This window comes from Pseudomonas sp. HS6 (assembly GCF_023375815.1).
Lineage (GTDB): Bacteria > Pseudomonadota > Gammaproteobacteria > Pseudomonadales > Pseudomonadaceae > Aquipseudomonas.
In genome coordinates this window covers 4340838-4398508 of the sequence record NZ_CP067412.1, presented here as the reverse complement: position 1 = coordinate 4398508, position 57671 = coordinate 4340838, and the positions used below count along the sequence as shown (strand labels likewise).

Annotated in this window: 46 protein-coding genes (1 of these 46 only partly in view); 21 read left to right on the top strand and 25 right to left on the bottom strand. The window is 61.3% G+C overall.

Translation table 11 applies throughout. The features are described from left to right. The first annotated feature begins 213 nt into the window (after window positions 1–213). Window positions 214–1977, top strand: a complete 1764-nt coding sequence (locus tag JJN09_RS19870) for a cation:proton antiporter (RefSeq protein WP_249483192.1) — start codon at window positions 214–216, stop codon at window positions 1975–1977. A gap of 21 nt (window positions 1978–1998) precedes the next feature. Here the strand turns inward: JJN09_RS19870 and JJN09_RS19865 are convergent, their stop codons facing one another. The 4 genes from JJN09_RS19865 to uvrD form a co-directional block, all read right to left on the bottom strand. After that, complete coding sequence (locus tag JJN09_RS19865) at window positions 1999–2406, bottom strand: SMI1/KNR4 family protein (RefSeq protein WP_007995855.1); 408 nt, start codon at window positions 2404–2406, stop codon at window positions 1999–2001. Window positions 2407–2544: 138 nt separating this feature from the next. Next, window positions 2545–3420, bottom strand: a complete 876-nt coding sequence (locus JJN09_RS19860) for a Tim44 domain-containing protein (protein ID WP_249483190.1) — start codon at window positions 3418–3420, stop codon at window positions 2545–2547. Window positions 3421–3594: 174 nt separating this feature from the next. Continuing rightward, window positions 3595–4035 carry an EamA family transporter gene (locus JJN09_RS19855; protein WP_249483189.1) on the bottom strand — a complete coding sequence of 147 codons (441 nt, stop codon included), beginning with the start codon at window positions 4033–4035 and terminating at the stop codon, window positions 3595–3597. A 75-nt stretch (window positions 4036–4110) separates the two neighbouring features. Next, on the bottom strand, window positions 4111–6294 hold the full coding sequence (gene uvrD, locus JJN09_RS19850) for a DNA helicase II (RefSeq protein ID WP_249483187.1): 2184 nt from the start codon (window positions 6292–6294) through the stop codon (window positions 4111–4113). 259 nt (window positions 6295–6553) lie between these two features. On the opposite strand from uvrD, the gene JJN09_RS19845 reads away from it, so the two are divergent. The 3 genes from JJN09_RS19845 (at window position 6554) to JJN09_RS19835 (ending at window position 10759) form a co-directional block, all read left to right on the top strand. Beyond that, window positions 6554–9427: a GGDEF domain-containing phosphodiesterase gene (locus tag JJN09_RS19845; RefSeq protein ID WP_249483186.1), complete on the top strand. Its 2874-nt coding sequence runs from the start codon at window positions 6554–6556 to the stop codon at window positions 9425–9427. Between the two features lie 150 nt (window positions 9428–9577). Then, the gene (gene hexR, locus JJN09_RS19840; RefSeq protein WP_007954250.1) at window positions 9578–10444 is read left to right on the top strand and encodes a transcriptional regulator HexR; all 867 of its coding nucleotides are present in this window, start codon (window positions 9578–9580) and stop codon (window positions 10442–10444) included. Window positions 10445–10552: 108 nt separating this feature from the next. Next, the gene (locus tag JJN09_RS19835; protein WP_096817116.1) at window positions 10553–10759 is read left to right on the top strand and encodes a PA3496 family putative envelope integrity protein; all 207 of its coding nucleotides are present in this window, start codon (window positions 10553–10555) and stop codon (window positions 10757–10759) included. Here JJN09_RS19835 and JJN09_RS19830 read toward each other — a convergent pair. Next, complete coding sequence (locus JJN09_RS19830; RefSeq protein ID WP_096817118.1) at window positions 10701–11663, bottom strand: LysR family transcriptional regulator; 963 nt, start codon at window positions 11661–11663, stop codon at window positions 10701–10703. The genes JJN09_RS19835 and JJN09_RS19830 overlap by 59 nt on opposite strands. A gap of 191 nt (window positions 11664–11854) precedes the next feature. Here JJN09_RS19830 and JJN09_RS19825 point away from each other — a divergent pair, with 191 nt between their 5' ends. After that, entirely contained in the window at window positions 11855–13270 is a 1416-nt protein-coding gene (locus tag JJN09_RS19825) for an acetyl-CoA carboxylase biotin carboxylase subunit (protein ID WP_249483185.1), read from the top strand. Window positions 13271–13281: 11 nt separating this feature from the next. Beyond that, complete coding sequence (gene oadA, locus JJN09_RS19820) at window positions 13282–15090, top strand: sodium-extruding oxaloacetate decarboxylase subunit alpha (RefSeq protein WP_249483183.1); 1809 nt, start codon at window positions 13282–13284, stop codon at window positions 15088–15090. Window positions 15091–15193: 103 nt separating this feature from the next. Here oadA and JJN09_RS19815 read toward each other — a convergent pair whose 3' ends face one another. The 5 genes from JJN09_RS19815 to JJN09_RS19795 all read right to left on the bottom strand — a co-directional run bounded on the left by JJN09_RS19815 (window position 15194) and on the right by JJN09_RS19795 (window position 21805). After that, the gene (locus JJN09_RS19815; protein WP_368388966.1) at window positions 15194–16300 is read right to left on the bottom strand and encodes an autotransporter domain-containing protein; all 1107 of its coding nucleotides are present in this window, start codon (window positions 16298–16300) and stop codon (window positions 15194–15196) included. A gap of 561 nt (window positions 16301–16861) precedes the next feature. Beyond that, complete coding sequence (locus tag JJN09_RS19810) at window positions 16862–19819, bottom strand: autotransporter domain-containing protein (protein WP_249483182.1); 2958 nt, start codon at window positions 19817–19819, stop codon at window positions 16862–16864. A gap of 221 nt (window positions 19820–20040) precedes the next feature. Next, window positions 20041–20712 (bottom strand): GNAT family N-acetyltransferase, encoded by a 672-nt coding sequence (locus JJN09_RS19805; protein ID WP_249483180.1) that lies wholly within the window; start codon window positions 20710–20712, stop codon window positions 20041–20043. A gap of 12 nt (window positions 20713–20724) precedes the next feature. Further along, entirely contained in the window at window positions 20725–21171 is a 447-nt protein-coding gene (locus JJN09_RS19800; RefSeq protein WP_249483179.1) for a GNAT family N-acetyltransferase, read from the bottom strand. A gap of 10 nt (window positions 21172–21181) precedes the next feature. Then, window positions 21182–21805, bottom strand: a complete 624-nt coding sequence (locus tag JJN09_RS19795; RefSeq protein WP_085686023.1) for an FMN-binding negative transcriptional regulator — start codon at window positions 21803–21805, stop codon at window positions 21182–21184. Between the two features lie 92 nt (window positions 21806–21897). Between JJN09_RS19795 and JJN09_RS19790 the strand changes: the two genes are divergently transcribed. Continuing rightward, window positions 21898–23451 (top strand): PLP-dependent aminotransferase family protein, encoded by a 1554-nt coding sequence (locus JJN09_RS19790; protein ID WP_249483178.1) that lies wholly within the window; start codon window positions 21898–21900, stop codon window positions 23449–23451. Here JJN09_RS19790 and JJN09_RS19785 read toward each other — a convergent pair. The 8 genes from JJN09_RS19785 to aspA all read right to left on the bottom strand — a co-directional run bounded on the left by JJN09_RS19785 (window position 23448) and on the right by aspA (window position 36237). Next, a complete protein-coding gene (locus tag JJN09_RS19785) occupies window positions 23448–26546 on the bottom strand; it encodes a DUF6543 domain-containing protein (RefSeq protein ID WP_249483176.1) in 3099 nt (1032 codons plus the stop codon). The genes JJN09_RS19790 and JJN09_RS19785 overlap by 4 nt on opposite strands. After that, entirely contained in the window at window positions 26444–28072 is a 1629-nt protein-coding gene (locus tag JJN09_RS19780) for a hypothetical protein (protein WP_249483175.1), read from the bottom strand. Before JJN09_RS19780 ends, JJN09_RS19785 begins: the two co-directional genes overlap by 103 nt. A 121-nt stretch (window positions 28073–28193) precedes the next feature. Beyond that, window positions 28194–29294: a polyamine ABC transporter substrate-binding protein gene (locus JJN09_RS19775; protein WP_249483174.1), complete on the bottom strand. Its 1101-nt coding sequence runs from the start codon at window positions 29292–29294 to the stop codon at window positions 28194–28196. Next, window positions 29291–30316 (bottom strand): histone deacetylase family protein, encoded by a 1026-nt coding sequence (locus tag JJN09_RS19770; RefSeq protein WP_249483172.1) that lies wholly within the window; start codon window positions 30314–30316, stop codon window positions 29291–29293. Before JJN09_RS19770 ends, JJN09_RS19775 begins: the two co-directional genes overlap by 4 nt. A 256-nt stretch (window positions 30317–30572) precedes the next feature. Further along, the gene (locus JJN09_RS19765; RefSeq protein ID WP_249483170.1) at window positions 30573–31568 is read right to left on the bottom strand and encodes an AraC family transcriptional regulator; all 996 of its coding nucleotides are present in this window, start codon (window positions 31566–31568) and stop codon (window positions 30573–30575) included. A 265-nt stretch (window positions 31569–31833) separates the two neighbouring features. Further along, window positions 31834–32838, bottom strand: a complete 1005-nt coding sequence (locus tag JJN09_RS19760) for an asparaginase (RefSeq protein WP_249483168.1) — start codon at window positions 32836–32838, stop codon at window positions 31834–31836. A 99-nt stretch (window positions 32839–32937) separates the two neighbouring features. Next, entirely contained in the window at window positions 32938–34383 is a 1446-nt protein-coding gene (locus tag JJN09_RS19755; protein ID WP_249483167.1) for a sodium:alanine symporter family protein, read from the bottom strand. A gap of 429 nt (window positions 34384–34812) precedes the next feature. After that, complete coding sequence (gene aspA, locus JJN09_RS19750; protein ID WP_096817152.1) at window positions 34813–36237, bottom strand: aspartate ammonia-lyase; 1425 nt, start codon at window positions 36235–36237, stop codon at window positions 34813–34815. A 180-nt stretch (window positions 36238–36417) separates the two neighbouring features. Here aspA and JJN09_RS19745 point away from each other — a divergent pair, with 180 nt between their 5' ends. The 5 genes from JJN09_RS19745 to JJN09_RS19725 all read left to right on the top strand — a co-directional run bounded on the left by JJN09_RS19745 (window position 36418) and on the right by JJN09_RS19725 (window position 40107). Beyond that, window positions 36418–37326 carry a LysR substrate-binding domain-containing protein gene (locus tag JJN09_RS19745; protein ID WP_249483165.1) on the top strand — a complete coding sequence of 303 codons (909 nt, stop codon included), beginning with the start codon at window positions 36418–36420 and terminating at the stop codon, window positions 37324–37326. Window positions 37327–37538: 212 nt separating this feature from the next. Beyond that, on the top strand, window positions 37539–38030 hold the full coding sequence (gene purE / locus JJN09_RS19740; protein WP_007954291.1) for a 5-(carboxyamino)imidazole ribonucleotide mutase: 492 nt from the start codon (window positions 37539–37541) through the stop codon (window positions 38028–38030). 10 nt (window positions 38031–38040) lie between these two features. Beyond that, the gene (locus JJN09_RS19735) at window positions 38041–39123 is read left to right on the top strand and encodes a 5-(carboxyamino)imidazole ribonucleotide synthase (RefSeq protein ID WP_096817156.1); all 1083 of its coding nucleotides are present in this window, start codon (window positions 38041–38043) and stop codon (window positions 39121–39123) included. Between the two features lie 111 nt (window positions 39124–39234). Next, complete coding sequence (locus tag JJN09_RS19730) at window positions 39235–39480, top strand: GlsB/YeaQ/YmgE family stress response membrane protein (RefSeq protein ID WP_085696742.1); 246 nt, start codon at window positions 39235–39237, stop codon at window positions 39478–39480. Between the two features lie 90 nt (window positions 39481–39570). Further along, window positions 39571–40107, top strand: coding sequence for a DUF3299 domain-containing protein (locus tag JJN09_RS19725; RefSeq protein WP_249483163.1), 537 nt, complete (start codon window positions 39571–39573; stop codon window positions 40105–40107). Window positions 40108–40153: 46 nt separating this feature from the next. Here JJN09_RS19725 and JJN09_RS19720 read toward each other — a convergent pair whose 3' ends face one another. Then, the gene (locus JJN09_RS19720) at window positions 40154–41053 is read right to left on the bottom strand and encodes a D-hexose-6-phosphate mutarotase (protein WP_249483161.1); all 900 of its coding nucleotides are present in this window, start codon (window positions 41051–41053) and stop codon (window positions 40154–40156) included. Between the two features lie 59 nt (window positions 41054–41112). Continuing rightward, complete coding sequence (locus JJN09_RS19715; RefSeq protein ID WP_003229628.1) at window positions 41113–41517, bottom strand: acyl-CoA thioesterase; 405 nt, start codon at window positions 41515–41517, stop codon at window positions 41113–41115. A gap of 377 nt (window positions 41518–41894) precedes the next feature. Here JJN09_RS19715 and JJN09_RS19710 point away from each other — a divergent pair, with 377 nt between their 5' ends. The 8 genes from JJN09_RS19710 (at window position 41895) to JJN09_RS19675 (ending at window position 52472) form a co-directional block, all read left to right on the top strand. Continuing rightward, window positions 41895–43193: an MFS transporter gene (locus JJN09_RS19710; protein ID WP_249483159.1), complete on the top strand. Its 1299-nt coding sequence runs from the start codon at window positions 41895–41897 to the stop codon at window positions 43191–43193. A gap of 168 nt (window positions 43194–43361) precedes the next feature. Further along, entirely contained in the window at window positions 43362–44363 is a 1002-nt protein-coding gene (locus JJN09_RS19705) for a phosphate ABC transporter substrate-binding protein PstS (RefSeq protein WP_065258236.1), read from the top strand. 424 nt (window positions 44364–44787) lie between these two features. After that, a complete protein-coding gene (locus JJN09_RS19700) occupies window positions 44788–46821 on the top strand; it encodes an ABC transporter permease subunit (protein ID WP_249490832.1) in 2034 nt (677 codons plus the stop codon). 15 nt (window positions 46822–46836) lie between these two features. Then, window positions 46837–48507, top strand: coding sequence for a phosphate ABC transporter permease PstA (gene pstA, locus JJN09_RS19695; protein ID WP_249483157.1), 1671 nt, complete (start codon window positions 46837–46839; stop codon window positions 48505–48507). Window positions 48508–48589: 82 nt separating this feature from the next. Further along, on the top strand, window positions 48590–49423 hold the full coding sequence (gene pstB / locus JJN09_RS19690; RefSeq protein ID WP_065258233.1) for a phosphate ABC transporter ATP-binding protein PstB: 834 nt from the start codon (window positions 48590–48592) through the stop codon (window positions 49421–49423). Between the two features lie 71 nt (window positions 49424–49494). After that, window positions 49495–50256 carry a phosphate signaling complex protein PhoU gene (phoU, locus tag JJN09_RS19685; protein WP_007954334.1) on the top strand — a complete coding sequence of 254 codons (762 nt, stop codon included), beginning with the start codon at window positions 49495–49497 and terminating at the stop codon, window positions 50254–50256. Window positions 50257–50433: 177 nt separating this feature from the next. Next, window positions 50434–51390 carry a response regulator gene (locus tag JJN09_RS19680; protein ID WP_249483155.1) on the top strand — a complete coding sequence of 319 codons (957 nt, stop codon included), beginning with the start codon at window positions 50434–50436 and terminating at the stop codon, window positions 51388–51390. Between the two features lie 185 nt (window positions 51391–51575). Beyond that, entirely contained in the window at window positions 51576–52472 is an 897-nt protein-coding gene (locus JJN09_RS19675) for a M23 family metallopeptidase (protein WP_249483153.1), read from the top strand. Window positions 52473–52478: 6 nt separating this feature from the next. On the opposite strand, the gene JJN09_RS19670 is transcribed toward JJN09_RS19675, so the two are convergent. The 3 genes from JJN09_RS19670 to phoB form a co-directional block, all read right to left on the bottom strand. Then, on the bottom strand, window positions 52479–53819 hold the full coding sequence (locus tag JJN09_RS19670; RefSeq protein ID WP_249483152.1) for a hemolysin family protein: 1341 nt from the start codon (window positions 53817–53819) through the stop codon (window positions 52479–52481). Window positions 53820–53930: 111 nt separating this feature from the next. Next, window positions 53931–55217, bottom strand: a complete 1287-nt coding sequence (gene phoR, locus JJN09_RS19665) for a phosphate regulon sensor histidine kinase PhoR (RefSeq protein ID WP_218887987.1) — start codon at window positions 55215–55217, stop codon at window positions 53931–53933. A 74-nt stretch (window positions 55218–55291) separates the two neighbouring features. Next, a complete protein-coding gene (gene phoB / locus JJN09_RS19660; RefSeq protein ID WP_007896474.1) occupies window positions 55292–55981 on the bottom strand; it encodes a phosphate regulon transcriptional regulator PhoB in 690 nt (229 codons plus the stop codon). Between the two features lie 151 nt (window positions 55982–56132). On the opposite strand from phoB, the gene JJN09_RS19655 reads away from it, so the two are divergent. After that, window positions 56133–56510 carry a hypothetical protein gene (locus tag JJN09_RS19655; RefSeq protein WP_249483150.1) on the top strand — a complete coding sequence of 126 codons (378 nt, stop codon included), beginning with the start codon at window positions 56133–56135 and terminating at the stop codon, window positions 56508–56510. Window positions 56511–56574: 64 nt separating this feature from the next. Here the strand turns inward: JJN09_RS19655 and ubiA are convergent, their stop codons facing one another. Further along, complete coding sequence (gene ubiA, locus JJN09_RS19650; RefSeq protein ID WP_249483149.1) at window positions 56575–57465, bottom strand: 4-hydroxybenzoate octaprenyltransferase; 891 nt, start codon at window positions 57463–57465, stop codon at window positions 56575–56577. Further along, window positions 57465–57671, bottom strand: partial view of a chorismate lyase gene (locus JJN09_RS19645; RefSeq protein WP_249483147.1) — the 3' end only. Its footprint extends 345 nt past the window's final position; the window shows 207 of its 552 coding nt (coding positions 346–552); the start codon falls outside the window, past its right edge; the stop codon is at window positions 57465–57467. Before JJN09_RS19645 ends, ubiA begins: the two co-directional genes overlap by 1 nt.

Genomic DNA, 57671 nt, shown 5'->3' with positions numbered 1-57671 from the left:
CCACCGTTATCGGGACGCCGGGCAACTGGCCGCCGTCACGCCCGGATCGATCTGTTTCCATATATTGCACCGCCTTTCAGCCGGAAGTCGCGGTGTTACCCTGCAAAAGCCCACCCCAAGGGCGATTCCTACACCTAAAGCGGATTTTTACTCAGCTCGCCCAGACGTTTTCAGACGCCTGCCGCGAGCCTCGTCATTCAAGGAGCCCACGCCATGCATGCCATCAGCTTTATTCAGGATCTGGCAGTGATCATGCTGGTCGCAGGCGTGGTGACCGTGCTGTTCCACCGTTTCAAGCAGCCAGTGGTGCTCGGCTACATCGTAGCCGGCTTCATCATTGGCCCGCACACGCCGCCGTTCGGCCTGATCCACGACGAAGAAACCATCAAGACCCTCGCCGAGCTGGGGGTGATTTTCCTGATGTTCTGCCTGGGCCTCGAGTTCAGCCTGCGCAAGCTGTTCAAGGTTGGCGCCACGGCGTTTATCGCGGCGTTCCTGGAAATCATCCTGATGATCTGGATCGGCTACGAAATCGGCCGCTGGTTCGACTGGAACACCATGGATTCGCTGTTCCTCGGCGCGATACTGGCGATTTCCTCGACCACCATCATCGTCAAGGCGCTCAACGACCTGAAGATGAAGAACGAGCGCTTCGCCCAGTTGATCTTCGGCGTGTTGATCGTCGAAGACATTCTTGGCATCGGCATCATCGCCTTACTGTCGAGCATCGCCGTCAGCGGTACGGTCAGTTCAGGTGAAGTGTTTTCCACCGTCGGCAAACTCTCGCTGTTCATGATCGTCGCCCTGGTCATCGGCATTCTGCTGGTGCCGCGATTGCTGGCCTATGTGGCGAAGTTCGAAAGCAACGAGATGCTGCTGATTACGGTGCTCGGGCTGTGCTTCGGCTTCTGCCTGTTGGTGGTCAAACTTGAGTACAGCATGGTGCTTGGCGCGTTCCTGATCGGCGCGATCATGGCCGAGTCGCGGCAATTGCTGAAGATCGAGCGCCTGATCGAACCGGTTCGCGACCTGTTCAGCGCGATCTTCTTCGTCGCCATTGGCCTGATGCTCGATCCGATGATCCTTCTCCAATACGCGTGGCCGATTGCGGTGATCACCGTCGCCGTGGTGCTGGGCAAGATGTTGTCCTGCGGCCTCGGTGCATTTATCGCCGGCAATGACGGACGCACCTCACTGCGGGTCGGGATGGGCCTTTCGCAGATTGGCGAATTCTCCTTCATCATCGCCGCGCTGGGCATGACGCTGCAGGTGACCAGCAACTTTCTCTACCCGGTCGCCGTGGCGGTCTCGGTCATCACCACGTTGCTGACGCCGTACCTGATCCGCGCTGCCGATCCGCTGTCGATCAAGCTGTCTGCTGCCATGCCGCAGCGTCTCGGGCGGGTGTTCGGGATGTACGGCGAATGGCTGCGCAGCATCCAGCCCCAAGGCGAGGGCGCGATGCTGGCGTCGATGATCCGGCGGATTCTGTTGCAGGTCGGGGTCAATCTGGCACTGGTGATCGCGATCTTCTTTGCCGGCGCGTTCTTTGCCACGCGTCTCTCGACTTGGCTGGAAGATTGGATCAGCGACCCGAGCTGGCAGAAGGCGTTGATCTGGGGCGGGGCATTACTGCTGTCGCTACCGTTCCTGATCGCGGCCTATCGCAAGCTCAAGGCGCTGTCGATGCTGCTGGCCGAGATGGGCGTGAAGCCGGAGATGGCCGGGCGTCACACACAGCGAGTGCGCCGGGTGATCGCCGAAGTGATCCCGATTATCTCGCTGCTGGTGATTTTCCTGCTACTGGCAGCCTTGTCGGCCAGTATCTTGCCGACCAACAAGCTGCTTGTACTGGTCGCCGTGGTCGCGGCCGCCGTGGCGGCGCTACTCTGGCGCTGGTTCATCCGGGTGCACACGCGGATGCAGGTAGCCTTGCTGGAAACCCTCGACAACCACAAGGAGTCGTCGGGGCATTGATCCGGCGGGGCGGCCGGCGGATCAGCTTTCCAGCCAGACGTCCCGCGCCCAGTGCCAGACCGATTCCCAGGACTCTTCGGTGATCAGCTCTTCTTCGCCGGACCACAGCACCACGGTGCCGTCTTCTTCGACGCAGTAGTAATTGTCGCCGTCCTGGCAGATCGGGATCAGGTCGCGCGGCACGCCGGCATCCCAGGCGTTGGCCGCCACATCCGGCAGATAGGTGTGAGACTGCGGGTCGGTGACGGTCACCGGCTCCAGGCTGCCGTAAACAACGTCACTGACGGTCAGCAGAAACTCTTTGAAGACAAACGGGATGTTGATGAAGAGTTCTTCTTCGACTTCCACCAGTTGGTCTTCGTCAGGCAACTCCAGGGGAACCGGTACGGGTTCGTTGGCTTCGCGCAGTTGTTCGATGATTTCTTCCACGTCCGGGATCCTCTTGCTTGAATGGCGCGGTTTATATGGGCCGGTTTATACAGTAGCTCGCTATAGATGCAACCGCGAAATAGAAAACCCCGGCCGAGGCCGGGGTTTTTATTGCTGCGGGTAAAACGTCGGAGGTGATCAGCCGTTCTGACGGATACCGGCGACCAGCCAAGGCTGGTTGTCGCCCTGCGGCCGTTCCATGTTCCAGCTTTCGCTGAACACTTCGCCCTGGTCGAAACGCGAGGTTTTCGACACGCCGGTGAAGGTCAGGGTCGCGATGGTCTTGTCCGCACGATCATCCACGCCATCCAGTTGTACCTGGAGGTTGTCGATGTAGGTGGACTGGAAGGCATCGCCCAGATCCGCACGTTCACGCTTGAGGAACTCAAGCATTTGCGGGGTCACGAACTCGGCGATCTTGTCCATTTCGTTAGCGTCCCAGTGCTGCTGCAGCGACTGGAAGTGGCTGCGGGCGGCTTCAATAAAGCGCTGTTCGTTGAACCAGGCCGGTGCGTTGATCACCGGACGGGCGGCAGCCGGAGCGGCCGAGCCACCGAAGATCGAACCCATGGCGGCAGGCTTCTGCTCGAACACTTCACGCTGCATCGGCGCGCCGGCCGGAGCGAATTGCTCCTGCTGCTTGCGGCGACGAGCGGCGATGAAGCGGAAGATCACGAACGCGATCACGGCCATGATCAGGATGTCGAAGATCTGCATGCCCTGGAAGCCGCCGCCCATGAACATGGAAGCGAGCAGGCCACCGGCGGCGATACCGGCCAGAGGGCCGAGCCATTTGGAAGCGCCGCCAGCCTTGGCAGCAGCGCCCGCGGCACCGGCAGCACCAGCGGTCGCAGCAGCGCCGCCCATGCCTGGAGAAGAAGGAGCCATCTGGCTGGTCTGGTGCGTCGGCGCAGCACCGGCGCTTTTGCCACCACCAAAGCGCTTGGCGTTGGCGTCGAGGCTCATCGTCAGGCCGATGCACAACGCCATGGCGATGCTAAGAAAACGTTTCATAAAGGGAATTCCCGTTTGTGGAGACACGCGCGCCATGTTGCACAGCTGAAGTGTCACTGGCTAGCGAGAGAGTGTTTCGGGCTTTTGCCTGACAGGTTATGTTCAGCTCGGTCGAGGCAATAAGGCCATGTACTTTTGTCTGTAGGAAAAGGAGGTAGGTTCAGTGGGAATTGATCAGCGTCGAAACGCCAACATCACCACGCCAGCCGTAATCAGGCCGATGCCGCCCCATTGGCGCAGGTCGAGTTTCTCGCCCAGCAGAATCACACCGAGCACCGCCACCAGCACCACGCTGAGCTTGTCTACCGGAGCGACCAGCGAGGCCGGCCCGACTTTCAATGCGCGGAAGTAGCACAGCCACGAAGCCCCGGTACCCAGCCCCGACAGCAGCAGGAACAGATAGCTTTTGGCAGAGATCGATCCCAAGGACTGATATTGGCCCGTGGCGTACAAAATCAAGGCCAGACTGACGAGTACCACGATGGTGCGCAGGAGGGTGGCGAAGTCTGAGTTGACGTTTTCGATGCCGATCTTGGCGAAGATTGCCGTCAGCGCGGCGAAGGTGGCCGAGAGCAGGGCCCAGAATGTCCAGGAGGAAAAGAAGCCAGAGCCCATGGATGTTGCCTCCAGTTTTCGTGTGCTATCGCTCCCACGCAGAGCGTGGGAGCGATGAGCAAAGGCTGGCGGCGTTTAGATCGCTTCCAGCTTCGCGTAACCCAGCATCAGCCACTTGCTGCCTTCGCTGAAGTTCACCTGAACCCGCGCCTGGGCGCCGGCGCCCTCGAAGTTGAGGATCACGCCGTCGCCAAAGATCGAGTGCCGCACGGCCTGGCCGAGGCTGAGGCCGGTTTCCGGGATCTCGGCACCGCTGAACAGGTTGCTGCCGCTCATCGACTGGTTGCCGCCGAACGGTCGGCTGACGCTGTTCGACAGGCGCACTTCCTGAATCAGGCCTTTCGGCACTTCCCGTACGAATCGCGACACCTTGTTGTAGGTTTCGCTGCCGTACAAACGTCGGGTTTCAGCGTAGGTCATCACCAGGTTCTGCATCGCCCGGGTGATGCCGACATAGGCCAGGCGCCGTTCTTCTTCAAGGCGTCCCGGCTCTTCCAGGCTCATCTTGTGCGGGAACAGGCCTTCTTCCATGCCCACCAGGAACACGTAAGGGAATTCCAGGCCCTTGGCGCTGTGCAGGGTCATCAACTGAATGCTGTCTTCGTGCTCGTCGGCCTGGGTGTCGCCGGCCTCCAGCGAAGCGTGGCCGAGGAACGCCGCCAGTGGCGTCAGGTCTTCGTCTTCTTCGGTGTTCTCGAAATTGCGCGCGGCGCTGACCAGTTCCTCAAGGTTTTCCACCCGGGCCTGGCCTTTCTCGCCTTTTTCCGCTTCGTGGTAAGCGATCAGGCCGGATTGCTCGATGACGGTCTGAGTCATCAGGTGCAACGGCATCTCGGCGCACTTGGCGGCGAGGTTCTCGATCAGCTCGATAAATGCGCCGAGGGCGCCCGCTGCGCGACCGGTGAGGCCTTTATTGGCTACCAGTTGGCGCATGGCTTCCCACATCGACACATCGCTGTGACGGGCATGCTCGCGAATCGCTTCGACGGTTTTCTCACCGATGCCGCGGGCAGGGACGTTGATGACCCGTTCCAGCGCTGCATCATTGCCGCGACCTTCCAGCAAACGCAGGTAGGCCATGGCGTTCTTGATTTCCGCCCGTTCGAAGAAGCGCTGGCCGCCATAGATACGGTACGGAATGCGTTCGCGCAGCAAGGCTTCTTCCAGAACGCGTGATTGGGCGTTGGAGCGGTAGAGAATTGCGATATCGCTGCGAGCCAGGCCGGTTTTCAGCGCGCTTTCGATGGTTTCGACAACGTAGCGAGCCTCATCGTGTTCGTTGAACGCGGCGTACAGGTTGATCGCTTCGCCGTCGCCGCCGTCGGTCCACAGTTCCTTGCCCAGGCGCCCGGTATTGTTGGCGATCAGGGCGTTGGCGGCTTTCAGGATGCCGGCGGTGGAGCGGTAGTTCTGCTCCAGACGAATGGTCACCGAATCCGGGAAGTCGGAAGAGTACTGATGAATGTTCTCGATTTTCGCGCCGCGCCAGCCGTAGATCGACTGGTCGTCGTCGCCAACCACCATCAGGCTGTCGCCGCCCTTGCCCAGCAGACGCAACCAGGCGTACTGCACGGCGTTGGTGTCCTGGAACTCGTCCACCAGAATGTGGCGGAAACGCTTTTGGTAATGCGCCAGCAGGCCCGGATGGTCGCGCCACAGGTCGAGGGCGCGCAGCAGCAATTCGGAGAAGTCGATGACGCCGGCGCGCAGGCAGGCAGCCTCGTAGGCTTCATAGATGCCGCGCATGGTGGCCAGGTACAGATCACCGCTGGCCTGAATGTGTTGCGGGCGCAGACCTTCGTCTTTCTGCCCGTTGATGAACCATTGGGCCTGACGGGCCGGCCAGCGCTGTTCGTCCAGCCCCAGCTCGCGGATCACCCGTTTGACCAGGCGTTGCTGGTCATCGCTGTCGAGAATCTGGAAGGTCTGGCTCAGCCCGGCTTCCTGCCAGTGCGCCCGCAACAAGCGGTGCGCCAGGCCGTGGAAGGTGCCGACCCACATGCCGGCCGGGTTGATCCCCAGCAATTGCTCGATGCGGTGACGCATCTCGGCAGCAGCCTTATTGGTGAAGGTCACGGACAGGATCGAGTGGGGCGAGGCGTTTTCGATCTGGATCAACCAGGCGATACGGTGCACCAGCACTCGGGTTTTGCCGGAGCCGGCACCGGCCAGGACCAATTGACGACCAACGGGAGCCGCTACGGCCTGGCGTTGGGCATCGTTGAGGGAGTTCAGCAGAAGGGAGAGATCATCGCGCATCGGGGCATTCTAGGGTGCGCCGCAGGCCCGGGCAAACCGAGCTTTGCATTAGCCGATGAAAGTGCTGCCAATGACGACCGGTCGGTCACCGGCTACAGGCGTTGGCCCGCCTCGCTTCGGGGCTTTCGCGGGTGTCGGGAGGCAGAAAAGTTTCGGCGAAATTATGATCTGGAGCAGTTTGGCAAGTGGTTGGGCTTGTGTATGCTCCGTCCACGTTTCCGGGCGCATGCTCACACTTATAAGAACAAGAACGTTGCCTATGACCCTCAGCTTCGACCTGTCGGGCCCCTCTGTGGAGCCTCGGGTAATCCGCAAGCATTACGCCACCCAGATGGCGGTCGAGCGCACGCGCCTTCTTTATCAGGGTTCGCTGTTGCCCACCCTGTTCATGTTGATCAATGGTCTGGTCTGCGCCGGTCTGCTCTGGAGTCCGCAGCGCTACTTCGTGGTCAGCGTCTGGATGGTGTGGCTGCTGTCGCTGGTGGCGCTGCGGGTGATTCAGGTCGCGGCTTTCGACTCGGCGATCCCCGATCGCCAGGCCCAGCCGATCTGGGGCCGGATGTTCCTGCTCGGTTCGACCATGACCGGCCTGACCCTGGCCGGCGCCGGTATCGCGTTGGTTCCGGCAGACAACTTCATGCAGCAGGCCTGGGTGTTCGGCCTGATCGGTGCCGCGACCCTGTCGGCCAGCGTGGCTTACGCCGTGAGCATCCCGGCCTTTCTTTCCTTTACCTTGCCGTGCCTGCTGCCGGCCATCGGCTATCTTTTTTGGGGCGGTGACGAGCAGGCGCGAGGTTGGGGCTGGCTCGGATTGATTCTGCTCGGCTCCCTGACCGTGGTGGCGTGGCAGGTCAATCGATTGATCGATCGCGGCTTGCTTCGCCGCTTCCAGAATCAGCACCTGATCGAACACCTGCAACAGGCGCAATCTCGCAGTGAACAGCTCAATCAGGAGTTGGCGAAAGAAATCGAGCACCGCCGTTGTGCCGAAGGCAAATTGCGTGAAGCCCAGGTCGAACTGGAGGACCGGGTGGCCCAGCGCAGCCGTGAACTGGACGCCGCCAATCAGGCCCTGAGCAAAAGCGAAGCGCGCTTGGCGCTGGCGTTGAAAGCCAGTGAGCTGGGGCTGTGGGACTGGAACCTGCAGACCGATGAAGTTCACCACACGCAGATTCAGGAATTGTTCGGCCTTGACCCGGAATACGTCACCGGGCTGCTCAGGCATTTGCGGCCCCGTTTGCACCCGGAAGATGTGCCGCCGCTCAAACGGGCGTTGATAGAGCACCTGAAGGGGCGCACCGAGGATTATCAGATCGAGTACCGCGTGCGCCATGGCGACGGCCACTGGGTCTGGATCGAAGACCGCGGGCGCGCGGTGGAGCGCGACGACAGCGGGCGGGTGATCCGCATGGTCGGCACCCGGCGCGATATCAGCGTCAGCAAAAGCCTGGAGGCCCAGCAGCAATTGGCCGCGACGGTGTTCGAAGCCGCCAGCGAAGGTATCGTGATCCTTGACCCGAACTATTCGCTGATCGCCATCAATCAGGCCTTCAGCCGGGTCACCGGTTACGACATCGACGACATGCTCGGGCGCAATGTCGTCGAATTGCCATGCAGTCGCGATGCCCGCCGACATTACGTCGCCATCCGCCACGCGCTGGAGCAGCACGGCAGTTGGCAGGGCGAACTAGTGGAGACTCGTAAGAACGGCGAGCTGTACCCGCAATGGCTGCAATTGAATGCGGTGCGCGACAGTCGGGGAAATGTCAGTCATATCGTTGGCTTCTTCGCCGATCTGTCGGCGCGCCGCGAATCCGAAGAGCGCATGCGCTACCTGACCCATTACGACGAGCTCACGGGGCTGGCCAACCGTTCGCTGTTCCGCGAGCGGCTGCATGAAGCGCATCAGCGGGTGCGGCAGGGCGGGCGCCGGAGTCTGGCGCTGCTGCATATCAATCTGGATCGCTTCAAGCTGCTCAACGACAGCCTGGGCCATGAAATTGCCGACCAGTTGCTGCAAAGGATGTCGCGGCGTCTGGTCAGTGCCTTGCCGGAAGCGGACACCATCGCTCGATTGTCCGGCGATGAATTCGCGGTGCTGTTCGATGCCTATGGCAACCTGTCGAGTCTGGCGCGGGTTGCCACACGGCTGTCGGCCAAGCTGCGTCTGCCGCTGACGGTGGAGGGGCATGAACTGGTGGTCAGCGCTTCGATGGGCATCAGCATGCTGCCGGACAACGCCCGGGAGATTTCCGCGCTGGTCAGCCAGTCGAACATGGCCATGCAGCATGCCAAGCATCTGGGCGGCAACAACTTCCAGTTCTATACCGACAGCCTGCAGGCCAGCACGCTGGAGCGTTTGCAACTGGAAAACCAACTGCGCAAAGCCATTGAGGAAAAGCAGCTCAACGTCTTCTATCAACCGAAACTGTGTCTGGCGACCGGCCTTCTCAACGCCGCCGAAGCGCTGGTGCGCTGGGATCACCCGACCATGGGCCGCGTGCCTCCGGGGGATTTCATCGGCCTGGCGGAGGAGACGGGGCTGATCGGGCCGATCGGCGAGTTTGTACTGCGTCAGGCCTGTTGGCAGGCCTGCGAATGGCAGCGTCAGGGGCTGGAGCCGATCCGGGTCTCAGTGAACCTCTCGGTGCATCAATTGCGTCAGGGCAAGCTGGTCAGTCTGGTGCGTCAGGTGCTGGAAGAAACCGGTCTGGCGCCGCACTACCTCGAACTGGAACTGACCGAAAGCCAGTTGCTCGACAGCGTCGAACACATCATCGCCACTTTCCAGCAGTTGCGGGATCTGGGGGTGAAACTGGCGATCGACGACTTCGGCACCGGGTATTCATCGCTGAGCTATCTGAAACGGATTCCGGTGGACTACGTGAAGATCGATCAGGCCTTTATTCGCGGATTGGGCGAGGGCAGCGAAGATGCGGCGATCACCCGGGCGATCATTGCAATGGCTCATGGGTTGTCGCTGAAAGTGGTGGCCGAGGGCGTTGAGCGGCCGGAGCAGCTTGAGTTCTTGAAGGCCGAAGGCTGCGACGAGGTGCAGGGGTATCTGATCAGCCGTCCGGTGGAGGCTGCCGGTCTGGCCGGGTTGTTGCTCCAGCAGGAAACTCCCCGGTAAAGGGCTACATGCAACGCATGTCGCCTGATCCGGGGCGATCCAGTTACGCATTGAGCAGGCAAAATGCGGATTCATGTAGTATAACTACAAGCTTGCTACATCCTTGGCATCTGGCCAAAGCACATCTTTCCATAACAAGAGTCCAGCCCCTTGAATCTGCTGCAACACATCGCCCAGTCACGTCACCTGCTACGCAAGTCGGAGCTCAAGGTCGCCGACCACGTGCTGCTTGACCCTGCGGCAGTGATGCACAGTTCCATGGCCGACCTGGCCCACAGCGTCGGCATCAGTGAGCCGACCATCGTGCGCTTCTGCCGGGCCATCGGTTGTTCCGGTTTTCAGGATCTGAAACTCAAACTCGCGCAAAGCCTCGCGGCCGGCGCCAGTTTTGGTCAGTTCGCGATCCATGAAGACGATTCCGTCGCCGACTACAGCCTGAAGATTTTCGACACCACCCTGCATACGCTGATGGAGGTTCGCGAGAAGCTCGATCCTCTGGAATTGCAGCGAGCGGTGACGCTGATGTCCCAGGCCCAGCGCGTCGAATTCTATGGTTTTGGTGCGTCGGGCGCAGTGGCGGCAGATGCGCAGCACAAGTTTTTCCGTCTGCTGCTGACTGCTGCGGCGTATTCCGACCCGCACATGCAGGCGATGTCGGCGGTGACGCTGAAGCCGACCGACGTGGCGATCTGCATTTCCCAGTCCGGCCGTTCCAAAGACCTGCTGATTACCGCCAACCTCGTGCGCGAGAGCGGTGCATCGCTGATCACCTTGTGCCCGAGCCAGACACCGCTGGCCGAGCTGTCGACCGTCAACCTGGCGATCGATGTTCACGAAGACACCGAAATCTACACGCCGCTGACCTCGCGTATCGCTCACCTGGTGGTGATCGACGTGCTGGCAATGGGCGTGGCCATGGCGCGCGGGCCGAGCCTGGTCAACCACCTCAAGAGCGTCAAGCGCAGCCTGCGCAGCTTGCGCTTGTCACCAAAATCGGTGAAAGCGCTGGATGACTGATAGTGATGGGGTGACGGCAATCTTCATCTGCCTGTAACCCCGACGCAGCCAAACCGTCATCACTCGCGCCTATCGTGAAACTCCCGTAATCGCCTTGGGAGACTCGAAATGGCTCAGCCTTACGAAGAACGCAACAGCGCCGCGAAAACCCGTCGTCAGCAGGAAGACCAGCGCCGCATGGAATTTCGCCGCGCTATCGAAGATCGCTTCGAACTCCGCCAGCTTCAGGCCGAAATCGGCGATTTCCCCGAGGACATCAATCACTGGCAGGCAGCGCCTTCAGCTTCCCGTCGAAGCGCTCAACCAGCGCGCTGATCTGCACCCGTTCGCTGCGGATAAACGCCAGGAAGGCGTGGGCCACCGGCGACAGCCGTTTGGCCTTGGCTTGCACCAGGCACCAACTGCGCAACAGCGGTAACTCTTCGACCGGCAACTCCACCAGGCCGCCGGTCGCCAGCTCCAGGTTCAGGGCATGGCGCGTCAGCAGCGCCAGGCCCAGACCCGCCAATACGCATTCACGCTGAGCTTCAGCCGACGCCACTTCCTGGGTCTGGGTGAAGTGCACGCGCTTCTCTTTGAAATACTCTTCGCAAGCCAGTCGTGTTCCCGAGCCAGGTTCACGAATCAGCAGTGTGTAGGGCTCCAGATCCTGCAAACGCAGCGGACCCATGTGTGCCAAGGGATGGTCCGGTCGGGCGGCCGCCACAATAGGGTTGTTGAGGAAGGGGAGAAATTCCAGGCCCATGTCCTGCGGCACCATCGACATGATCACCAGGTCGTCGCGGTTGTCGGAGAGCCGGCGGATCACCTGGCCGCGGTTGACCACCGTCAGTTGCAGGTTCACTTCCGGATGCTGGCGCTTGAACGCTGCAAACAGGTGCGGCACGAAGTATTTGGCGCTGGATTCCACCGCCAGTTTCAACTGACCCTGCAGCGAGCCCTGCATGTCCGACAGCTGCATGTCGAGGTTTTCCAAGCGGCCGAAGATGTCGCGGCTGGCGCGCTGGAGTGCTTCGGCGGCCTCGGTCATGTAGAGTTTTTTGCCGACGTAATCGAACAGCGGCTGCCCGATCAGCTCTTCGAGCTGACGAATCTGTAGGCTGACGGCCGGTTGTGTGAGAGACATTTCCTCGGCTGCGCGGCTGTAGGAGCGTAAATCACACACTTCGTTGAAGATCTGCAATTGACGCAATGTCATACGCATCAAGGACTTACGCATTTTCTACAAGCTCTGGCCGCTGGCTGAAGCAATGACTATAAGTCTTTACTTATGGCTAACCAAATTTTTATTCATTTTTGTTAATCCCTTGTGGGCGCTAGTGTGAAGCCGCGACCAGATTGAAACATTTGGTCACGCGTCGACCTGGGTCTAGCAGGTCGTGGGTACCACCGGCTCAAGGGAACCTCCAAGTGATAACAAAGATCCTGATCGCCAACCGTGGTGAGATTGCCGTACGAATCGTGCGTGCCTGCGCCGAGATGGGCATTCGCTCGGTTGCGATTTTTTCCGACGCCGACCGGCATGCCTTGCATGTGAAGCGTGCGGACGAGGCCCACAGCATTGGTGCCGAGCCGCTGGCCGGTTACCTGAACCCGCGCAAGCTGGTGAATCTGGCCGTGGAAACCGGCTGCGATGCACTGCACCCCGGCTACGGTTTCCTCTCGGAAAACGCCGAGCTGGCAGATATCTGCGCCGAACGCGGTATCAAATTCATTGGCCCGTCGGCGGAAGTCATCCGCCGCATGGGCGACAAGACCGAAGCGCGCCGCAGCATGATCAAGGCTGGCGTACCGGTCACGCCGGGCACCGAAGGCAACGTGGCCGACATCGCCGAAGCGTTGGCCGAAGGCGACCGTATCGGCTATCCGGTGATGCTCAAGGCTACCTCCGGTGGCGGCGGTCGCGGTATCCGTCGCTGCAACAGCCGTGAAGAACTCGAACAGAACTTCCCCCGGGTCATTTCCGAAGCCACCAAGGCCTTCGGCTCGGCAGAAGTGTTCCTGGAAAAATGCATCGTCAATCCGAAGCACATCGAAGCGCAGATCCTCGGCGACAGCTTCGGCAACGTAGTGCACCTGTTCGAGCGTGACTGCTCGATCCAGCGTCGCAACCAGAAGCTGATCGAAATCGCCCCGAGCCCGCAACTGACCCCGGAACAGCGCGCCTACATCGGTGACCTGTCGGTGCGTGCCGCCAAGGCCGTGGGTTACGAGAACGCCGGCACCGTGGAGTTCCTGCTCGCCGAGGGCGAGGTGTACTTCATGGAGATGAACACCCGGGTGCAGGTGGAACACACCATCACCGAAGAAATCACCGGGATCGACATCGTTCGGGAACAGATCCGCATCGCTTCCGGCCTGCCGCTGTCGGTGAAGCAGGAAGACATCCAGCATCGCGGTTTTGCCCTGCAATTCCGGATCAACGCCGAAGACCCGAAGAACAACTTCCTGCCGAGCTTCGGCAAGATCACACGCTACTACGCCCCCGGCGGCCCGGGTGTACGCACTGACACGGCGATCTACACCGGCTACACCATTCCGCCGTTCTACGACTCGATGTGCCTGAAACTGGTTGTGTGGGCACTGACCTGGGAAGAGGCCATGGACCGTGGCCTGCGAGCCCTCGACGACATGCGTCTGCAAGGGGTCAAGACCACTGCCGCGTACTACCAGGAAATCCTGCGCAACCCGGAATTCCGTAGCGGCCAGTTCAATACCAGCTTCGTCGAAAGCCATCCTGAGCTGACCAACTACTCGATCAAGCGCAAACCCGAAGAGCTGGCCCTGGCCATCGCCGCCGCCATCGCCGCCCACGCAGGCCTGTGAGGAATAGAACAATGACTAAAAAGATTTTCGTAACCGACACCATCCTGCGCGACGCCCACCAATCGCTGCTCGCCACCCGCATGCGCACCGAAGACATGCTGCCGATCTGCGACAAACTGGACAAAGTCGGCTACTGGTCGCTGGAGTGCTGGGGCGGCGCGACCTTCGACGCCTGCGTGCGCTTCCTGAAAGAAGACCCGTGGGAGCGCTTGCGCCAACTGCGCGCTGCGCTACCCAACACCCGTCTGCAAATGCTCCTGCGCGGCCAGAACCTGCTGGGCTACCGCCACTACAGCGATGACGTGGTCAAGGCGTTCGTCGCCAAGGCAGCGGTCAACGGCATCGACGTGTTCCGCATCTTCGACGCGATGAACGACGTGCGTAACCTGCGCGTGGCCATCGAAGCGGTGAAGGCTGCCGGCAAACACGCACAGGGCACCATTGCCTACACCACCAGCCCGGTGCACACCATCGACGCGTTCGTCGCCCAGGCCAAGCAAATGGAAGCCATGGGTTGCGACTCGGTGGCGATCAAGGACATGGCCGGTCTGCTGACCCCATACGCGACCGGTGAACTGGTACGTGCACTGAAAGCCGAACAGTCGCTGCCGGTGTTCATCCATTCCCATGACACCGCTGGCCTGGCAACCATGTGTCAGCTCAAGGCCATTGAAAACGGTGCCGACCACATCGACACCGCGATCTCCAGCTTCGCTTCCGGTACCAGTCACCCTGGCACCGAATCCATGGTCGCTGCACTCAAAGGCACCGAGTTCGACACTGGCCTGAATCTGGAGCTGCTGCAAGAGATCGGCCTGTACTTCTACGCCGTGCGCAAGAAATACCACCAGTTCGAAAGCGAGTTCACCGCCGTCGATACCCGTGTTCAAGTCAACCAGGTTCCGGGCGGGATGATTTCCAACCTGGCCAACCAGTTGAAAGAGCAGGGCGCTCTCAACCGCATGGGCGAAGTGCTGGCGGAAATCCCGCGCGTGCGTGAAGACCTCGGCTTCCCGCCGTTGGTGACCCCGACTTCGCAGATCGTCGGCACCCAGGCGTTCTTCAACGTGCTGGCCGGCGAGCGCTACAAGACCATCACCAACGAGGTGAAGCTCTACCTGCAAGGCGGCTACGGCAAGGCACCGGGCACGGTGAACGAGAAGCTCCGTCGTCAGGCCATCGGTAGCGAGGAAGTGATAGACGTTCGTCCGGCCGACCTGCTCAAGCCGGAAATGACCAAACTGCGTGCCGATATCGGCGCACTGGCCAAGTCCGAAGAGGACGTGCTGACGTTCGCCATGTTCCCGGACATCGGCCGCAAGTTCCTCGAAGAACGTGCCGCCGGCACCCTCACCCCGGAAGTGCTGCTGCCGATCCCGGAAGCGGGAAAGGTGGCTTCGGCCGGCGGCGAAGGTGTACCGACCGAGTTCGTCATCGACGTTCACGGCGAAACCTATCGCGTGGACATCACCGGTGTCGGCGTGAAGGCTGAAGGCAAGCGTCACTTCTACCTGTCCATCGACGGCATGCCGGAAGAAGTGGTGTTCGAGCCGCTCAACGAATTCGTCGGCGGCGGCAGCAGCAAGCGCAAGCAGGCCTCGGCACCGGGCCACGTCAGCACCACCATGCCGGGCAACATCGTCGATGTGCTGGTCAAGGAAGGCGACACCGTCAAGGCTGGCCAGGCCGTGCTGATCACCGAAGCGATGAAGATGGAAACCGAAGTCCAGTCCGCCATTGCCGGCAAGGTCACCGCCATTCACGTTGCCAAGGGCGACCGGGTGAACCCGGGCGAAATCCTGATCGAGATCGAAGGCTGAGATAACGGCCTCGATACAACGCTTTAAACCTCGGGGGGGCATGTGCTCCCCTTTTTTTGTCTTGCAGACGCTGCCGCAGTGAGCGACAGCGCCCGACCGGGGCTCAGAACGCCATTCGCCACTGGCCCGATACGCCATGGTTGCGGCTGTCGGTGCCGATCTCTCCGGTCAGACCGACACCCAATGTGTGGCTGTTCGAGATCGCCAGATCCAGCCCGGTGTCGAGCTTCAGACTGTTGCGATCCAGTTCGGCGCCGTAAACGGTGAAGTCATCGGCTTCGGTGACCAGGCGCTGGCGGGTGCTGGTGTAGGTTTCGCCGTAGACGTGTTTCCACCCCGCACTGAATCGTGGAGTGAGGCGCATGCCGTTATCCAGCGTGCTGACTTTCGCCACGCGCAGACCCAGGGTGGTATTGAGGTTGCCTTGGGATTGATCATCAACCTGGAGCGCCGCAGCTCCGCCTTTCTCGGTGTAGCCGTCTCGCTGGTAGCGTTGGTAGCCGAGGCCGGCAAACGGCTCGATGCTGATGTTGGCCCGACCTAGGTTGTATCCCGACTCGATGAACGCTTGCTGGGTGATGGCCTGGTAGTTGCCCTTGAGTCGATCCTGGAAGCGGCCGAACGCGACGTCGCGGCGGGTATTGCCTTCATGGTTGCTCCAGGTCGCGCCGAGCCGAAGTGACAGCGGACCCGTCTGGCGCAAGGCATAGGCGCCCAGGTGCCAACTGTCGAGATTACCGTCCAGCTCTTTGCTGTCGATGCGAGTGTCGGAGGTGCCGCCCATCACCCCCAGGTGCCATTCTTCGGTAGCGCGCCAGTCCGTACCCAACAGCAATCCTTTGGTTGAGTGTTGCATCGGTTCAAATTCGCGATCCAGTTTGCCGCTGTGCCCGAGGGCTTGCAGCCAGACCCTGCCGGTGTCGGCGTTGCCGGCCGCATGGCTAGGTGAATTTCCCGGTGAGTCGTGGGCATTATCGAGTTGGTGCATGGCCGACAGCAGGCTGGCGCTGACCGGCGTGACGCTGCTCAGGGTTGCATTGGCGAGGTTGGCGTTGCTGCCGCCAGACAGTTGATAGTAGGCGAGGGCGGCCGTGGTTTCGTCGGCAGCGAGCAGGGCTTCGATGGCTGCGTTGCCGGCGGATGGAGGGGCATCCGTTGACGGCGGCTGGTCAACCACTTGGGTTTGTTGAGCTACTGGCGTTTCGGCCACAACCGGTTCCGGTGAGGGCGCTGGTTTTTCGATGCTGTCTTCGAGCGCGCTGCCGCTTTCTGTCGTGGCGAGCCTCTTGGAAGGAATGTCCTCAGCTGTGTGAACTGGAACCGCCGGGGCCTCGGTGCTGACGGGGCTTGTTTCTGGTGTCGGGACGGCCCTTTCCTCACGCGCCGTTTCTTCAGCGAGATTCAGCGGAACAGGTTTTTCTTTTTTCTTGCGCGCAGGCTTGGGTTTCACTTCGTCCATGACGGGCGCGTCGGGCTCCGACTGCTCCGCCAGCGAAAATTCTGCGCAACCGATTGCCAGCGCAACCGCCAGAACAAGGTGTTGGAGCTTGTATTTGCATTGAATGGGCATTCAGTCCGCCTCATGTGAAATGAGGCCAAACTGTAAAAGTCGAGGCGGGTGCCCCGATGCCGGGCAATTCCGAACCGTGTGCAGGTGATGACGTCTGCTTTTGTAGCCCGATCAGTGGCGAGTGATGAGCCCGCCCTTGTTTACCCGATCGACCAGACGCCTTTGCCTACAGCACCCGCTGAAGTATCGATTGGCGAAATCTCAGAAACTCATCTGCCACTGCCCGACCAACCCGTGATTGCGGCTGTTGCTGCCAATCTCGCCGCTGTATCCCAGCCCCAGCGTATGCCGCGCCGAAATACCCAGATCCAGCCCCGCTTCGAGTACGAGGCTGTCACGATCCAGTGAGCTGCCATCGACGCTGAACGCGGTGCCGCCGACCACAAACGCCTGACGGGTCGAGCTGCTGACATCGCCGTAGGTGTGCTTCCAGCCTGCCGCCATCCGTGGAGTCAGGCTCATGCCATTGTCCAGCGAGCTGAGGTGCGCCAGGCGTACGCCGAAGATACTGCTGAAGTTGTCCTGGGTCTGGCTGTCGACCTGCAAGGCCGCCGCGCCACCCTTTTCCTGATAGCGGTCGCGGTGATAGCGTTGGTAGCCGAGGCTGGCGAACGGTTCGGCGCTGAGCCGGCCGCTGCCCATGGCGTAGCCGAGTTCGGCGAACGCTTGCTGACTGTCGGCGTCGTAATCGCCTTTGGGGCGGTCGCTGAAACCGTTGAACGCGATGGTGCGCTTGCTTTCGCCCTGATGACCGCTGTACGCCGCGCCGAGGCGTAGGGCCAGCGGGCCGTTTTGATGTAGCGCATACACACCGGCGTGCCAGCTCTCGACATGGCCGTCGACACCGGTGGCGTCCAGGTCGGTCTTCGAATAGCCGCCGAGCACACCCAGGCGCCACTGCGGATTCAGCGCCCAATCGGCACCGAGCACGCTGCCCTTGGTGCGCTGTTCCAGGCTGCCGTTACCGTGTTCGCCATCGAGCTTGCCGTAGCCGCCGATGGCTTGCAGCCAGAGCCGGCCTTGAGCGTTGGGATCATTGAGGTTTCGCGCTTCGGACGGTACGCCGTTGGCGGCGAGGATCGGAGTGTCGAGATGATCGAGGCCGACCATCAAGCCGGGACTGCCGCCCATTTGCTGCATCGCCGAGAGCATGCTGCTGCCGACCTGGCTGCTGGCGCCGAGGGTGGCACTGGTCAGGTTGGCGTTGCTGGCGCCGGCCAGTTGCTCGATGGCCGCGCCTGCACTGGTTTGAGTGGTGTTGAGCAAGGCGTTGTACAGCGCGTTGTTCTTGCCCATCGAGGCCAGGCTGTTGGCAGCGTTGCTGCCGTTGCCGGTGGCGGCGAATTCATTGAACGCCACATCGTTGCGGGTGTAGGTCAGGTCGACCTGAGTCGGCGTGTAGGCGAGGGTTGGCGTGAGGAACGCGTAGTCGCTGGTGACCGTGCCGAACGTGCCGATGACCCGCGCAGCCTGCAACACCGTGTAATGGCTCTGCCACGGATAGGTGCCGCTGCCGGGATTGACCGCCAGTGTCGCGCCGTTGAGGTTGGCCGTGCCGCCGACCTGAACCGGCGCGCTGCTGCCATCGGCGTTGACGCCGTAGGCGAGGGTGGATGCGCTGCCCATGTTCAAGTCGTGCACGACGGTCGCGGTGCCGAGGCGGGTGTCGGTGCGCAACGTGCCATTCACGTTGAGGTTGCCGACCGAACCACCGCCGGCATACACACCACCGGCGTCCACGGTCAGGTTGCCGGCGATACCGCCCTGGTTGATCAGCGTGGCGCCGCTGCGTACTGCACCGCCGTCGCTGAAGTCGCCGCTGCCGGTGAGGGTCCAGGCGCCTTGTTTGACTTCCAGCCATTCGAAATTGCGGCTGGCACCGAAGCTGCCGCCTGCCACGTCGTCCATCACTACCCGGTCGTAACCGCTGCCGCCATCGACCGCGCCGACAAAGCGGCTGCCGTTGCGCAGGGTCAGGCTGTCGTTGCCGCCGCCCAGGTCCAGCGCCAGGCCGTTGCTGCCGCTGATCGTGCCGCCGTTGATCACGTTGTCGGCGAACTCACCGACGAATTTCACGCCGAAGCCGTCGAGGCCTTGGACGGTGCCGTAGTTTTCCAGTGTGGTGGCCGCCAGCCCTGAACCACCGCTGCCGTCGTCCACCAGAATGGCGCTGTTGGCGCCGCTGATCAGTGCTCCTTTGGCGTTGAGGATGTACCCGCCGCCCAGTGCGATGCCTTCACTGCCGTTGGCGAAACCGCCCTTGTCCACGCCGCCGGCGCCGACACCCTGAATGGTGCCGTAGTTTTCGATGTGGGCGATCTTGTCGATGTCCACGCCGTCACCGTCGCCGTTGGCTTGCAACCCGGAGTACGCACCGGTGATGGTGCCGTGGTTGATCACTGTGCCGTCGCCGTCGGAACCGAAACCGGAGCCATTGCGCCCGGTGATCTGCCCGTAGTTGACCAGCGTTGCCCCGAGGTCGGTGGTGATGCCATGACGCCCGCCGGAAATCACGCCGTAGTTGGTCACCCTGACGCCAGTTGCGGTGTCGATATCGATGCCGTCGAACTTCTGGTCGGCGTTGTGCGAGTCACCGGTGGAGATCTCGCCATAGTTGCTGATGGTCGCGTTGGCGCCGGTCTTCATGCCGTCGCTGGCGTCGCCACGAATCAGCCCGCCCGCGCGGTTGATGATGGTGGTTTTCACTCCGTTGCTGCGCAGCGCGTCCAGATCCAGCGCTTGTCCGGTGGTCGAGCGAATGGTGCCGCTGTTGTCGATCAACAGGCTGCCACTGACAAAGTTACTGTCGATACGAATCGCGTCGTTGGAGCCGAGAATCTGCCCGCCGCTGCGATTGTAGATTGCGTAGTTGCGCGCCTGGGTCAGGTCGCCACTGCTGTCGATGGCCCGGCCACCGCTGGAGATGATCTTGCCGGCGTTATCGATGATCACGCCGACACCGCTGGTGCTGTCCTTGAGGCTCACGGCCTTGCCGCTGTTGGTAATGCTGCCCGGCGCCGAGATCGTCAACGTGTCGTTGCCGCCCAATGTCTGCGATGCGGTAGTGGCGGTGTCGATCTGCACGGTCTTGCCGTGGGCGGCGCCCGTGGCGATCAACAGGGCGGTGGCAAGCGACAGGCGCTGAGGCGGGAACGACATGGTGAGAACGTCCTTTTTGTTATAAGCGGGGGCGTTCTGTATAGCGGAGGGTTTTTACAGAATGATGTACGGCCTATGGGCATTCTTATGCAGATGGGGTCGCAAATCCGGATGCTCATATGCAATTCATTGCAGATGTGACCGTGATGCAGGGTTGAAATCACAGCCTTGGACATCCCTGTTGTGAGATGCCGCAGGCTGCGATCTTTACGTTTACTGGCTCAACCGCGGCACTCAACCAACCCTTTCACCTGCCCATCCGCTGTCTGATTCTCATCGCTCAACCAGCGCTCGAACCCCGCCGCAATCGCCGGCCATTCCGAGTCCAGGATCGAGTACCACGCGGTATCGCGGTTCTGGCCCTTGACCACCATGTGCTGGCGGAACACGCCTTCGAAGCTGAAACCCAGCCGCTCGGCCGCGTATCTGGAGCGGGCGTTGCCGTTGTTGCATTTCCATTCGAGGCGGCGGTAGCCGAGGGCGAAGGATTCTTTGGCCAGCAGGAAGACCGCCTCGGTGCTTTTCGGCGAGCGCTGCATCGGCGCGCCGAAAGTGACGTGACCGATTTCGATTCGGCCCTGGTCCGGGACGATCGACATCAGGCTGAGGATACCTTGCACCTGGCCGCTGGCGCGGTCGATGACACTGAAGAAGTACGGATCGCTGTGGGCGGCGTGGTTGTTCAGCCAGTCATTGAAAGCGCCGCGCTCCGGGAACGGGCCGTAGGACAAGTAATCCCAGAGCTTCGGGTCGGCGCCGGGGCCTTGCAAGGCACTGAACAGGTCGTCGCCGTGGCGCGCCGGGTCGAGTTTTTCCAGGCGGATGAAGCGGCCTTCGATCAGGGTGGTCGAGGGCTGCGGGACGCCTTTCCAGTCGGCGAGTGAAATCGTCATGCAGGTGGCTCCTTAAATGGCTTTGCGAAACTGGATGAAGCCCGGGCGTTCGGCGATGCGCTCGTAGAGCTGGATCGCGGTGGCGTTGGTTTCGTGCGTCAGCCAGTGCACCTTGCAGCAACCGTCGGCCTTGGCCGTGGCGTAAACGTGTTCGATCAGCAGACGGCCGACGCCGGTGCCACGGGTTTGCGGTTCCACCAGCAGGTCTTGCAGGTAGCAGGAGTTTTCGATGCTCCAGTTCGAACGATGGTAGATGAAGTGCACCATGCCCACCGCCTTGTCTTCGTCCCAGGCGAGTGCCGCGTGCGTCGGTTCGTTCGGGTCGAGAAAACGCTGCCAGGTGCTTTGGCTGACGGCGTCCGGCAGTTCGGTGTTGTAGAAGCGCAGGTAGGCCTGCCACAGCGGCAGCCACGCTGCATGATCGGCGGCGCTGACCGGGCGGATGTCGATCTGACTCATAGTGATTTCCTTAACGCATCAAGTGAGCGAGGGTTTGATCGTTGATGTCGGGGCTGGCGGCCAGGCCTTCGCGCACGCCGGCGATATCTTCGGCGCTGCGGTTCTGGCTGAGCTTGCGCTTGCCTTCGAGGCGGTCGATCGGAATGGCAAAACCGACGATGGCCTTGAGCATGCCGTCGATGTAATCGGCCGGGGCATCGTCGACCGACCAGGGCTGAGCGCGGCCCGCCTCATGGCGATTGGTGAGGGTACTGACAATGTCTAGCAGGCGACCGCCATCGCTGAAGGTTTCGGCGTGACCATAGGCATGCACGGCAACGTAGTTCCAGGTCGGCACGACTTTGCCATGCTCGGCCTTGCTCGGATAAAAGCCCGGGCTGACATAGGCGTCGGCACCGGGAAAAATCAGCATGGCTTCGGCGCCGTCGCGCAGGTCTTTCCACTGCGGGTTGGCCTTGGCCAGATGCCCGTAGAGCGTGCCGTTCGGACCTTGTTCGCGATGCAGCAGCACTGGCACATGGCTGGCCTGCAAGCCTTGCTCACCGTGAGTCACCAGGATGGCGAGGCGGGTGGCAAGGATCAGTTCGTGCAGTTGGGACAAATCGTCGATGGCAAAGGCGCGGGGCGTGTACATGGAGAAAATTTCCTTGGCGAATGCCTGCATCGTAGGCAGGCTATTGGTCTGTTGTAAGAGCCATTGATGACCAATTTCATAGGTCCATTGTCATGCCCGATTCGACCCTGTTGTCGCTGCCGTTCAATCCTGCCGGTATTGCACTCGACCGCCGCAAAGGCCTGAGCCGTCAGCTTTATCAGGCATTGCGCCTGCGGGTGCTCGACGGGCGTCTGGCCAGTGGCACACGCTTGCCGGCGAGCCGCGATCTGGCGCTGGCGCTGGCGATTTCCCGCAACAGCGTGGTGCGCGCCTACGATCAGCTGTATGCCGAAGGTTTTATCGAAGGGCGGGTCGGGGACGGCACTTATGTGGCGCAGTTGCCACAATCGACTACACCCACAAAAAAACTATCCACAAAAGTATCCACAGGCTTTTCAACAGGCTTACCCACAGCTTTATCCACAAAACAGGCTAAAGACACTGGGAATTTATCCAGCAAAGTTATCCACAGCGGTGCTTTGCAGCGGCTGGAACAGAACCATTTACCAACGCCACCGAGCGGTCCGCCAAGGGCTTTCAGGGTAGGGGTTCCGGCGTTCGATCTGTTCCCGTTCGACGTCTGGGCCAAGCTGAATGCGGCGTTCTGGCGTAAACCCGATTTACAGCAACTGTGTTACGGCGACCCGGCGGGCGATGCGCGGCTGCGTGGACTGATCGCTGCCTATTTGCGCAGTTCGCGCGGCATGCAGTGCTCGGCTGAGCAAATTGTGATCACCAGTGGTGCGCAGCAGGGAATCAGCCTTTGTGCACAGTTGCTGGTGGAGCCTGGTGCAGGAGTGGGCATCGAGAATCCCGGATACCGCGCTGCCGGTCACGCCTTCGCGCTGGCCGGTGGTCGATTGCACGGTATTGCGGTGGACGAGGAAGGCATCGATTGCGCGGCGCTCACGGCCGTCGAAGATTGTCGGGTGGCTTATGTCACACCGTCTCATCAGTACCCGACCGGGGTGGTGATGAGCCTGGCGCGGCGCCTGGAGTTGCTGGCCTGGGCCGAACGCACCGGCGGGTGGATTGTCGAGGACGATTACGACGGCGAATATCGCTACACCGGGGCGCCATTGGCTCCGTTGGCCGCACTCGATCGCCAGGGTCGCGTTCTGTACGTCGGCACCTTCGGCAAAGTCGCGTTCCCGGCATTGCGCCTGGGTTATCTGGTGTTGCCGCCGGGGCTGGTGGAAGCATTTGCGCAACGGCGTGCGGTGGACGTCCGGCATTCGGAAGTGAGCACTCAAGCGGTGATGGCCGAGTTCATGGCTGGCGGGCACTTTCAGCGACATATCCGGCGGATGCGCCGGGCAGCCCTGAGTCGGCGTGACGCGCTGATCGACGGTTGGCCTCAAGGCCTGGCGGGTGCTGGCGAGCTGCCGGTCGTGTCTGCCGGTCTGCACCTCACTGTGAGGGTCGACAGCATGGCCCGCGAACAACAATTGATTGAGCAGGCGGCCAGTGTCGAAGTGGAAATCAATGGCTTGAGCCAGTATTGGCTGCCGGAATCGACAACACCGATCGATCAGCGTGCCGGTCTGGTGCTGGGCTTTGCGGCGGTGCCAGAGCCGGCGATCGAATCGGCTCTGGCCCGCTTGCGCGAAGTCTGGTGCCGCTAATCGTCTTTCGGTAGAGCGTCCGGCTGCGGTTTGAGGAACAGGTCGCGCACCTGCGGATCGACGATACGCCTCAGTGCATTGTCAACGGCATCAAAAGCGTCGAGTGTCTGGCGGGTTTTATCATCGAGTGTCTGCAGATATGCATCGGAAAATTTCAGGTGGGCGATGGTGTACCGCTCATCCGAATCCTCAAGCTGGTCGTAATGGAAGTGCGCCACCCACAGTGGTTTGTCGGCGTTGGTTTTGTCGAGAATCCGGTACTCCTGAAAGTAGTCTCGGCGATGACGGGTGCGGATGCGCCCGCGCGGGTCCTTGATCACCTTGATTTGCCCATTGCCGTGCAGCCAGTGGAAATAGGTCTCTCGGGGTTTGCGCAACTTGAGCATGGTCGAGTAAGTGGCAATGCCTTCGGCCTGGGTGCGGGTCGCGCCTTCGCGCAGTTCCGTGCTGAGCACAGCGATGGGAAGTGGTTCCTGCTTCGACTTTTTTCGTCTGTCGATCGCAATGTCTACGTCACTGGCCGTCTGTTTCAGACGCTCGACTTGCTGATCGAACAAATCGCGAATGTCTGCGGGAATGCGCCCTGGTCGCTTGGCGTCTTCGCGGGTTTTCCTGTTGAAGTCGTCGATGTGCAGGCTCAGTTCCATCGCCGATGAAATCAGTTCCACGTCATCGGCAGGCGCCTTCGGTCCGGGCCGTTGTGTCGAGAGTTTGATGAACGCAGTTTCTGAGCCGGAATCGCTGCTTCGGGCCTCCGCTACCTGCTCGCCGTTATCAGGGCGCGGGCGGCTTTTGCTGACTTTTACTTTGTGTTGTGACGTAGACGGTTGCGGCCGGGACTTGACGGGTTCCAGTTGAGCTTGCGGTTCCGGCAGTTCCGTAGCCAGGCGTTCGCGGGTCACCTGGTGGAATTCGCCGATCAACTCGCGAACCCTGTCGAGCCGGGCCTGGACGAATTGGTCGGGATGCTCGGCAGGCAACTGTTCGACGCGTTCGCCGAGGCTGGCAAACAGGTCGTTCCATCTCGACAAGCGTTCGATACGCGCCGGTTGTCCGTCCGGTACGAAAGCGGTTCTGCTCAGCAAGGAAAGTTCGTGAGCGGCATCGGCGGCAGTGGCGGTGATGATGCCGATAGCGACGCGGGCGGCATCCATGGCGGCATTCGGCTGCTCTACGACACAGCGCTCGTAGGTCATGCCCATCTCGTTGGCCTTGAGGTCGAGTGTGCTGAAGTCCGGCAGCAGCAATTTCAGCCTCGTGGCCACTTCTCTGGCCTTGGCCGAATGGCTTTTCAGTACCCGCAGCGAGCGATCAAGAGTCTGCAGGTTAGCAATCATTTCGTCGCTCAGCGTTGTGGCGACGGTGGCGATTTCGATCTGTTGTTGGCGCGGTATCGCTGTCTGTCGGGCTGCGCTTTCGACGAATATCTGGGTGGTCTTGGCGTACATCCGCATTTTCACTCGTAGCCACGAGCCCAGACAGCGGTGCTGGCCCAGGGTCAGGCTCATCAGCTTGGCCTGGTGTACCGAGCCGCCGCCCCCAGCCTCACGCCAGTTTTCGAGTTGGACCAAGGCCTGGGTGTAGCCGTTGCCCAGCTTCAGCGCTTTGTCGAGATAAGTGGATGCGGATCGCTCGAATCCGGCTTCGCTGGTGTCCCGTGGAAGCGCGAGCAGCGCCTCCTTCAATTGTTTTTTCGCCTCGGTCTCGCCTGCTTCAAATTGTTCCAGCGTCGTCCAGGCGGTATCCATGGTCTGTTTTTTGGAGCGGCGGAACGCCTCGATCCGGCTTTTCGGCATGCCACCGCGCAAGCGCAGTTTCGGATCCCAGTGCCATTGTCCGGCAGCCTCGTCGTATTTCAGTGCCATGCCGATACGTTGTGGATCGACCGGATCAACGATGTGAACTGGCTCGTCTGTCCGGGCGATGACCTCAAACCAGCGCGTGCCGACCCGAGCGCAGGTCTTGCCCGCGAGGGTGTACAGGTGATTGACCGGTGAGGCGCTGTTAGCGCTCAGATCAGGTTCGGGCATCTTGAAACTGTCGAGCATCGCAATGAAGCGCGTGCTGCTGCCCGGTCGCAGCAGTGTCCCGGGTTCGAGCTGGGTGAAATGCCCGGCACGCACCTCGCCGGTGAGGGTGGCCGTGTCGAGTATGACTGACGGCGTGGGCTCGGGTACGGATTGGGGCGTCCTGGCGGGCTGCTCGTTTTTCGGCGATCGCTCGGCAACCTTGTAGGGCTCTTTAAAGTGCGGCAGCCACGAACGATTGCGCCTCGCCACAACGCGTTGGGTCAGGATGATGCCGAGCGTCAGCAGAACATCGGCGGTGGATTTCCAGGCCACGAAGGTGTCGTCGCGTTCATGGGCATCGATCGCCTGCTGGATCTGGGTGATGGTCTGCCAGACCCAGACGGCCGTTCCCGCCGCACCGCTCATGAAGTTCGCGGCGATGCTGAAGATCGCCCAGCCACTGTCCGCCAGCAGCGTCCAGCGTCGCTCACTGTTGGACTGCGACTGGCGGTTGGCAAGTTCGACCAGTGCCTGACTGTTGGCTGCATACAGTGAAGCGAGGATATCGCCGTCGAGGGGGGCGTTTTCCAGTCCGATCGGGCCGGTCAGGTCCAGGTGCATGAAGGGTTCTGTGGCCAGCTGGGTGACGATCCACGGCGAGGGCAGACCGACCGGGAAGGCGTATTGCGAGTACTCGAAACTCAACGCGGCGCTACCCAGCCAGGCCAGTACCGAATTGCGCAGTTCCCCATCCTGATACAGCGCATACATCAGGTTCTGCAAAGAGGCGAACTGCATCAATGGAGTGTTCAGCAGTGGCCGGTACAACAGGCAGGGACCCTGGGCATGGTCTCGCGGGCAAATGATGAACATGTTGGCGACAGCGTCCGAGCGTCCGCTCAAACGGTGACGAGGCATGAACGCCAGGGGCCGGATGGTCACCGGATGTTCTACCGTCGGCAGTTTGCGGTTGATGGCGTCCATCAACTGGCAAACGTAGGCATAACCGCGCTCATCGACGTCGCCCAGGCGCTTGAGTTTGCACTCCAGCGCGAGCAACGGCAGTAGCGTCGGCAACTGGCGCATGTAACGGGCCTTTTGCGCGGCGCGGCGCGGCGGATCGGGTCATCGATCAGTGTGCGTTTGATCAATGGCGGGTAATGACCACCGATATCGACCTTTTCCGCGATGGCGGTCAGAAAATCCACGGTCAACCAGGCAGGTACGGCCCGGCCATTGTCGAACGCGATTGTGGCCAGATAGGGCGGGGCGTTTTGCAGGGCAAACTCACCCAGGGTTTCGTGTACCTGGTCAAATGGATTCGGCAAGGTGAAGTCGCCAGTTCCGAAGCTGTTGGTCACGGTGATCAGCAGGTGTTCCAAAGGCAGATCAGCGGCCCCCACGGCGCGTTCGTCGGCGATGATCGCTTCACGCATCCGGCGTTCGGCGTAGGGTTTGATCAGAGGAATGTCGTCTTCTTTGAAAGCGCCGCTCCCGGCGTCGTTACGCAAGGTCCCGAGCTCGGCAATGTAGCGACTGTAGTCCTGCAGGTCATGGATGGAGCCGGCTTGCAGCCAATCGGGAATGGCCTCTTCCAGCTGGTCGAGCCGGGCGCGTTCAAGCGGACTGAAACGGTCGTGGCTGTGTCGCCCGGAACCGGAGTGGGCACTGACCGACTGGCTGGCGGGATCCAGTGCCTCGATTGCGCCGAGCTGGTTGCTGATCAACGCCTGTGCAACGGCATCGAAGATGTGCCCGTCAGGCTCGATCAAGCGCCATTTCAGGGAGCGCTCGGACAACTCGGGACCGAGTCGCTGTGGCAATGTTTCGCCCAGTGCGGCGAGCGAGTCAAATGACTCATAGCCATCAACGATGGTGTACATCAGGATTCGTTGTCGCTGTTTGACGGTGGCGCTCAGCACCAGCGCTCCGGCGATGGTCAGATGTGCGCTGTCCGCGTCGTCAACCAGATCAATGTCCATCATGCAGGCCCTCAGCCCGGCGAAATCGCTGCTGACTGTCGAGCGCTCAGCCTTGTCGGGGTGCTGTGCCACAAATCGCGCGAGTGCGCATTCGTCGACGTCCCAGCCGTTGGCCGATTGCACATTCGCGGCCGAACACAACAGATCGGACAGCTCTTGCCAGCGCGGCTGGGTGTTGGCGGATTCATTCCAGTAATCGAGCTGACGCTGCTGGTATTCGAGAAGCAGAAAAGGTGTGTGATCGTTCATCAGCGCGGTGATGTCGTCCATGCTCACCGGCAGGAGCGTCGGAGGAATCGCGCTGGGTGTACGGGTCAGGAAGTGCTCGCCTTCGATGTAGTCGGCCGTGGTCTTGTGCAGGCAATGCTGGATAAAGGCATGGGTCAGGGATTCGAAGGCAAAGGCTCCGGCAGTGTTCGGTGTTGCGTCGGTTTCGCCCAAGGGCGTCGCGAGCATGGTGTGATCCGGGTCGATGTGTTGGTCGGAATGGCTTTTGTTCAACGCTTCGCGCAACAGCGCCGAGGCAACTTGATTCAGCGAGTAACCCTGTCCGGTCAGTTCGATCAGCCGGCTCTGTTTCAGCAAGGGAGGGGAAACGCTTGGGGTGGCGGCTGCTGCAGGTTCAGTCATGGTCGTGTCCAAGGGGGAAAACCCGGACACTAAAATCCGGGCCACGACGCAATGCGGTACATAGGTCTCGCCAGGCAAAAAAAGACCCGCACGAGCGGGTCTGGGTCAAGGGTACAGGACTTCAGGTGCCGGACTTGATCTTGGTCCACGCCCGGGTTCGAGCCCGTTCCGCATCACGCGGCAACGGTTGCAGGGTGTAGAGCGTATTCATCGCCGCATCGGTCGGGTACAGGTTGGGGTTGTTGCGGATCGCCGGATCGACATGGTCGGTGGCATCCTTGTTCGGGTTTGGATACCCGACAAAGTCGCTGACCGGCGCGATCACCTGCGGTTGCAGCAGATAATTGATGAAGGTGTAGGCGTCCTGCGGGTTCTTCGCGCCTTTCGGGATGGCGAGCATGTCGAACCAGATCGGCGCGCCTTCCTTCGGCAGGCGCATGTCTACCACCACGCCGTTCTTCGCCTCTTTGGCGCGGTTGGCGGCTTGCGAGAAACTGCCGGAATAACCGACCGCGACGCAAATGTCACCGTTGGCGATATCGGCCATGTACTTGGACGAATGGAAGTAGGTCACGTACGGACGGATCTTCATCAACAGCGCTTCGGCCTTGGCGTAGTCCGCCGGATTCTTGCTGTTGGGGTCCAGACCAAGGTGTTGCAGGGCCAGCGGCAGGATCTCCGACGGCGAGTCGAGCAGTGCGACGCCGCACTGCTTGAGCTTGCTGATGTTCTCTTCCTTGAAGATCAGGTCCCAGCTGTCCACTGGCGCGTTGTCACCCAGTGCAGCCTTGACCTTGGCCGGGTTGAAGCCGATCAGGATGGTGCCGTACATGTAAGGCACGGCGAATTTGTTGCCCGGGTCGTTGGCCTCGATCAGCTTCATCAGTTTCGGGTCGAGGTGGTTCCAGTTCGGCAACTGGCTGCGATCCAGCGGCTGGAACACCCCGGCCTCGATCTGCTTGGCCAGGAACACGTTGGACGGCACCACCACGTCATAGCCGGAGTTACCGGTCAGCAGCTTGGCCTCCAGCGCTTCGTTGGTGTCGAAGATGTCGTAGACCAGTTTGGTCTGGCTGTTCTGCGCCTTGAAATCTTCCAGTGCCTTGGGGGTGATGTAGTCGAACCAGTTGTAGACGCGCAGGGTGCGTTCTTCCGCGTGGGCGCCGCTGCTCAGCAGCGCCGCGCACAACGCCGGCGCGATGAAGTGCTTGAGTCTGCTCATTGTTCGAAACCTTCAAGCACGTTCACCGCGTTGATGCCGATTTCTTCCACCGCGTAGCCACCTTCCATGACGAACAGGGTCGGTTTGCCGAGGGCCGCGATGCGTTTTCCCATCGCCAGGTAATCCGGGCTGTCGAGCTTGAACTGCGAGATCGGATCGTCCTTGAAGGTGTCGACACCCAGCGATACGACGATGATGTCGGCACCGTAGTTGTCGATCTCCTGGCAGGCCTGATCCAGCGCCGCGCTCCAGACGTCCCAGCCGGAACCGGCCGGCAGCGGGTAGTTGAAGTTGAAGCCTTCGCCGGCGCCTTCACCGCGTTCATCTTCGTAGCCCAGGAAGAAGGGAAATTCCGCTTCCGGGTGGCCGTGGATAGAGGTGAACAGCACGTCGCTGCGCTCGTAGAAAATCGACTGGGTGCCGTTGCCGTGGTGGTAGTCGACGTCGAGGATCGCGACTTTCTTGTGGCCCTGATCGAGGAATGCCTGCGCGGCGATGGCGGCGTTGTTGAGGTAGCAATAGCCGCCCATCAAGTCGCCAGCAGCGTGGTGTCCCGGTGGACGGCACAGGGCGAAGGCTCCGCGTGCACCGCGCTGGATTTCCGCTTGTGCGGTCAGTGCCACTTGCGCCGCGCTGTAGGCGGCTTGCCAGGTGCCGGCGGTGATCGGCGCGCCGCCGTCGAAGCTGTAATAGCCGAGCTGGCCGTGCAGGCTGGTCGGTTTGACCTGACGCAAGGTGCGCGCCGGCCAGGTGTAAGGGAGCAAGTCGCCGTCGGTGTTGAATTCGGTCCAGCGTGCCCAGGCGCCTTTGAAGAAGTCGAGGTAGTCGCGGCTGTGGATGCGCTCGATCGGGCCGAGGCCGAAATCCTTCGGCGCCTCGACCGGGCCGAGGTGTTGGTTTTTCACCCGTTGCAGCACGTGGTCGGCGCGGGACGGCATCTCGAAGCAAGGCTTGAGTTGCCCGTCGATCAATTCGCAGCGGCCGTGGTGCAGGTGGTGATCGTCAGAGTAGATCGTCAGCATTTGTTGTTCTCCGCAGGGGCTGATTCGGTTAGCTCCAGTGTTGCGGCGCGGGGCGAATCGGAGAACGTCAGAGGCGGCCAAAAGGGGATCGATATGGCCAAAAGAACTGACCGAAATTCGCCCCTCCCTCTGGTTCTTTTATCTGGGACGCGAAACCTGTGGGAGCTGGCTTGCCAGCGATAGCGGAGTGTCAGGCGACTTCAATACCGAATGTGCCGACGCCATCGCTGGCAAGCCAGCTCCCACAGGGAAAGTGTCAGTGTGGACGGAACTGGCTCGGCGCCACACCGCTCCAGCGCACGAAGGCATGGCGAAAGCTCGCGGTCTCGCTGAAGCCCAGGGTTTCGGCGATGCGGTAGATCGGCAACTGATCCTCGCAAAGCATCTGCTTGGCCCGCTCGAAGCGCAGTTCGTCGAGCAGTTCCTGATAGCTGCAACCCATGTCTTTCAGATGCCGGCGCAAGGTGCGCGGCGAACAGTTCATCTGTTGCGCCAGACCTTCCAGCCCCGGTGCGGCGTTGAGTTGTGCACTGAGCAACTGGCGGATCCGCCCCAGCCACGCCTGCCGGCCAGTGAACTCGGTGTTCTGTTTACGGCAGCGTTCGGCCATGGCCTGGTGGGTGATGATGTCTGCGAGCGGCAGCGGTTGATCGAGCCAGCGCCGGTCGAAGGCGAAGGCGTTGTCCTTGGCGCCGAAGTGCAGTGGCGCCTTGAAGTGTTCGGCGTAGCTGTCGCGATAGTCTGGCGCGGTGTGTTCGAAGCGGGTGGCCAGTAGAGGTAGCGGATGGCCGAGCAGGTCGTCGCAGATGACTTTCAGCGACACCAGACAGAACTCCGCGTTGAACACCGCCATCCCCGGACTCTCGCGGTAATCGGCGGCGACGAACCAGACGCGCTCGCCGTCGTCTTCCAGGCTCAGTTCGAAAAGTGTTCCCAGCAGCGCCGGATAACGGATCGCCAGGCGTAAAGCGTCACCGAAGGTGGCACAGGTCAGCAGCGCGTAACCGAGGATGCCGTAGCAGGAAACGTGCATGCGCCGGCCCAGTTCCAGGCCGATGTCGTGCTTGAGCGCGACCGCGTTGGCGCAGACCTGCATCTCCTGATTGGTGGTGATGCGGGTGTCGGCCCGGCTCAGATCCGCCGCGCTGATGCCGCTGCCGGCCAGCAGCGCTTCGCTGGACAGGCCTTGATCCCTGAATGTGTTGAGCACCAGAGAGACGGCGTTGAGGGTGGTGAGGTGGGAGTGGAGCATCGGGGACTTCCAGCCTGGGGATGCTGGAAACGGCAGCAAGTTGTGTGCCGCGAAATTGTGGTGCCCGCCAGAACCAGCCCCTCACCCCAGCCCTCTCCCCAAGGAGAGGGGGAAAGGGGGCCGATCTTCGTGCTTTTCAAGTCCACTGTTCGGCCTGAGTTTTCAGGTCGATGTAGCTCAAAAGAACAACTCGGTCAGTCCCCTCTCCCTCTGGGCGGTCCGACGTTTCGGGAAGGTTAGGGTGAGGGTCAATCTTGAGTCGTTCTCAGACCAACTCACCACACAAGTCCAGTTCCACCAGGCGCCGAACTTCCGCCACGTCCAACCCCGCTCCGAGCAATCCGTTCAGCTTGCCGAACGCTGCTTCGCGAGTCATGCCACCACCGGACAGCACGCCAACGCCACGCAAGCGGCTGCCGGCTTCGTAGACATCCAGCTCCACACCGCCTTCATGGCACTGCGTCACGGCAACTACGACGACACCGTTGTCCCGCGCCCGGCCAAGGCTGGCGAGGAACTCTGGATTGTCGCTCGGCCCGGTGCCGCTGCCGTAGCACTCCAGCACCAGACCCTGAATGCCGCTGTCGAGCAGGCCGTCGATGATCTCGGCGCCAATGCCCGGGAATAGCGGCAACACGGCAACTTTTGCCAGTTGCTTCGGTTGGTTGTAGTTCAACGCTGCCGGCAAGGAAGTGGCTTTCACACCGCCGCCCTGACGCTCCAGACGTTTGAACGGATGACGGCCGAAGCTGCGCACTTTCGCGCAACGGGTCGGGGCCAGCAGCTCACCGTGGAAGTACAGATGCACACCCGGCGCCAGGCCGTGGCCGAGGGCGACCAGTGCGCCGCTGAGGTTTTCCCAGGCGTCGCTGTCGGTGACGCCGGCCGGCAGCATCGAGCCGGTGAAGCACACGCGGGCATGCAGGCCGAGCAACTGGAAGCTCATGGCGGCGGCGCTGTAGGCCAGGGTGTCGGTGCCGTGCAGGATCAGCACGCTGTCGCAGCCTTGCACATCGACAGCGTCGACGACCGCTTCACGCAGTTGCTGCCAGTAGGTCGGGGTCATGTTGGCGCTGTCGATCAGCGGTGACATCTCGCGAAAGCGCCACTGCGGCACCACCAGCTCAGGCTGGCTGTGCAGGTAATCGCGCATCCGCGCTTCGAAACCGGAAGCCGGGGCGAGGCCATTGGCGCTGGCCTGCATGCCGATGGTGCCACCGGTGTACAGCACCATGACGTGCTGGGCAGCAGGGTAGGTCGAGGAATTCATGGGGAGTTCTCCTGAACGAAGACAGCAGGCGGTCGAGCATGACGCTGACCGCTGCTTGTGTCACGCCGGGCGCAAGACCTGCGCCCGGTTTTTACCCGATCAGCGTTGCGCTGCGGGGATGCCATGCGGCTGAGCGTTGGCCTGAGTGTCGGCCGACGGATTGGTCGGCCAGGCCTTCAGATCCAAGTCCAGATCGGCAAATTTGCTGGAATCGAACACTGGCTGTTTGACGCCGGCGCGGCGTTGCTCGTCGTAGTCGCGCATCACACGCATGCCGACCTTGAACAGCAGGGCCAGGGCCATCAGGTTGACGAAGGCCAGGCAGGTCATGGTGATATCGGCGAAGGCGAACACGGTCGACAGGTCCTGCATCGAACCCCAGACCACCAGCGCCAGCACCAGGCCGCGGAAAACCATCAGCGCGGCGCGGTTGCGGGTGAGGAACTGCAAGCTGTTCTCGCCCAGGTAGTAGTTGTAGAGGATGCAAGTGAAGACGAACAGCGACAGTGCGACGCTGACGAACATGCGGCCCCAGTCACCGACCACGGCGGCCAGCGAGTTCTGGGTCAGGACGATGCCGTCACCTTCGAAGCCCGGGGTGTAGAAGCCCGACAGCAGGATCAGCAGTGCGGTGCAGGTGCAGATCACGAAGGTGTCGAGGAACACACTGAAAGCCTGAACCACGCCCTGAGCGCCCGGGTGCTTCACGGCGGCCACGGCGGCGACGTTCGGCGCACTGCCCAGACCCGCTTCGTTGGCGAACACGCCACGCTTCACGCCCATGACAATCGCGCTGCCGAGCAGACCGCCGAAAGCAGGGTCGAGACCGAAAGCGCTCTTGAAGATGGTTTCCAGCATGGCTGGCACGTGTTCGATCTGGGTGCCGATCACGTACAGGGTCACGCCGATGTAGGCCAGGGTCTTGATCGGTACCAGCAGGTCGGACACCGAAGCGATGCGCTTGATGCCGCCGATGAAGGTAATGGCCAGAAGCACTGCCAGGACGATACCGGTGTGTTGCGGGTCAAAGGCAAAGGCGTTCTGCAGCGAGTGGGTCACGGTGTAGGACTGCAGGCCGATGAAGGCGAAGCCGTAGGTGACCAGCAGCAGAATCGAGAACACCACCGCCATGCCTTTGAGCTTCAGGCCGTGCTGGATGTAGTAGGCCGGGCCACCACGGTACAGGCCGTCGCCATCGGCGCGTTTGTAGACCTGGGCCAGGGTGCATTCAAAGAAGCTGCTGGACATTCCGACCAGTGCGGTCACCCACATCCAGAACACCGCACCCGGACCACCGAGGGTCACGGCGATGCCGACACCGGCGATGTTGCCTGCACCGACGCGGCCGGCGAGGCTGAGCATCAGGGCCTGGAACGAGCTGAGTTGCCCGGCGCTGCCTTTGAGGCTGTCGCGGAACACCGCGAACATGTGGAAGAAGTGGCGCAATTGAACGAAACGCGAGCGAATCGTGAAGTAGCTACCGAGCCCGACAATGAGCACGATCAGTACTTTCCCTGAGAGGAAGTCGTTGATGACTTCGAGCATGGATTTTTCCTCGCTGTTTTTTGTGTAAGCAAATACTGGATGGTCAGAAACATCGCGTTACACCGGTGTGCGTTCGGCACGACAGGCGAGGCGAGGGTTTCGTCCCGGTTCCATTTCGCGGGTTTGTTATTAGTTCGGGTTTCGCATGGGTTATGGCCTCGTTACCGACGACCGCTCACGCGAAGAGGGGCGGCACTATACCGATCAGTGCGGCGCCCGTCTGCACGGTTGTGGTGCAAGCGACGAAACGAGGCTTTGAAACACCCGACGTTACCGGCGTCGGGCTTTTGCGGGATTTCTCCCACAGAAGACGATTGTCCTTTCAAATAGTTAAAAAAAAGGGCTTGGGGAATGATCCCCAAGCCCTCAAAAGGTGAGAGGTGTCTAGTCCCTCGACCTGGTGAGCGGTGCTACAAGTAACGCGTCGGATCAGCCTTTCAGAGGCACCAGACGCGGAGCAATCATGTTTTCCGGGCGCAGGATGTCGGCGAGCATGGCTTCGTCGAGCAGACCTTCTTCGCGCACCAGTTCCAGCACGCCGCGGCCGCTTTCAAGAGCGATGCGGGCGATGCGGGTGGCGTTTTTGTAGCCGATGTACGGGTTCAGTGCGGTGACCAGACCGATCGAGTGCTCGACCAGTTCACGGCAGCGCGCTTCGTTGGCGGTGATGCCGACGATGCAGTGCTCGCGCAACATGTCCATGGCGCGTTGCAGCAGGCGGATCGAGTCGAGGATCTTGAAGGCGATCAGCGGCTCCATCACGTTCAGTTGCAGTTGGCCGCCTTCGGCTGCCATGGTCAGCGCCAGGTCGTTACCGATGACCTGGAATGCCACCTGGTTCACGGCTTCCGGAATCACCGGGTTGACCTTGCCTGGCATGATCGAGCTGCCTGGCTGGCGCGCCGGCAGGTTGATTTCGTTGATGCCGGTGCGTGGGCCGCTGGACAGCAGGCGCAGGTCGTTGCAGATCTTCGACAGCTTGACCGCGGTGCGCTTGAGCATGCCGGAGAACAGCACGAAGGCGCCCATGTCGGAAGTGGCTTCGATCAGGTCGGCGGCTGGAACCAGCGGTTGACCGCTGATCAGCGCCAGACGCTGTACGGCCAGGGCCTGGTAGCGCGGGTCGGCGTTGATGCCGGTACCGATCGCGGTACCGCCCAGGTTCACTTCAGTCAGCAGTTCCGGGGCCAGCGTCTTCAGACGGGCCAGGTCTTCGCCCATGGTGGTGGCGAAAGCGCGGAACTCTTGACCCAGGGTCATCGGCACGGCGTCTTGCAGCTGGGTACGGCCCATCTTCAGGACGTGGTTGAATTCTTGCCCCTTGGCCGCGAATGCCTGAATCAGGCTGTCGAGGCTGGCGAGCAGCGCGTCGTGACCCAGCAGCAGACCCAGGCGGATCGCAGTCGGGTAGGCGTCGTTGGTCGACTGCGCCATGTTCACGTCGTCGTTCGGGTGCAGATACTGGTATTCGCCTTTCTGGTGACCCATCGCTTCCAGAGCAATGTTGGCGATCACTTCGTTGGCGTTCATGTTGGTGGAGGTACCGGCGCCACCTTGAATCATGTCAACCACGAACTCTTCGTGGAAATCACCGCGGATCAGACGTGCACAGGCTTCGCTGATGGCAGCGTGCTTGGCTTCGCTCAGGTGACCCAGCTCACGGTTGGCGTCAGCGGCGGCCTGTTTGACCATCGCCAGACCGACAACCAGCTTCGGGTAGTGCGAAATCGGAACGCCCGAGAGGCGGAAGTTGTTCACCGCTCGCAGGGTCTGGATGCCGTAATACGCTTGAGCAGGGACTTCGAGGGCGCCAAGCAGGTCGTTTTCTGTGCGGAATGATGCAGCGGAGGACATGATAGAAATCATCTCGATATGGACCCGGTCTGTGCCGGAACGCTGCGAATGCTAGGCTTGTGGGAAAATTTGGGCCAATGCTGTTAAGCGCTGCCCTATGCACATTCGGCATAATGCCCGTGTGACGCCGCGTGCGCGGCAGACGTGTGACCTGTTTTGGTGCGTGTCCGGGAGGACGTGATGAATCTGGAAAGCAAATGGCTCGAGGACTTCAGTGCTCTGGCCGCCACCCGCAGCTTCTCGCAGGCGGCCGAACGGCGCTTCGTGACGCAGCCTGCCTTCAGCCGGCGGATCCGCAGCCTGGAAGCGGCGCTCGGGCTGACGCTGGTCAACCGCTCGCGCACGCCGGTCGAACTGACGGCGGCGGGGCAACTGTTTCTGGTGACCGCGCGCACCGTGGTCGAACAGCTCGGCGAAGTGCTGCGCCACCTCCATCATCTGGAGGGCGGGCAGGGTGAGGTGATTCAGGTGGCGGCGGCGCACTCGCTGGCGCTCGGCTTCTTCCCGCGCTGGATCGCGCAACTGCGCAACGAAGGCCTGAACATCGCCACGCGACTGGTGGCGACCAACGTCGGCGACGCGGTGCACGCGCTGCGTGAAGGTGGTTGCGATCTGATGCTGGCGTTCTACGACCCGGACGCGGCGATGCAGATGGATCCGGAAATTTTCCCGTCGCTGCACCTGGGCCAGACCGAAATGCTCCCGGTGTGCGCGGCGGATGCCAATGGCAAACCGTTGTTTGATCTCGAAGGCGAGGCCAGCGTGCCGCTGCTGGCCTACAGCGCCGGAGCGTTTCTCGGGCGTTCGGTGAACGGGCTGCTGCGCCAGCGTCAGCTACGTTTCACCACAATCTATGAAACCGCCATGGCCGACAGCCTTAAAAGCATGGCCCTCGAAGGCCTCGGCATTGCCTGGGTGCCGCAACTGAGCGTGCGCAACGAACTGGCCCGTGGCGAACTGGTGGTCTGCGGCGGCCCGCAATGGCACGTGCCGCTGGAAATTCGCCTGTACCGCTGCGCGCTGGTGCGCAAGGCCAACGTGCGATTGTTGTGGCGCAAGCTTGAAGGGGGGGCCGCACAATCTTCCTGAATGCGCTGGCGCTGACCTTTGAGTCAATAAAACCGGGGCTTTGGCTCATTTGACAGATGGTCGTATCGGGGGCTGTTTATTGCTTTCTTTGCGGTATACTGCGCGGCCTTCGGCCGGTTCGTCCGGCCATTTTTCCTACAACAAGCCACGCATCCTGCGTGGCTTGTTGTTTTTGACGCGCCTGCGGGCGCCCAGAGAGAAGAGGCGCGACGATGAGTGCACTGGTTGGCGTGATCATGGGCTCCAAGTCCGATTGGTCCACCCTTAGCCACACCGCCGATATGCTGGAAAAGCTCGGCATCCCGTACGAGGTCAAGGTGGTTTCCGCCCACCGCACCCCGGATCTGCTGTTCCAGTACGCCGAAGAGGCTGAAGGCCGCGGCATCGAGGTGATCATCGCCGGTGCCGGTGGCGCGGCCCACCTGCCAGGCATGTGTGCGGCCAAGACCCACCTGCCGGTGCTGGGCGTACCGGTGCAGTCGGCGATGCTCTCGGGCGTCGATTCGCTGCTGTCGATCGTGCAGATGCCGGCCGGCATCCCGGTTGCCACCCTGGCCATCGGCAAGGCGGGCGCGATCAACGCCGCTCTGCTGTCGGCAAGCATCCTGGGCGCCAAGCATCCACAATTTCACGCGGTACTGAAGACCTTCCGTGCCGAGCAGACAGACAGCGTCCTGGACAATCCAGACCCACGTATTGCCTGAGGTTGTTGAGATGAAGATCGGTGTAATCGGTGGCGGCCAGTTGGGTCGCATGTTGGCCCTGGCGGGCACCCCGCTGGGCATGAACTTCGCTTTCCTCGACCCTGCGCCGGACGCTTGCGCCGCTGCGCTGGGTGAACACCTGCGGGCCGATTACGGCGATCAGGATCACCTGCGTCAACTGGCCGATGAAGTCGATCTGGTGACCTTCGAGTTCGAAAGCGTCCCGGCTGAAACCGTGGCGTTCCTTTCGCAATTCGTGCCGGTCTACCCGAGCGCCGAAGCCCTGCGTATTGCTCGCGACCGCTGGTTCGAAAAGAGCATGTTCAAGGACCTGGGGATCCCGACCCCGGCGTTCGCCGACATCCAGTCGCAAGCCGACCTGGACGCCGCCGTCGCGTCGATCGGTCTGCCAGCCGTGCTGAAGACCCGCACCCTGGGCTACGACGGCAAGGGCCAGAAAGTCCTGCGCAAGCCGGAAGACGTGGTCGGAACATTCGCCGAGCTGGGCAGCGTTGCTTGCCTGCTGGAAGGCTTCGTGCCATTTACCGGCGAAGTGTCGCTGATCGCCGTGCGCGCTCGTGATGGCGAGACCAAGTTCTATCCGCTGGTGCACAACACCCACGACAGCGGCATCCTCAAGCTGTCGATTGCCAGCACCGATCACCCGTTGCAGGCCCTGGCCGAAGACTACTCCAGCCGCGTCCTCAAGCAGCTGGACTACGTTGGCGTGATGGCGTTCGAGTTCTTTGAAGTCGACGGTGGCCTCAAAGCCAACGAAATCGCCCCGCGCGTGCACAACTCAGGGCACTGGACCACCGAAGGCGCCGAGTGCAGTCAGTTCGAAAACCACCTGCGGGCCGTAGCCGGTCTGCCGCTGGGTTCGACCGCCAAGGTCGGCGAGAGCGCGATGCTCAACTTCATCGGTGTTGTTCCGCCGGTTGAAAAAGTCATCGCCATCGACGATTGCCACCTGCATCACTACGGCAAGGCGTTCAAGGCCGGACGCAAGGTCGGTCACGCCAACCTGCGCTGCAAGGACAAGGCGACCCTTGAGCAGCAGATCCTCAAGGTCGAAGCGCTGATCGCCGAGTAACGACAGTTTCATCAGGCAGCGGCGGAACCATTAAGGGGCCGCCGTTCTCTCATGGCAGGATGCCAAAGTCTGACTAGGCTTTGGCATATCTACTATTCAGAGGGAAATGCCATGGGAATTATCGGAACCATCTTTATCGGCCTCATCGTCGGCCTGCTGGCGCGGTTCCTGAAACCGGGCGATGACAGCATGGGCTGGATCATGACCATCCTGCTGGGTATCGGCGGTTCGCTGGCAGCCACTTACGGCGGCCAGGCCCTGGGCATCTATCAGGCGGGGCAGGGCGCAGGCTTCATCGGTGCGCTGGTGGGCGCCATCATCCTGCTGGTGATCTACGGTCTGATCAAAAAGAACTGATCCAAAGCGACAAAGCCCTCTCTGCCAAACCTGTGGAGAGGGCTAGAATGCTCGGCGATTTACTGTTTTCTCCATCCTACGAGCATCTTCATGCGCCGTCTTCTGTTGACTCTCCTTTTGCTGGGCAGCGGTCTGGCCCACGCCGGCGAACTGCCGGAAACCGACTGGCTGGAACTGATGCCCAAGTCGGATCAGAAAGCCCTCGAGGCCATGCCTGAGATCGACCACAACTCCCCGGAAGCCACCGGCACCTTCACCGAGAAGGGCGGGATGAAACAGGCCAAGGGCCTGCCGGCGGTGATGTATTCGACCAAGACTGTGGCGTCGATGAACGACAAACACATCCGCATCGGTGGTTATCCGGTGCCGCTGGAGTCCGATGCCAAGGGCCGCAGCACGCTGTTCTTCCTGGTGCCGTACCCGGGCGCGTGCATCCACGTGCCGCCACCGCCGCCGAATCAACTGGTGCTGGTGCGTTATCCAAAAGGCTTGAAGCTGGATGACATCTACACGCCGCTGTGGGTGACCGGCACGCTGAAAGTTGAAAAGGTCAGCAACGACCTGGCCGATGCGGCGTATGCGCTGGAAGCGGACAAGGTGCGGGTGGTGCAGGAAAAGGATCTGTAATCCCGAGCAGCAAAAAAATCGCAGCCCCAGGGCTGCGATTTTGTTTTCAGAGTGGCTGGCTGCCGACGCTGACACCCATGGTGTGGTTGGCATCTGGTGCCAGGGTCACCACATCGTCCATCACATTCGCCGTCTCGATGCACAGCATGCGCTGCCAGCCATCGTTGTCCATATCGCTGAACGCGGCGGCGCGGTCGATCCACGGGTTCCAGATCACCGCTGTGCGTGAACCGGTAGCGGTCAGCACGATGCGTCGCTCCCAGGCTGGGTCGACGATGCTCAGTTGCGGCGGAGCATCGAGGTAGATGCGGTCGGTTTCCCCTGCGAAGCGCAGGTCGCCTTGCTGGGTGTGAGTCTTCCAGTTATCCAGCGTCTCGATGTAATCCAGGCCATCCACGCCTTCGACCCGCACGTTGCGCACATCGCTGACGGCGAAATAGCTGTGCAACGCCTGGCTGATGCTGACGGTGTCGGCGCCACGGTTGTGGCTGGTCAGGCTGATGTGCAGTTGATCGTCGAGGCGCAGGGTCAGGGTCAGATCGACCTGATGCGGCCAACCCGGGAAACCACCTTCCGGGTAGGGCAGCTTGAACTCCACTTTCAGGCTTTCGCCCTCGATTTCGATACCGCCCAGTTCCCAATCCATCGCCCGGACAAACCCGTGAGCGGCGGCCGGCTCTTTGCTGACGCGCATCGCCTGCACGCTCTGCGGGTTACGGGCAAAGACGCCGAACCACGGCCAGCACACCGGCACGCCGGCGCGGATGCTCTTGCCGGTCTTGAACACGGCCTTGTCGTTCAGCCAGATCAGCGGCGGCTGGCCGTCCACCTGATAACTGAGGATATGCGCGCCTTGCTGGGCGACCAGCACTTCGGCCTGACCGTGGCGGATGCGCCAGCAGTTCAGTTCATCCAGTTTCACGGCTTCAACGTTGGGCGTGTTCATGGGACAACTCTCGAATCAGCAACTTGGGACGACTATCGACCTGCAAACGGCCGCGAGGTTTAACGTGCGCGTGGTGGAACGGAGCGAGTGCGACCACTGCCATCGATGGCAACGAACACGAACACCGCTTCGGTCACTTTACGCCACTCGCTGGACAGCGGATCGTCGCTCCATACTTCGACCATCATCTGGATCGAGCTGCGGCCGATTTCCAGAGTCTGGGTGTAAAAGGACAATTGCGCGCCGACAGCCACCGGCACCAGAAACGCCATGCGATCGATGGCAACGGTCGCGACACGGCCACCGGCGACGCGGCTGGCCATCGCAGTGCCGGCCAGGTCCATCTGCGCCACCAGCCAGCCGCCGAAAATATCGCCGAAGCCGTTGGTTTCGCGGGGAAGCGCGGTGATTTGCAGGGCCAGGTCGCCTTGCGGGATCGGATCTTCTTGTTCGAGCTCTATCATGCCGGGGGTGCCTCTGACCCGTGACTCTTCGTTGGTGCTGCTGGTGGTAGCCGTCTTCGGGAAAAACGATTCAGCACCGAACATACTACGTTCGTCACGTTTTCCATCAGGCGCCTAAGGAGAAACTCTGCGAAACCGGCTAATCCCGAGCAAAGGTCGGGCCAACGACGTTTTCGCACAGCAACCCCTTACAAGCAGGAGCAGGATTGCGAGTATATCGGTCGGTAGACTCCGCGACGACCGTCCGGTTCTCATTTCGACCGTCAAATACGCGCCTCTATGTGCTTTTTCGAACAATTTGCTATGGTGCCGAACCTGCCCGAGCCACAGCCAGCGTTGTTGTGGCGGCAGATCCGACTATAAGAGAAGACCTTGCCATGACCACAGCGCCCTCGAGCCTCGCGCAGCCCGACCAACCCGCACGACCGTTGACCCGCAATGACTACAAGACTCTGTCGCTATCGGCCCTGGGGGGCGCGCTGGAGTTTTACGATTTCATCATCTTCGTGTTCTTTGCCACCGTGGTCGGCAAGTTGTTCTTCCCGGCCGACATGCCCGAGTGGCTGCGCCTGATGCAGACCTTCGGCATCTTCGCCGCCGGTTACCTTGCGCGGCCGCTGGGCGGGATCGTTATGGCGCACTTCGGCGACCTGCTGGGGCGCAAGAAGATGTTCACCCTGAGCATCTTCATGATGGCGGTGCCGACCCTGATCATGGGCCTGCTACCGACCTACGCACAGATCGGCATGTGGGCGCCGATCCTGCTGCTGCTGATGCGCGTCATCCAGGGTGCGGCGATTGGCGGCGAAGTGCCGGGGGCGTGGGTCTTCGTTTCCGAACACGTGCCTGGAAAGCACATCGGTTACGCCTGCGGGACCCTGACCAGCGGCCTGACCGCTGGCATCCTGCTGGGTTCGCTGGTCGCCACTGCGATCAACAGCATCTATACGCCAGTGGAAGTCGCGGATTACGCCTGGCGGATTCCATTCCTGCTCGGCGGCGTGTTCGGCCTGTTCTCGGTCTACCTGCGCCGCTGGCTGCACGAAACCCCGGTGTTCGCCGAACTGCAACAGCGCAAGGCCTTGGCCGAAGAAGTGCCATTGCGCGCGGTACTGCGTGACCATCGCGGCGCGATCGCCATCTCGATGCTGCTGACCTGGCTGCTGTCCGCCGGCATCGTCGTGGTGATCCTGATGACCCCGACTGTGCTGCAGACGGTCTATCACTTCTCGCCGACCACCGCGCTGCAATCCAACAGCCTGGCGATCGTGTTCCTGAGCCTGGGCTGCATCATTTCCGGCGCGCTGGCGGATCGCTTTGGTGCCGGCCGCGTGTTTGTGTTCGGTTGCCTGGGGCTGCTGATCAGCTCCTGGACCTTCTATCACAGCCTCGCCGATCACCCGAACTGGCTGTTCCCGCTGTATGCGCTGACCGGTTTCTTGGTCGGCACCATCGGCGCGGTGCCGTACGTGATGGTCAAGGCGTTCCCGCCGGTGGTGCGCTTCAGCGGCCTGTCCTTCTCTTATAACGTCGCTTACGCAATCTTCGGTGGCCTGACCCCGATGGTGGTCAGCTTGCTGCTTAAAGAAAGCGCGATGGGCCCCGCCTATTACGTGGCGGTGCTGTGCGGGATGGGGATCCTGGTCGGCGCGTGGCTGTGGAGCAAGGGCCGCTAAATCACACGGGTGAATCACCCTCACACGTTCGGTTACAACTGAAAGGCCAGCCTTCCGACAGGGGATGCTGGCCTTTCATCCAATTGTCATATTTCAGCCATAGAGTGTTCACACGGCCTGCTGATACTTGGCCCCGACTTAACACCCCCTATCTGCTAGGAGTAAGGCATGAAACTGAAGCGTTTGATGGCGGCAATGACTTTTGTCGCTGCTGGCGTTGCGACCGCCAACGCGTTCGCCGCTGTTGACCCGTCGATCCCGAGCTACACCAAGACCACTGGTGTGTCGGGCAACTTGTCCAGCGTCGGCTCCGATACTCTGGCCAACCTCATGACCTTGTGGGCCGAGAACTACAAAAAAGAATACCCGAACGTAAACATCCAGATTCAGGCCGCTGGCTCCGCCACCGCGCCACCTGCGCTGACTGAAGGCACCTCCAACCTGGGCCCGATGAGCCGCAAGATGAAGGACACCGAACTGGCGGCCTTCGAACAGAAATACGGCTACAAGCCAACCGCTATCCCGGTTGCCGTGGACGCCCTGGCTGTATTCGTGCACAAGGACAACCCGATCCAGCACCTGACCATGGAACAGGTTGACGCGATCTTCTCGTCCACCCGTCTGTGCGGCGCCAAAGCCGACGTGAAAACCTGGGGCGACCTGGGCGTGACCGGCGACCTGGCCAACAAGCCGGTTCAACTGTTCGGTCGCAACTCGGTATCCGGCACCTACGGCTACTTCAAGGAAGAAGCCCTGTGCAAAGGCGACTACAAGCCTAACGTCAACGAACAACCAGGCTCGGCTTCGGTCGTGCAGTCGATCAGCTCCTCGCTGAACGGCATCGGTTACTCGGGCATCGGCTACAAGACCGCCAGCGTGAAAACCGTTGCTCTGTCGAAGAAAGGCAGCACTGACTTCATCGAAGACACCGAAGAAAACGCCCTGAACGGCAAGTACCCGCTGTCCCGTTTCCTGTACGTGTACGTCAACAAAGCCCCGAACAAGCCTCTGGCCCCGCTGGAAGCCGAGTTCGTGAAACTGGTTCTGTCGAAACAGGGCCAGGAAGTGGTAGTGAAAGACGGCTACATCCCACTGCCAGCCAAGGTTGCTGCAAAAGCACTGGCTGACCTGGGTCTGCAGGAAGGCGGCGCTGAAGTCGCAAAGAAGTAACAAACTGAGTCAGGGGTGAACCCCGCCTGACTCACGTGTGGGGCCCGGCCCGCAAGCGGCCCGGCTCCCACACTCCCCGAATTCTTTTATCCACTGCCAGTGCCCAGCTGGCGGCGGATTTGGTGCGTCACTGCATTGTCATCTTTCTGTCATACAGGATCGCTAGGGTGTGCGCATGAATGATCTGGCCAATTCCAAAATGACTACGAACCCTCCCAAGCGCATTGACTTCAATACGCCTGAGTTGCAACGCAAGCGCCGCATTCGCGCGCTCAAGGATCGCTTCACCCGCTGGTACGTCCTCGTCGGCGGTCTGGCGGTGCTGGCAGCCATCACCCTGATCTTCTTCTTCCTCGCCTACGTCGTCGCGCCGCTGTTCAAAGGTGCTGACCTGACTGCGAAGGATGCAATCACCCCGGCCTGGATGCAGGACGCCGGCAAGCCGCTGATGATTTCGCTCGAAGAGCAGAATCAGGTGGCCATGCGCGTTTCCGACAAGGGCCAGGCGTTGTTCTTCGACATCGACAGTGGCGCTGAATTGAAGCGCGTCGATCTGCCGGTTCCGGCAGGCACCAGTGTGACCTCCATCGGCGAAGACCAGCCAGGTCATCCGCTGGTGGCCGTGGGCCTGTCCAACGGTCAGGCGCTGGTGTTCCGTCATACCTATAAAGTCAGCTATCCGGATGGCAAGAAAACCATCACCCCGGCGGTCGAGTTCCCGTACGGCGAGGCGCCGATTGCGCTGAACGAGAGCGGCGGAGCGCTGGAGCACGTCAGCCTCAACGCCACCGACACGACCCTGATGCTGGTCGGTTCCACCGGTTCGCAACTCAATGTGTTGTCGCTGACCAGCGAAGAAAACATGATGACCGGCGAAGTCACTAACGAGCAGAAGCGTATCGATCTGCCGCAGATGACTGAACCGGTGAAAAACATCTTCGTCGACCCGCGTCAGCAATGGCTCTACGTGATCAACGGCCGTGCCCAGGCCGACGTATTCAGCCTGCGCGACAAGAGTCTCAACGGTCGCTACAAACTGCTGGAAAACGGCGAAGCCGAAGTCACCGCATCCACCCAACTGGTGGGCGGTATCTCGCTGATCGTCGGTGACTCCACCGGTGGCCTGGCTCAGTGGTTCATGGCCCGTGACACCGATGGCGAGCTGCGCCTGAAGCAGATCCGTACCTTCCAGATGGGCAAGACGCCGATCGTTGAAATCACCGCGGAAGAACGTCGCAAGGGCTTCCTGGCCCTGGATGCCAGCGGCAAACTCGGCGTGTTCCACAGCACCGCGCATCGCACCTTGCTGGTCGATCAGGTGGTAGAAGGCCAGGGTCTGTTCGGTCTGTCGCCACGCGCCAACCGTGTGATCGTCGAGGCCGGCGGCAAGCTGCAACCGCTGCTGCTCGACAACCCGCACCCGGAAGTCTCGTGGAGCGCGCTGTGGAGCAAGGTCTGGTACGAGAACTACGACGAGCCTAAATACGTCTGGCAATCGACCGCCGCCAACACCGATTTCGAACCGAAACTGAGCCTGTCGCCACTGACCTTCGGCACCCTGAAAGCCGCGTTCTACGCGATGCTGCTGGCCGCGCCACTGGCCGTTGCCGCTGCGATCTACACCGCGTATTTCATGGCCCCGGGCATGCGCCGCAAGGTCAAACCGGTGATCGAGCTGATGGAGGCGATGCCGACGGTGATCCTCGGCTTCTTCGCCGGCCTGTTCCTCGCACCGTATGTGGAAGGGCATCTGCCGGGCATCTTCAGCCTGCTGATGCTGCTGCCGATCGGCATCCTGGTCGCCGGTTTCACTTTCAGTCGCCTGCCTGAATCGATCCGCCTGAAAGTCCCGGACGGTTGGGAAAGTGCACTGCTGATCCCGGTGATCCTGTTCGTGGGCTGGCTGTCGCTGTACATGAGCCCGTTCATGGAGAACTGGTTCTTCGGCGGTGACATGCGCATGTGGATCTCCCACGACCTGGGCATCACCTACGACCAGCGCAACGCACTGGTGGTCGGCCTGGCCATGGGCTTCGCGGTGATCCCGAACATCTACTCGATCGCCGAAGACGCCGTGTTCAGCGTGCCGCGCGGCCTGACCCTGGGCTCGCTGGCCCTCGGTGCCACGCCGTGGCAGACCATGACTCGCGTGGTGATCCTGACCGCCAGCCCGGGCATTTTCTCGGCGCTGATGATCGGCATGGGCCGTGCGGTCGGTGAAACCATGATCGTGCTGATGGCCACCGGCAATACCCCGGTCATGGAAATGAACCTGTTCGAAGGCCTGCGCACCCTGGCCGCCAACGTCGCGGTGGAAATGCCGGAGTCGGAAGTCGGCGGCAGCCACTACCGCGTGCTGTTCCTCTCGGCGCTGGTGCTGCTGTTGTTCACCTTCGTCATGAACACCCTCGCGGAACTGATTCGTCAGCGTCTGCGCAAGAAATACTCGTCGCTTTAAGAAAGGTAGAAGTCTGTGAAACAGAACTCCCTGAATGGATGGTTCAAGAGCGGCGCCCCGGGCGTCTGGATCAGCGGTGGCGCGGTGTCCATCGCGGTCATCATGACCATTGGCCTGCTGGCGGTGATTGCCGTGCGCGGTCTGGGTCACTTCTGGCCGGCGGATCTGGTGCATGCCAGCTACGACGTGCCGGGCCAGGCCAATCACCTGGTCATCGGCGAAGTGGTGCAGAAAGAAGAAGTGCCGCGCGCACGTCTGAAGAGCGCCGGTCTGCCGGTGCCTGACGTCGGCCCGGAATTCATGACTCGCGAGCTGATCAAGGTCGGCAACCGTGACCTGAACGGCAACGACTTCACCTGGATCGTTGGCGAGTGGCTGACCAACCAGACCACGCCGCCAGAGTTGATGGCGATCGAGCGTCGCGAGTGGGGCAACTTCTACGGCTACCTGGTCAACGTCAAACAGGACGGTAAGGTCATCGCCGAAGGCGAAGCCGCCTGGCCTGAGCTGCAAGCGCGGATCAACCGTGTGAACGGCCTCGCTGCACAGTTGAAGTCGCTGGAAAAAACCGATATCGGCGCGATCAACGCCGGTCTCGAGCGCATCCGTCTGCACGGTCGCAAACTGGAGCTGGAGGGCAAGCTCGACGCCACCGCGCAAGCGGACATGGACGCCGAGCGTGCCGAGCTGAACGCCCGCTATCAAGACGTTGAAGCTCGTCTGGCCGATCTGCACGCGCAGTTCAACCGTGACGCCTTGACCGCTCGCGATGCCAACGGCAAGGAAATCGAAATCGGTCTGGGCAAAGTGGTTCACGCCTACCAGCCGAACGCCATGAGCACCTTCACTAAGGTCGGTTTCTACTTCAGCAAGATCTGGGAGTTCCTGTCCGACGATCCGCGCGAAGCGAACACCGAAGGCGGGATCTTTCCGGCGATCTTCGGCACCGTGATGATGACCCTGATCATGGCGATGATCGTGACCCCGTTCGGCGTGCTGGCGGCGGTGTACCTGCGTGAATACGCCAAGCAGAACGCCCTGACCCGGATCATCCGGATCGCGGTGAACAACCTCGCGGGTGTTCCGGCGATCGTTTACGGCGTGTTCGGTCTGGGCTTCTTCGTCTACGTGCTGGGTGGTTCGGTTGACCGCTTGTTCTTCCCGGAAGCACTGCCGGCACCGACCTTCGGTACGCCGGGTCTGCTCTGGGCTTCGTTGACCCTGGCGCTGCTGGCGGTGCCGGTGGTGATCGTGGCGACCGAAGAAGGCCTGGCGCGGATTCCTCGCACCGTGCGTGAGGGCTCGCTGGCCCTCGGCGCGACCAAGGCTGAAACCCTGTGGAAGATCGTGATCCCGATGGCCAGCCCGGCCATGATGACCGGCATGATCCTCGCCGTGGCTCGCGCCGCCGGTGAAGTGGCGCCGCTGATGCTGGTGGGTGTGGTGAAACTGGCGCCGTCGCTGCCGGTGGATGGCAACTACCCGTACCTGCACCTGGACCAGAAGATCATGCACTTGGGCTTCCATATTTATGACGTCGGCTTCCAGAGCCCGAACGTCGAAGCCGCACGACCGCTGGTGTACGCCACCGCGTTGCTGCTGGTACTGGTGATTGCCGTGCTCAACCTGTCGGCAGTGTGGATTCGTAACCACCTGCGCGAGAAGTACAAGGCGCTGGACAGCTGATCGTCGTTACAAGAATTGAAGGGCTGCCGGCTTGACTCCCGGCAGCCAACCGAACCGAATTTGTTAGCACAGGGAGCCTCCCATGCAGCACGAAACACATACCCACGGCATCAACATGTCGGCCCTGGGCCGCGACAAGCAGAGCCTGAACCTCGAGCAGGAAACGGTGGCCATCGAAGTGCCGGGCCTGAGCCTGTTCTACGGCGAGAAACAAGCGCTGTACGACGTCAGCATGAACATCCCGAAACAGCGCGTGACCGCCTTCATCGGCCCGTCCGGCTGCGGCAAGTCCACGCTGCTGCGTACCTTCAACCGCATGAATGACCTGGTGGATGGCTGCCGCGTCGAAGGCGCGATCAACCTGTACGGCAACAACATCTACCGCAAGGGCGAAGACGTGGCCGAACTGCGTCGCCGGGTCGGCATGGTGTTCCAGAAGCCGAACCCGTTCCCGAAGACCATCTACGAAAACGTGGTCTACGGCCTGCGCATCCAGGGTATCAACAAGAAGCGCATCCTCGACGAAGCCGTCGAGTGGGCGTTGAAAGGCGCAGCCCTGTGGGACGAAGTGAAAGACCGTCTGCATGACTCGGCACTCGGCCTGTCAGGTGGTCAGCAACAGCGTCTGGTGATTGCCCGTACCATCGCCGTGGAGCCGGAAGTGCTGCTGCTCGACGAACCGTGCTCGGCCCTCGACCCGATCTCGACCCTGAAAGTCGAAGAGCTGATCTACGAGCTCAAGTCCAAGTTCACCATCGTCATCGTGACCCACAACATGCAGCAGGCGGCGCGGGTGTCCGACTACACGGCGTTCATGTACATGGGCAAACTGGTGGAATTCGGCGACACCGATACGCTGTTCACCAATCCGGCCAAGAAGCAGACCGAAGACTACATCACCGGTCGTTACGGCTGACAGTTGCGGGTTATTCACAGAATTGACGCTGCGGCCCGCCGCACCTTACCGGACGCTCCAAGGACGCCAACATGATTAGTAAAGAAGGCCTTACCCACCACATTTCCGCGCAGTTCAACGCCGAACTGGAAGAAGTGCGCAGCCACCTCCTGGCCATGGGCGGGCTGGTCGAGAAGCAGGTCAACGACGCGGTCACCGCGCTGATCGAGGCCGACTCAGGTCTGGCCCAGCAAGTGCGCGAGATCGACGACCAGATCAACCAGATGGAACGCAACATCGACGAAGAATGCCTGCGCATTCTGGCCCGTCGTCAGCCAGCGGCGTCCGACCTGCGTCTGATCATCAGCATTTCCAAGTCGGTGATCGACCTTGAGCGCATCGGCGACGAAGCGACCAAGATCGCCCGTCGTGCGATTCAGCTGTGCGAAGAAGGCGAAGCGCCGCGTGGTTACGTCGAAGTGCGTCACATCGGCGACCAGGTGCGCAACATGGTCCGCGATGCGCTGGACGCCTTTGCCCGTTTCGATGCCGATCTGGCGTTGTCGGTGGCGCAGTACGACAAGATCATCGACCGCGAATACAAGACCGCCCTGCGCGAGCTGGCGACCTACATGATGGAAGACCCACGCTCTATCTCGCGGGTCTTGAGCATTATCTGGGTGCTGCGTTCGCTGGAGCGGATCGGCGATCACGCGCGCAACATTTCGGAGCTGGTGATTTACCTGGTGCGCGGCACCGACGTGCGCCACATGGGCCTCAAGCGCATGAAGGAAGAAGTTGAAGGAACAAGTGGTGAAACCGCTAATGTTCCGGGCGATGCGGACGATAAGTAAGATTGCCTGAGAAAAGCGCCCGGCCCTTTGGCCGGGCGTTTTTGTTTCTGCTTCTGTGATGTGAAAGCGAATTAAAAAGCAGCACCCGCGAACGAAAAGTCCCGGCGTGACTGAAGAGTTTTGGCAATGTGCCATCAGCCAGCGTTATGCTTGCCGGGATTTTAATAGGGGTGTTGGATGAGCAAGATCAGTGTGTTGGTCGTGGACGATGCATCGTTCATTCGTGACCTGGTGAAAAAGTGCCTGCGTAATTACTTCCCGGGGATCCGCACCGAGGACGCCGTCAACGGTAAAAAGGCTCAGGCCATGCTGGCCAAGGAAGCGTTCGACCTGGTCCTGTGCGACTGGGAAATGCCGGAAATGTCCGGCCTCGAACTGCTGACCTGGTGCCGTGAGCAAGACAATCTCAAAACCATGCCGTTCGTCATGGTCACCAGCCGTGGCGACAAGGAAAACGTGGTCCAGGCGATTCAGGCCGGCGTTTCCGGCTACGTCAGCAAACCGTTCACCAACGAGCAACTGCTGACCAAGGTCAAGCAGGCCCTGAACAAGGTCGGCAAGCTCGACACCCTGATGAACAGCGCCCCGACCAAGATGAACTCGGCGTTCGGCAACGACTCCCTGAGCGCGTTGACGGGCGGCAAGGCCGCGGTCATCGGTTCCGCACCGGCAGCTGCGGCGGTGAATCCGTTTGCCAAGCCTGCTGCAGCGGCCCCGGCCCCGGCCGCCGCGCCACAGCGCGGTCTGCTCAACAGTCCGCCCGTGAAAGCCCCGGCAGCCTCCGCCGCTCCGGCCAGTGGTCGTGGCCAAGGCCAACTGCGCCTGCCAAGCGGTACCCAGCAATGTGTGATCAAGGCCCTGAGCATCAAGGAAGCGCTGCTGGTGGTAAAACGCACCGACACCCTGCCGCAGATCCTCGACAGCGCCGTGCTCGATCTGGAGCAGGGCGACAACGCCGAAATCGCCCGCCTCAACGGTTATCTGCACGCCATCGTGGCGCATGAGCAGAAAGCCGACAGCGACTGGCTGCAACTGACCTTCCGTTTCGTCGACCAGGACGCGCAGAAGCTCGACTACATTTCCCGCCTGATCGCCCGCGGCACGGCGCAGAAGCACTTCGTTCCAGGCGCGTAAGCGTCGCGGCCAAAAAGGTCGCAGCCTGGGGCAGCCCCGCAAAGGATGGTATTCCAATGCGGGAGCTGCTCTGGGCTGCGACCTTTTGTTTTGTGCTGTGCCAAATTTGAAACATCTGTCGACTAGCCTGGTCTGTCTCAGCTGCTAGGCTCATTCCCAGGCCTTACTCGACAGAACTTTTGCCCATGCCCCTGCGCCTGCTGTTTTTCTGTGGTCTGTTCATGGCCTCCACCTCGACTGTGGCCATGACGATCTACAAATCCACCGATGCCAACGGAGTGGTTTCGTACAGCGACCGTCCGAGCAAAGGCTCACAGGTGTTCGTGTTTCAGGACCGTATGGTCGAGAGGCTCGAGCGCCAGGTCTACCTCGACATCAAGAAGCAGAAGGGCACGGACGTGGTGTTCGTGCGCAACGACCTGTATGCGCCGGTCGAGGTTGCACTGGCGTTTACCGGGATGAGCAACGTGCGTGGCGCACCGACGGAAACGATCCGCCGGGTGCTGCCGGCGCGCAGCAACACGCGGCTGGCGTTGCTGACGGCGGTGTCCGGTGGCAAGCCGCTGGTGTACACCCCGATGTTCCAGTATTCCCTCGGCGACCCGGCTGGCGCCGCTCAGAGCTATCGCTATCCGTTTCCGTGGCGGGGCGGGCCGTTCCGTCTGAGTCAGGGCGCCAATGGCGACTACAGCCACTTCGGACCGAAGAACAAGTACGCGATGGACATCGCCATGCCCGTCGGCACGCCGATCATCGCGGCGCGGGCCGGCGTGGTGGTGAAGACCGAGAATTCGCAGAACGGGCGCGGCACCGATCCTTCCGGCAATTTCGTGCGGGTGCTGCACGACGACGGCACGATGGGCGTGTACCTGCACCTCAAGCAAGGGTCGGTGAGTGTACGGGAAGGTCAGCGCGTGGCGGTGGGCAGTCCGCTGGCGCTGTCCGGCAATACGGGCAATAGCAGCGGCCCGCATCTGCACTTCGTGGTGCAGCGCAATACAGGAGGGGGGCTGGTATCGATTCCGTATCAGTTCAACCAGCCGCTGGGGGCGTTGCCCAACTTTGCGTTGGGCAAGCGATAAACCCCGTCAGTCGAGCATCAGCACCTTGGCCAGAATGATCTTCGGGCCTTTCATCTTCTTGATGATGATCCGCAGACCTTCGACTTCCAGCACTTCTTCCTCTTCCGGCACCCGTTTCAGGGTTTCGTAGATCAGCCCGGCGAGGGTTTCGGCTTCGATGTGATCCAGATCGATACCCAGCAGGCGCTCGACTTTGAACAGCGGTGTATCGCCCCGTACCAGCAACTTGCCCGGCTGGTAGGCGAGGATGCCGCGCTCGGCCTTGCGGTGCTCGTCCTGGATGTCGCCGACCAGCACTTCCAGCACGTCTTCCATGGTCAGGTAGCCGATGATGTTGCCGTCGGCTTCTTCAACCACGGCGAAGTGCGAGCCGCCCTTGCGGAACTGCTCAAGCAGCTGCGACAGCGGCATGTGCCGCGACACGCGTTCCAGCGGGCGGGTCAGTTCGGCGAGGTTGAACGACTCGGGGATGTGATCCAGCGCCGCCAGTTCCAGCAGCAGATCCTTGATGTGCAGCAGGCCGACGAACTCCTGGCGCTCGCTGTCGTACACCGGATAACGGCTGAACTTGTGGCGACGGAACATCGCCAGGATTTCTTTCAACGGGGCGTTGAACTCGAGGGTGATCAGGTCTTCCCGGGAGTTGGCCCAGTCGACCACTTCCAGCTCGCCCATTTCCACCGCCGAGGCCAGCACGCGCATGCCTTGGTCGCTCGGGTCCTGGCCACGGCTGGAGTGCAGGATCAGTTTCAGTTCTTCGCGGCTGTAATGGTGCTCGTGATGCGGGCCGGGTTCACCTTGCCCCGCGATGCGCAGGATGGTGTTGGCGCTGGCGTTGAGCAGATAGATCGCCGGGTACATGGCCCAGTAGAACAGGTACAGCGGCACCGCCGTCCACAGCGACAGCAACTCGGGTTTGCGGATCGCCCAGGATTTGGGTGCGAGCTCGCCGACCACGATGTGCAGGTAGGAAATGATGAAGAACGCGGTGAAGAACGAGATGCCTTTGACGACTTCGGGCGACTGCACGCCGACCGCACTCAGCAGCGGCTCGAGAATGTGCGCGAACGCCGGCTCACCGACCCAGCCCAGGCCGAGGGAGGCGAGGGTGATACCGAGCTGGCACGCCGAGAGGTAAGCATCGAGCTGACTGTGCACGGTGCGCAGGATGTGCCCGCGCCAGCCGTTCTGATCGGCGATGGCTTCGACCCGGGTCGAGCGCAGTTTGACCATGGCGAATTCCGCCGCAACGAAGAAGCCGTTGAGCAAAACCAGGATCAGAGCGAAAAGAATCATGCCGAAATCGGCGAAAATTGTTGCGAGGGACAAGCCAGGGGAAGGGTCCATGATGGAGTTTTGCAGGTTCCGTGTGATTCGTAAGAGAGAAGAAATCGCGTCTGAAAGGCAGGCGCAAGTCAGCCAATGTAGCGGCTGACCCGGCGATTGCCTAGTCCGGCATTACTCAGCGGCGCTGATGACCCGTGCCTGGGCGACCTGCGCCGGGGCGAAATGGCAGGTGAACGTGCTGCCGTGACCGGGCACGCTGCTGATCTCCATTCGCGCGCGATGGCGCAGCAACACGTGTTTGACGATGGCCAGGCCCAGGCCCGTGCCGCCGGTGTTGGAGTTGCGGCTGGAGTCGACGCGGTAGAAGCGTTCGGTCAAGCGCGGCAGGTGTTTGCTGTCGATGCCGATCCCGGAATCCTGCACGCTGAGGTGTGCGCCCTGATCGTCGCCCCACCAGCGGATACGGATATTGCCTTCGGCCGGGGTGTACTTGACGGCGTTGAACACCAGATTGGAAAACGCGCTGCGCAGTTCCGCCTCACTGCCCTTGAGCAGGATGCTGGTATCGGCTTCCAGGGTGATGCGCTGATTCTTCGAGCCGGACAATTGCTGCGCGTCGCTCTTGATCGACTGCAACAGGGTGTCGATGTGCACGGGCTGGTTGTCCGACGGGTAATCGGTGGCTTCCAGTTTGGCCAGCAACAGCAAGTCGTTGAGCAAGGTTTGCATGCGGCCGCCCTGTTGCTGCATCTGCTGCAGGGCGCGGCTCCAGCGCGGGTTCACTTCCTCGACATTGTCGAGCAGGGTTTCCAGGTAGCCACAGATCACCGTCAGCGGGGTGCGCAGCTCGTGGGAGACGTTGGCGATGAAGTCTTTGCGCATCTGTTCCAGCTGATGGATGCGCGTGACGTCGCGCACCAGCATCAAGTGTTCGTTGTTGCCGTAGCGCGTGAGGTAGAGCTGGATGCGTACGCGGTCGTTGGTCGGCGACGGGATTTCCAGCGGCTCGGCGTAGCTTTCCTGCTCGAAGTATTCCTTGAAGCGCGGATGACGGACCAGGTTGGTCACCGGTTGGCCGCTGTCCTGTGGCGTTTTCAGGCCGAGCAAGGTTTCGGCGGCGCGGTTCCACCATTCAAGATTGCCGTCGCTGTCGAGCATGATCACCGCATCTTTCAGTGCGGCGGTAGACTCCTGAACGCGGTCGATCACCGCTTGCAGGCGTCCGCGGACCCGTTGGTCGCGGCGTTGCAGGTGGTAGATGCTGTCGAACACTTCACCCCACAGGCCGTAGCCGTCGGGCGGTGCTTCATCGGGTTGGTGCAGGCGCAGCCATTCGTGCAAACGCAGCAGTTGCTTGAGCGTCCAGGCCAGGTACAGGCCCAGTCCCGCCGCCAGGCTCCAGCCGTAGTAGCCGGTGATCAGGCCGATCACCAGGCAGCCGGTGACCAGCAACAGCATGTGGCGAATCAGGGTGCCATGCCAGTTTTGGTTCACGGAAAATGCGGTCCTTGTCTGCGGGGCGGGCGCTCGGCTCAGGCCTTGGTGGAGAACCGATAGCCAGTGCCGCGCACGGTTTGTACCAGATTTTCGTAGGCGTCGCCGAGGGCCTTACGCAGGCGTCGGATGTGCACGTCGACCGTGCGCTCCTCAACATAGACGTTGCCGCCCCAGACCTGGTCCAGCAACTGGCCACGGGTGTAGGCGCGTTCCTGGTGAGTCATGAAGAATTGCAGCAGACGGTATTCGGTCGGGCCCATCTCGGCAGGTTTGCCGTCGATGGTCACGCGGTGGCTGATCGGGTCGAGCAGCAGGCCGCCGACTTCGATCGGCGCTTCGCCATCGGTCGGACCGGCGCGACGCAGCACAGCCTTGAGGCGTGCTACCAGTTCGCGTGGGGAAAACGGTTTGGTGATGTAGTCGTCGGCGCCGACTTCCAGCCCCTGGATCTTGTTGTCCTCTTCGCCCTTGGCAGTGAGCATGATGATCGGGATGTCCCCGGTCAGCTCGTCACGCTTGAGGCGACGGGCCAGCTCGATGCCGGAGGTGCCGGGCAGCATCCAGTCGAGCAGGATCAGGTCCGGTTTGCGGTCAACGATAATGGCGTGCGCCTGCTGCGAGTTCTCTGCCTCGAGGCAGTCATAGCCGGCCATTTCCAACGCAACGGCGATCATTTCGCGAATGGGCGCTTCGTCGTCGACGATCAGAATGCTCCTGCCAACCATGCCTTAATCCTCTTGTCATTTAACTGTCTTGCGCCGCATTAGATAACGGAATTATTGCAGTCGTGTGACAGTATTTTAGTCCAGCGGCGATTGTGCGAATCCTGAACTAAGCTCTAAGTCCGAATCCTGACAACCACAAAAGAAGGTTTCCATGACTCAAATGACTGCTTCCTTCAAAGCGCTGCTGCTGGCCGCTGCCGTCACTCTGCCTGCCATGGCGTTCGCCGCCGACCCGGTAATGATGAAAGACGGCATGATGACCGATCACAAGGGTATGACTGTCTACACGTTCGACAAGGACATGGGCGGCAAATCGATGTGTAATGGTGAATGCGCCAAGATGTGGCCACCAATGATGGCTCCCGCAGGTGCCAAGGCCGAAGGCAAATTCACGCCGATCAAACGTGATGACGGCATGATGCAATGGTCTATGGACGGCAAGCCGCTGTATACATTTATGAAAGATGAAAAGCCTGGAGACATGAAGGGCGAAGGCTTCAAAGATATGTGGCACATGCCGAAGCACTGATCCACGTCGACTGATTTGAAACGTTAAAAGATCGCAGCCTGATGGCTGCGATTTTTTTCAAGCGTCAGCGCAACGCGTAATCCAGCACGATCCCGACGAAAATCGCCAACCCGGCCCAGTGGTTGTGCAGGAACGCCTTGAAGCAGCGCATCCGGTCCCGGTCGCGGGTGTACCAGAACTCCCAGGCGTAGCACCCGGCGGCCACCAGCAGGCCGAGGTGGAACCACATCCCCAACTCGAACTTCGACCCGGCCAGCAACAGGCAGCCCAGTGACAGTGCCTGTAAGGTCAGGATGATCACCCGGTCCGCTTCGCCGAACAGGATGGCCGTGGATTTCACGCCGATCTTCAAGTCATCGTCGCGGTCGGTCATCGCGTAATAAGTGTCGTAGCCCACCGTCCACAGCAGATTGGCGATCCACAGCAGCCAGGCAGCCGCCGGCAGTTCACCGGTTTCGGCGGTGAACGCCATCGGCATGCCCCAGGAAAACGCCGCGCCCAACACCACTTGCGGGTAATAGGTGTAGCGCTTCATGAACGGATAAGTGAACGCCAGCGCCAGACCACCCAGCGACAACCAGATCGTCGCGGCATTGGTGCACAACACCAGCAGGAAACTCACGCCCATCAGCAGGGCAAAGAACACCAGCGCCTCTTTCGAGCTGATCCTGCCGGCGGCCAGCGGACGTTCGGCGGTGCGCTTCACATGGCCGTCGACCTTGCGGTCGGCCCAGTCATTGATGACGCAGCCGCCGGCACGGGTCAGCACCACGCCGAGGACGAAAATCACGACGTTGGCCAGCGAAGGCGAACCTTTACCGGCAATCCACAGAGCCCAGAGCGTTGGCCACAGCAGCAGGTAAATGCCGATCGGCTTGTCCATCCGGGTCAGCTGGATGAAGTCCCAGGCACGCGGGTTCAGGCGATTCAGGGATTTGAGCAGGCTCTGATACATCAGCAGTTCTCCGGACGGGCGCGGACGGCTTCCCACAGCGTAGGCAGGAAAATCTCCGCCACCAGTACGCTCAATGCGCCACGGTCGAAACGCGAACGGCGGCCCCACAGACCGGTGGCCCGGGAATCCTCGGGCAGCCAGTGTTCCGGGTAATGGCAGACTTCGATGGCGCGGCGCTGGAACGCGTGATCGCAGAACAGCAGTTC

Coding starts and splice junctions, on each gene's coding strand:
- JJN09_RS19870 (WP_249483192.1), top strand. CDS start 214: ATGCATGCCATCAGCTTTATTCAGGATCTGGCAGTGATCATGCTGGTC.
- JJN09_RS19860 (WP_249483190.1), bottom strand. CDS start 3,420: ATGAAACGTTTTCTTAGCATCGCCATGGCGTTGTGCATCGGCCTGACG.
- JJN09_RS19855 (WP_249483189.1), bottom strand. CDS start 4,035: ATGGGCTCTGGCTTCTTTTCCTCCTGGACATTCTGGGCCCTGCTCTCG.
- uvrD (WP_249483187.1), bottom strand. CDS start 6,294: ATGCGCGATGATCTCTCCCTTCTGCTGAACTCCCTCAACGATGCCCAA.
- JJN09_RS19845 (WP_249483186.1), top strand. CDS start 6,554: ATGACCCTCAGCTTCGACCTGTCGGGCCCCTCTGTGGAGCCTCGGGTA.
- JJN09_RS19835 (WP_096817116.1), top strand. CDS start 10,553: ATGGCTCAGCCTTACGAAGAACGCAACAGCGCCGCGAAAACCCGTCGT.
- JJN09_RS19830 (WP_096817118.1), bottom strand. CDS start 11,663: ATGCGTAAGTCCTTGATGCGTATGACATTGCGTCAATTGCAGATCTTC.
- oadA (WP_249483183.1), top strand. CDS start 13,282: ATGACTAAAAAGATTTTCGTAACCGACACCATCCTGCGCGACGCCCAC.
- JJN09_RS19810 (WP_249483182.1), bottom strand. CDS start 19,819: ATGTCGTTCCCGCCTCAGCGCCTGTCGCTTGCCACCGCCCTGTTGATC.
- JJN09_RS19805 (WP_249483180.1), bottom strand. CDS start 20,712: ATGACGATTTCACTCGCCGACTGGAAAGGCGTCCCGCAGCCCTCGACC.
- JJN09_RS19800 (WP_249483179.1), bottom strand. CDS start 21,171: ATGAGTCAGATCGACATCCGCCCGGTCAGCGCCGCCGATCATGCAGCG.
- JJN09_RS19795 (WP_085686023.1), bottom strand. CDS start 21,805: ATGTACACGCCCCGCGCCTTTGCCATCGACGATTTGTCCCAACTGCAC.
- JJN09_RS19790 (WP_249483178.1), top strand. CDS start 21,898: ATGCCCGATTCGACCCTGTTGTCGCTGCCGTTCAATCCTGCCGGTATT.
- JJN09_RS19785 (WP_249483176.1), bottom strand. CDS start 26,546: ATGCGCCAGTTGCCGACGCTACTGCCGTTGCTCGCGCTGGAGTGCAAA.
- JJN09_RS19780 (WP_249483175.1), bottom strand. CDS start 28,072: ATGACTGAACCTGCAGCAGCCGCCACCCCAAGCGTTTCCCCTCCCTTG.
- JJN09_RS19775 (WP_249483174.1), bottom strand. CDS start 29,294: ATGAGCAGACTCAAGCACTTCATCGCGCCGGCGTTGTGCGCGGCGCTG.
- JJN09_RS19770 (WP_249483172.1), bottom strand. CDS start 30,316: ATGCTGACGATCTACTCTGACGATCACCACCTGCACCACGGCCGCTGC.
- JJN09_RS19765 (WP_249483170.1), bottom strand. CDS start 31,568: ATGCTCCACTCCCACCTCACCACCCTCAACGCCGTCTCTCTGGTGCTC.
- JJN09_RS19760 (WP_249483168.1), bottom strand. CDS start 32,838: ATGAATTCCTCGACCTACCCTGCTGCCCAGCACGTCATGGTGCTGTAC.
- JJN09_RS19755 (WP_249483167.1), bottom strand. CDS start 34,383: ATGCTCGAAGTCATCAACGACTTCCTCTCAGGGAAAGTACTGATCGTG.
- aspA (WP_096817152.1), bottom strand. CDS start 36,237: ATGTCCTCCGCTGCATCATTCCGCACAGAAAACGACCTGCTTGGCGCC.
- JJN09_RS19745 (WP_249483165.1), top strand. CDS start 36,418: ATGAATCTGGAAAGCAAATGGCTCGAGGACTTCAGTGCTCTGGCCGCC.
- purE (WP_007954291.1), top strand. CDS start 37,539: ATGAGTGCACTGGTTGGCGTGATCATGGGCTCCAAGTCCGATTGGTCC.
- JJN09_RS19735 (WP_096817156.1), top strand. CDS start 38,041: ATGAAGATCGGTGTAATCGGTGGCGGCCAGTTGGGTCGCATGTTGGCC.
- JJN09_RS19730 (WP_085696742.1), top strand. CDS start 39,235: ATGGGAATTATCGGAACCATCTTTATCGGCCTCATCGTCGGCCTGCTG.
- JJN09_RS19725 (WP_249483163.1), top strand. CDS start 39,571: ATGCGCCGTCTTCTGTTGACTCTCCTTTTGCTGGGCAGCGGTCTGGCC.
- JJN09_RS19720 (WP_249483161.1), bottom strand. CDS start 41,053: ATGAACACGCCCAACGTTGAAGCCGTGAAACTGGATGAACTGAACTGC.
- JJN09_RS19715 (WP_003229628.1), bottom strand. CDS start 41,517: ATGATAGAGCTCGAACAAGAAGATCCGATCCCGCAAGGCGACCTGGCC.
- JJN09_RS19710 (WP_249483159.1), top strand. CDS start 41,895: ATGACCACAGCGCCCTCGAGCCTCGCGCAGCCCGACCAACCCGCACGA.
- JJN09_RS19705 (WP_065258236.1), top strand. CDS start 43,362: ATGAAACTGAAGCGTTTGATGGCGGCAATGACTTTTGTCGCTGCTGGC.
- JJN09_RS19700 (WP_249490832.1), top strand. CDS start 44,788: ATGCAGGACGCCGGCAAGCCGCTGATGATTTCGCTCGAAGAGCAGAAT.
- pstB (WP_065258233.1), top strand. CDS start 48,590: ATGCAGCACGAAACACATACCCACGGCATCAACATGTCGGCCCTGGGC.
- phoU (WP_007954334.1), top strand. CDS start 49,495: ATGATTAGTAAAGAAGGCCTTACCCACCACATTTCCGCGCAGTTCAAC.
- JJN09_RS19680 (WP_249483155.1), top strand. CDS start 50,434: ATGAGCAAGATCAGTGTGTTGGTCGTGGACGATGCATCGTTCATTCGT.
- JJN09_RS19675 (WP_249483153.1), top strand. CDS start 51,576: ATGCCCCTGCGCCTGCTGTTTTTCTGTGGTCTGTTCATGGCCTCCACC.
- JJN09_RS19670 (WP_249483152.1), bottom strand. CDS start 53,819: ATGGACCCTTCCCCTGGCTTGTCCCTCGCAACAATTTTCGCCGATTTC.
- phoR (WP_218887987.1), bottom strand. CDS start 55,217: ATGCTGTTGCTGGTCACCGGCTGCCTGGTGATCGGCCTGATCACCGGC.
- phoB (WP_007896474.1), bottom strand. CDS start 55,981: ATGGTTGGCAGGAGCATTCTGATCGTCGACGACGAAGCGCCCATTCGC.
- JJN09_RS19655 (WP_249483150.1), top strand. CDS start 56,133: ATGACTCAAATGACTGCTTCCTTCAAAGCGCTGCTGCTGGCCGCTGCC.
- ubiA (WP_249483149.1), bottom strand. CDS start 57,465: ATGTATCAGAGCCTGCTCAAATCCCTGAATCGCCTGAACCCGCGTGCC.